Annotated in this window: 52 protein-coding genes (2 of these 52 cut by a window edge); 29 read left to right on the plus strand and 23 right to left on the minus strand. The window is 66.7% G+C overall.

Going from position 1 to position 55675, the window contains the following annotated elements:
* The 6 genes from ASE30_RS10575 to ASE30_RS10600 all read right to left on the minus strand — a co-directional run.
* Window positions 1-197, minus strand: partial view of a FecR domain-containing protein gene (locus ASE30_RS10575; RefSeq protein WP_057284256.1) — the 5' portion only. The gene continues 775 nt to the left of window position 1, outside the view; the window shows 197 of its 972 coding nt (coding positions 1-197); its start codon is at window positions 195-197; its stop codon lies beyond the left edge, outside the window.
* Window positions 194-715, minus strand: coding sequence for a sigma-70 family RNA polymerase sigma factor (locus ASE30_RS10580; RefSeq protein WP_057284257.1), 522 nt, complete (start codon window positions 713-715; stop codon window positions 194-196). The genes ASE30_RS10575 and ASE30_RS10580 overlap by 4 nt, the downstream gene beginning before the upstream one ends.
* 124 nt (window positions 716-839) lie before the next feature.
* Complete coding sequence (locus ASE30_RS10585) at window positions 840-3305, minus strand: TonB-dependent siderophore receptor (protein ID WP_082601546.1); 2466 nt, start codon at window positions 3303-3305, stop codon at window positions 840-842.
* Between the two features lie 129 nt (window positions 3306-3434).
* The gene (locus ASE30_RS10590) at window positions 3435-4436 is read right to left on the minus strand and encodes a FecR domain-containing protein (protein ID WP_057284258.1); all 1002 of its coding nucleotides are present in this window, start codon (window positions 4434-4436) and stop codon (window positions 3435-3437) included.
* Between the two features lie 11 nt (window positions 4437-4447).
* Window positions 4448-4957 carry a sigma-70 family RNA polymerase sigma factor gene (locus ASE30_RS10595; RefSeq protein ID WP_057284259.1) on the minus strand — a complete coding sequence of 170 codons (510 nt, stop codon included), beginning with the start codon at window positions 4955-4957 and terminating at the stop codon, window positions 4448-4450.
* Between the two features lie 169 nt (window positions 4958-5126).
* Window positions 5127-5369 (minus strand): hypothetical protein, encoded by a 243-nt coding sequence (locus ASE30_RS10600; RefSeq protein ID WP_057284330.1) that lies wholly within the window; start codon window positions 5367-5369, stop codon window positions 5127-5129.
* Between the two features lie 263 nt (window positions 5370-5632).
* Here ASE30_RS10600 and ASE30_RS10605 point away from each other — a divergent pair, with 263 nt between their 5' ends.
* Window positions 5633-7738 (plus strand): PTS sugar transporter subunit IIC/EAL domain-containing protein, encoded by a 2106-nt coding sequence (locus ASE30_RS10605; RefSeq protein ID WP_057284260.1) that lies wholly within the window; start codon window positions 5633-5635, stop codon window positions 7736-7738.
* Here ASE30_RS10605 and ASE30_RS10610 read toward each other — a convergent pair.
* Window positions 7731-8612, minus strand: a complete 882-nt coding sequence (locus ASE30_RS10610) for a prohibitin family protein (RefSeq protein WP_156407612.1) — start codon at window positions 8610-8612, stop codon at window positions 7731-7733. The genes ASE30_RS10605 and ASE30_RS10610 overlap by 8 nt on opposite strands.
* A 423-nt stretch (window positions 8613-9035) precedes the next feature.
* Between ASE30_RS10610 and ASE30_RS10615 the strand changes: the two genes are divergently transcribed.
* Together ASE30_RS10615 and ASE30_RS10620 are read left to right on the plus strand one after the other, a co-directional pair.
* Complete coding sequence (locus ASE30_RS10615) at window positions 9036-10100, plus strand: M4 family metallopeptidase (protein ID WP_057284262.1); 1065 nt, start codon at window positions 9036-9038, stop codon at window positions 10098-10100.
* Window positions 10097-10429: a protealysin inhibitor emfourin gene (locus ASE30_RS10620; RefSeq protein ID WP_057284263.1), complete on the plus strand. Its 333-nt coding sequence runs from the start codon at window positions 10097-10099 to the stop codon at window positions 10427-10429. The genes ASE30_RS10615 and ASE30_RS10620 overlap by 4 nt, the downstream gene beginning before the upstream one ends.
* Here the strand turns inward: ASE30_RS10620 and ASE30_RS10625 are convergent.
* On the minus strand, window positions 10350-11603 hold the full coding sequence (locus ASE30_RS10625) for an MFS transporter (RefSeq protein WP_057284264.1): 1254 nt from the start codon (window positions 11601-11603) through the stop codon (window positions 10350-10352). The two genes, ASE30_RS10620 and ASE30_RS10625, sit on opposite strands and share 80 nt — an antisense overlap.
* Before the next feature lie 155 nt (window positions 11604-11758).
* Here ASE30_RS10625 and ASE30_RS10630 point away from each other — a divergent pair, with 155 nt between their 5' ends.
* Complete coding sequence (locus ASE30_RS10630; RefSeq protein ID WP_057284331.1) at window positions 11759-12565, plus strand: helix-turn-helix domain-containing protein; 807 nt, start codon at window positions 11759-11761, stop codon at window positions 12563-12565.
* Between the two features lie 14 nt (window positions 12566-12579).
* Here ASE30_RS10630 and tam read toward each other — a convergent pair whose 3' ends face one another.
* Together tam and ASE30_RS10640 are read right to left on the minus strand one after the other, a co-directional pair.
* A complete protein-coding gene (gene tam / locus ASE30_RS10635) occupies window positions 12580-13353 on the minus strand; it encodes a trans-aconitate 2-methyltransferase (RefSeq protein WP_057284265.1) in 774 nt (257 codons plus the stop codon).
* Between the two features lie 172 nt (window positions 13354-13525).
* Window positions 13526-14512 (minus strand): TerC family protein, encoded by a 987-nt coding sequence (locus ASE30_RS10640; RefSeq protein ID WP_057284266.1) that lies wholly within the window; start codon window positions 14510-14512, stop codon window positions 13526-13528.
* Between the two features lie 108 nt (window positions 14513-14620).
* On the opposite strand from ASE30_RS10640, the gene ASE30_RS10645 reads away from it, so the two are divergent.
* The 3 genes from ASE30_RS10645 to ASE30_RS10655 all read left to right on the plus strand — a co-directional run bounded on the left by ASE30_RS10645 (window position 14621) and on the right by ASE30_RS10655 (window position 16682).
* Window positions 14621-15514 carry a LysR family transcriptional regulator gene (locus ASE30_RS10645; protein ID WP_057284267.1) on the plus strand — a complete coding sequence of 298 codons (894 nt, stop codon included), beginning with the start codon at window positions 14621-14623 and terminating at the stop codon, window positions 15512-15514.
* Between the two features lie 84 nt (window positions 15515-15598).
* On the plus strand, window positions 15599-15997 hold the full coding sequence (locus tag ASE30_RS10650; RefSeq protein WP_057284268.1) for a hypothetical protein: 399 nt from the start codon (window positions 15599-15601) through the stop codon (window positions 15995-15997).
* Window positions 15998-16049: 52 nt separating this feature from the next.
* The gene (locus tag ASE30_RS10655) at window positions 16050-16682 is read left to right on the plus strand and encodes a hypothetical protein (RefSeq protein ID WP_057284269.1); all 633 of its coding nucleotides are present in this window, start codon (window positions 16050-16052) and stop codon (window positions 16680-16682) included.
* Between the two features lie 6 nt (window positions 16683-16688).
* Here ASE30_RS10655 and ASE30_RS10660 read toward each other — a convergent pair whose 3' ends face one another.
* Window positions 16689-17090: a hypothetical protein gene (locus tag ASE30_RS10660; RefSeq protein ID WP_057284270.1), complete on the minus strand. Its 402-nt coding sequence runs from the start codon at window positions 17088-17090 to the stop codon at window positions 16689-16691.
* Window positions 17091-17241: 151 nt separating this feature from the next.
* On the opposite strand from ASE30_RS10660, the gene ASE30_RS10665 reads away from it, so the two are divergent.
* Entirely contained in the window at window positions 17242-18525 is a 1284-nt protein-coding gene (locus ASE30_RS10665; RefSeq protein ID WP_082601554.1) for a hypothetical protein, read from the plus strand.
* A gap of 3 nt (window positions 18526-18528) precedes the next feature.
* On the opposite strand, the gene ASE30_RS10670 is transcribed toward ASE30_RS10665, so the two are convergent.
* From ASE30_RS10670 to ASE30_RS10680, 3 genes are all read right to left on the minus strand, one after another.
* Window positions 18529-20898 carry a TonB-dependent siderophore receptor gene (locus ASE30_RS10670; RefSeq protein WP_057284271.1) on the minus strand — a complete coding sequence of 790 codons (2370 nt, stop codon included), beginning with the start codon at window positions 20896-20898 and terminating at the stop codon, window positions 18529-18531.
* Window positions 20899-21128: 230 nt separating this feature from the next.
* On the minus strand, window positions 21129-22121 hold the full coding sequence (locus ASE30_RS10675) for a FecR family protein (protein ID WP_235515245.1): 993 nt from the start codon (window positions 22119-22121) through the stop codon (window positions 21129-21131).
* Window positions 22108-22614, minus strand: a complete 507-nt coding sequence (locus ASE30_RS10680; protein WP_057284273.1) for an RNA polymerase sigma factor — start codon at window positions 22612-22614, stop codon at window positions 22108-22110. Before ASE30_RS10680 ends, ASE30_RS10675 begins: the two co-directional genes overlap by 14 nt.
* Before the next feature lie 123 nt (window positions 22615-22737).
* On the opposite strand from ASE30_RS10680, the gene ASE30_RS10685 reads away from it, so the two are divergent.
* Both ASE30_RS10685 and ASE30_RS10690 read left to right on the plus strand, forming a co-directional pair.
* Window positions 22738-23316 carry a YdcF family protein gene (locus ASE30_RS10685; protein ID WP_057284333.1) on the plus strand — a complete coding sequence of 193 codons (579 nt, stop codon included), beginning with the start codon at window positions 22738-22740 and terminating at the stop codon, window positions 23314-23316.
* A 45-nt stretch (window positions 23317-23361) separates the two neighbouring features.
* Window positions 23362-24405: a histone deacetylase family protein gene (locus ASE30_RS10690; protein WP_057284274.1), complete on the plus strand. Its 1044-nt coding sequence runs from the start codon at window positions 23362-23364 to the stop codon at window positions 24403-24405.
* Window positions 24406-24417: 12 nt separating this feature from the next.
* On the opposite strand, the gene ASE30_RS10695 is transcribed toward ASE30_RS10690, so the two are convergent.
* A complete protein-coding gene (locus ASE30_RS10695) occupies window positions 24418-25752 on the minus strand; it encodes an MFS transporter (protein WP_057284275.1) in 1335 nt (444 codons plus the stop codon).
* Between the two features lie 223 nt (window positions 25753-25975).
* Between ASE30_RS10695 and cyoA the strand changes: the two genes are divergently transcribed.
* The 8 genes from cyoA to ASE30_RS10735 all read left to right on the plus strand — a co-directional run bounded on the left by cyoA (window position 25976) and on the right by ASE30_RS10735 (window position 34133).
* The gene (gene cyoA / locus ASE30_RS10700; RefSeq protein ID WP_057284334.1) at window positions 25976-27019 is read left to right on the plus strand and encodes a ubiquinol oxidase subunit II; all 1044 of its coding nucleotides are present in this window, start codon (window positions 25976-25978) and stop codon (window positions 27017-27019) included.
* Between the two features lie 74 nt (window positions 27020-27093).
* Entirely contained in the window at window positions 27094-29097 is a 2004-nt protein-coding gene (gene cyoB, locus ASE30_RS10705) for a cytochrome o ubiquinol oxidase subunit I (RefSeq protein WP_057284276.1), read from the plus strand.
* Complete coding sequence (cyoC, locus tag ASE30_RS10710; RefSeq protein WP_057284277.1) at window positions 29090-29731, plus strand: cytochrome o ubiquinol oxidase subunit III; 642 nt, start codon at window positions 29090-29092, stop codon at window positions 29729-29731. Before cyoB ends, cyoC begins: the two co-directional genes overlap by 8 nt.
* The gene (gene cyoD / locus ASE30_RS10715; RefSeq protein ID WP_235515246.1) at window positions 29728-30159 is read left to right on the plus strand and encodes a cytochrome o ubiquinol oxidase subunit IV; all 432 of its coding nucleotides are present in this window, start codon (window positions 29728-29730) and stop codon (window positions 30157-30159) included. The genes cyoC and cyoD overlap by 4 nt, the downstream gene beginning before the upstream one ends.
* Complete coding sequence (locus ASE30_RS10720; RefSeq protein ID WP_057284279.1) at window positions 30159-30938, plus strand: SURF1 family protein; 780 nt, start codon at window positions 30159-30161, stop codon at window positions 30936-30938. The genes cyoD and ASE30_RS10720 overlap by 1 nt, the downstream gene beginning before the upstream one ends.
* A 179-nt stretch (window positions 30939-31117) precedes the next feature.
* Entirely contained in the window at window positions 31118-32224 is a 1107-nt protein-coding gene (locus ASE30_RS10725) for a porin (RefSeq protein ID WP_057284280.1), read from the plus strand.
* A gap of 151 nt (window positions 32225-32375) precedes the next feature.
* Window positions 32376-32714 (plus strand): Hpt domain-containing protein, encoded by a 339-nt coding sequence (locus ASE30_RS10730; RefSeq protein ID WP_082601547.1) that lies wholly within the window; start codon window positions 32376-32378, stop codon window positions 32712-32714.
* Window positions 32715-32804: 90 nt separating this feature from the next.
* The gene (locus tag ASE30_RS10735) at window positions 32805-34133 is read left to right on the plus strand and encodes a ParB/Srx family N-terminal domain-containing protein (protein WP_057284282.1); all 1329 of its coding nucleotides are present in this window, start codon (window positions 32805-32807) and stop codon (window positions 34131-34133) included.
* 37 nt (window positions 34134-34170) lie between these two features.
* Here ASE30_RS10735 and ASE30_RS10740 read toward each other — a convergent pair whose 3' ends face one another.
* Window positions 34171-34539, minus strand: a complete 369-nt coding sequence (locus ASE30_RS10740) for a hypothetical protein (RefSeq protein WP_057284283.1) — start codon at window positions 34537-34539, stop codon at window positions 34171-34173.
* Between the two features lie 224 nt (window positions 34540-34763).
* On the opposite strand from ASE30_RS10740, the gene gvpU reads away from it, so the two are divergent.
* The 4 genes from gvpU (at window position 34764) to ASE30_RS10760 (ending at window position 39746) form a co-directional block, all read left to right on the plus strand.
* A complete protein-coding gene (gene gvpU / locus ASE30_RS29260; protein WP_200964426.1) occupies window positions 34764-35210 on the plus strand; it encodes a gas vesicle accessory protein GvpU in 447 nt (148 codons plus the stop codon).
* A 219-nt stretch (window positions 35211-35429) separates the two neighbouring features.
* Window positions 35430-38282, plus strand: a complete 2853-nt coding sequence (locus ASE30_RS10750; protein WP_235515247.1) for an ATP-binding protein — start codon at window positions 35430-35432, stop codon at window positions 38280-38282.
* 113 nt (window positions 38283-38395) lie between these two features.
* Complete coding sequence (locus tag ASE30_RS10755) at window positions 38396-39046, plus strand: response regulator (protein WP_057284284.1); 651 nt, start codon at window positions 38396-38398, stop codon at window positions 39044-39046.
* Between the two features lie 4 nt (window positions 39047-39050).
* Entirely contained in the window at window positions 39051-39746 is a 696-nt protein-coding gene (locus tag ASE30_RS10760) for a pentapeptide repeat-containing protein (protein ID WP_057284285.1), read from the plus strand.
* Here the strand turns inward: ASE30_RS10760 and ASE30_RS10765 are convergent.
* From ASE30_RS10765 to ASE30_RS10775, 3 genes are all read right to left on the minus strand, one after another.
* Window positions 39733-40710: a helix-turn-helix domain-containing GNAT family N-acetyltransferase gene (locus ASE30_RS10765; protein WP_057284286.1), complete on the minus strand. Its 978-nt coding sequence runs from the start codon at window positions 40708-40710 to the stop codon at window positions 39733-39735. The genes ASE30_RS10760 and ASE30_RS10765 overlap by 14 nt on opposite strands.
* Before the next feature lie 79 nt (window positions 40711-40789).
* A complete protein-coding gene (locus ASE30_RS10770; protein WP_057284287.1) occupies window positions 40790-41449 on the minus strand; it encodes a DNA-3-methyladenine glycosylase I in 660 nt (219 codons plus the stop codon).
* A complete protein-coding gene (locus ASE30_RS10775; protein WP_057284288.1) occupies window positions 41446-41853 on the minus strand; it encodes a lysozyme inhibitor LprI family protein in 408 nt (135 codons plus the stop codon). Before ASE30_RS10775 ends, ASE30_RS10770 begins: the two co-directional genes overlap by 4 nt.
* Before the next feature lie 107 nt (window positions 41854-41960).
* Between ASE30_RS10775 and ASE30_RS10780 the strand changes: the two genes are divergently transcribed.
* Window positions 41961-42779 carry a metallophosphoesterase gene (locus tag ASE30_RS10780; protein WP_057284337.1) on the plus strand — a complete coding sequence of 273 codons (819 nt, stop codon included), beginning with the start codon at window positions 41961-41963 and terminating at the stop codon, window positions 42777-42779.
* 164 nt (window positions 42780-42943) lie between these two features.
* Here the strand turns inward: ASE30_RS10780 and ASE30_RS10785 are convergent, their stop codons facing one another.
* Window positions 42944-43993 carry an NADP(H)-dependent aldo-keto reductase gene (locus tag ASE30_RS10785; RefSeq protein ID WP_057284289.1) on the minus strand — a complete coding sequence of 350 codons (1050 nt, stop codon included), beginning with the start codon at window positions 43991-43993 and terminating at the stop codon, window positions 42944-42946.
* Between the two features lie 171 nt (window positions 43994-44164).
* Between ASE30_RS10785 and ASE30_RS10790 the strand changes: the two genes are divergently transcribed.
* The gene (locus ASE30_RS10790; RefSeq protein WP_057284290.1) at window positions 44165-44947 is read left to right on the plus strand and encodes a hypothetical protein; all 783 of its coding nucleotides are present in this window, start codon (window positions 44165-44167) and stop codon (window positions 44945-44947) included.
* A 51-nt stretch (window positions 44948-44998) separates the two neighbouring features.
* Here the strand turns inward: ASE30_RS10790 and uvrA are convergent, their stop codons facing one another.
* Window positions 44999-47638 (minus strand): excinuclease ABC subunit UvrA, encoded by a 2640-nt coding sequence (gene uvrA, locus ASE30_RS10795; protein ID WP_057284338.1) that lies wholly within the window; start codon window positions 47636-47638, stop codon window positions 44999-45001.
* A 74-nt stretch (window positions 47639-47712) separates the two neighbouring features.
* Window positions 47713-49305, minus strand: a complete 1593-nt coding sequence (locus ASE30_RS10800) for a hypothetical protein (RefSeq protein WP_057284291.1) — start codon at window positions 49303-49305, stop codon at window positions 47713-47715.
* A 100-nt stretch (window positions 49306-49405) separates the two neighbouring features.
* Here ASE30_RS10800 and blaOXA point away from each other — a divergent pair, with 100 nt between their 5' ends.
* The 3 genes from blaOXA (at window position 49406) to ASE30_RS10815 (ending at window position 53024) form a co-directional block, all read left to right on the plus strand.
* On the plus strand, window positions 49406-50248 hold the full coding sequence (gene blaOXA / locus ASE30_RS10805; protein WP_057284292.1) for a class D beta-lactamase: 843 nt from the start codon (window positions 49406-49408) through the stop codon (window positions 50246-50248).
* Between the two features lie 158 nt (window positions 50249-50406).
* Window positions 50407-51102 carry a response regulator transcription factor gene (locus tag ASE30_RS10810; RefSeq protein WP_057284293.1) on the plus strand — a complete coding sequence of 232 codons (696 nt, stop codon included), beginning with the start codon at window positions 50407-50409 and terminating at the stop codon, window positions 51100-51102.
* Window positions 51012-53024, plus strand: coding sequence for an ATP-binding protein (locus tag ASE30_RS10815; protein ID WP_057284294.1), 2013 nt, complete (start codon window positions 51012-51014; stop codon window positions 53022-53024). The genes ASE30_RS10810 and ASE30_RS10815 overlap by 91 nt, the downstream gene beginning before the upstream one ends.
* Window positions 53025-53030: 6 nt before the next feature.
* On the opposite strand, the gene ASE30_RS10820 is transcribed toward ASE30_RS10815, so the two are convergent.
* Window positions 53031-54107 carry a tartrate dehydrogenase gene (locus ASE30_RS10820; RefSeq protein WP_057284295.1) on the minus strand — a complete coding sequence of 359 codons (1077 nt, stop codon included), beginning with the start codon at window positions 54105-54107 and terminating at the stop codon, window positions 53031-53033.
* A gap of 100 nt (window positions 54108-54207) precedes the next feature.
* Here ASE30_RS10820 and ASE30_RS10825 point away from each other — a divergent pair, with 100 nt between their 5' ends.
* Window positions 54208-55104 carry a LysR substrate-binding domain-containing protein gene (locus tag ASE30_RS10825; protein ID WP_057284296.1) on the plus strand — a complete coding sequence of 299 codons (897 nt, stop codon included), beginning with the start codon at window positions 54208-54210 and terminating at the stop codon, window positions 55102-55104.
* 144 nt (window positions 55105-55248) lie between these two features.
* A protein-coding gene (locus ASE30_RS10830; protein ID WP_057284297.1) for a DUF1993 family protein crosses the window boundary here: on the plus strand, window positions 55249-55675 show its 5' portion. It continues 83 nt past the right edge of the window; 427 of the gene's 510 nt are visible here — the first part of the coding sequence; its start codon is at window positions 55249-55251; its stop codon lies off the right edge, out of view.

Here is a 55675-nt window from a genome sequence, read left to right on the forward strand (position 1 = left end):
CGGCCGATCCGCGGGGGCACCTGCCCAAATCCGCGCAGCATGTCCTCTGCCCGCAACCAGGCGGCGGCGTGCGCGGCGCTGCGTCCGCGCCAGCGGTCGAATGCCGCGCGATCCGCTGCCGACAGCGTCTCGGACTGGAATCGGACCACCCAGCCGGCCGCTTCCTTCAGGATGGCGGGATCGATGGCGGCGCTCATGGAGCATCGGCCTGGTAGGCGATCAGGCAGGCGGTCAATGCCGTCTGCATATGGCGCTTGACGGTCGACAGCGACACGCGCCGGTCTTGCGCGATCTCCGCATAGCCCATGCCGTCGAACTGCGACAGCAGGAAGATCTCGCGGGTTCTGGCGGGCAAGGACCGCAAGGCGGCATCGATGGCATGGAGCGTTTCAAGAATCAGCGCCCGGGCTTCCGGCGAGGGCGCCTCGGGCGCGGGCAACTGCGCCAGGACCTCCGCGTACGCATCTTCCAGCGCGCGGCGCCGCCAATGGTCAACCACCAGGCCCTTGGCGATATGCGTCAGCAGCGCGCGCGGCTCGGCGCCGGGCGCCTCCCTGCGCCGGCCGGACATCAGCCGCACAAAGGTGTCGTGGGCCAGGTCCGCGGCATCGAAGGAATTGCCCAGCTTCCTGCGCAGCCATACCGACAGCCAGCCATGGTGGTCACGATAGAGCCGGGTGACGGTGTCGATCGGCGGGGAGTCGGGCGGAGGCAGGGCGCACCTCTAACGGTGTTGTAAATGGGAATTGTTTTTATTTTATATGATCCCCGCCCCGCCGTCCGCATGACCGGCCCGCAGGCGCCCCGCCGCCTGCTCGCCTGCCTCTGAAAATGCGCCCCTACAGCTTGGGCGCGTAGCGCAGGGTCAGCATCACGTTGCGCGGTTCGCCGTAGTAGTTGTTGCTGGACAGCGTGTTGTAGGACGGCACGTAGTACTTCTTGTCGAACACGTTGCTCACGTTCAGCGCGAAGCTCAGTTCCGGCGTGGCCTGATAGCCCACGCGCGCGTTCCAGATCGTGAAGCCCGCCAGCGTGAACTCGCGGTCCGAACTGATGGTCTGCGTCTGCGCATTGACGCCGGCGCCCACGCTCAGGCGGTTCCAGGCGCCCGGCAGCTTGTAGTTGGCCCACACGCGCAGCATGTGCTTGGGCGTCCAGGTGTTGAAGACCGCCCCCTGGTTGTCCGGATCCTGCAGGAATTTGGTGGTGTTGTAGGTGTAGCCGGCATACAGCTCCAGGCCCTTGACCACCTCGCCGGAAATCTCGGCTTCCACGCCCTGGCTGCGCACCTCGCCGGCCGCGCGCGAGCAATACCAGCCGCCGCATGCAAACCCCGAGTCGTAGTCGTTGACGGCGCGGTTCTTGTGGTCGTAGCGGAACACCGCGAGCGACGTGTTGACGCGGCCGTCGGCCAGTTCGCCCTTGATGCCGACCTCGTAATTGTTGCCCTCGATGGGCTTGAGCAGGCTGCCCGATACGGTGCGTTCGGTCTGCGGTTCGAACACCGTGGTGTAGCTGGTGTAGACCGACCAGTTGTCGGTCAGCGAGTACACGATGCCGGCGTAGGGGATGAAGCGGCCCGTCGTGGTGGCGGTCGTGGTGCTGCCATCGCCGCTGTAGCTGTAGTCGAACCAGCCGAGCCGGCCGCCGCCGATGAGCGCCAAGGATTCGGTGGGCTTGACGCGCCACGTGCCGTAGATGCCCTTCTGCCGGATGTCATAGGCGCTGCGCGCATCGTAGCCGCTGGCCTCGGCGATGGAGTCGATGTCCTGCCACGGGCGATGATGGTCGATATCGTAGATATTGCCGCCGTCTTCCCAGGCCCGCGTGAACCGGTCGTTGGTGGTCAGCTTGGAATAGTTGGCGCCCACCACCACTTCCTGCTCCATGCCCCAGCCGGTGAAGTTGCCGGCCACCGACATGTCCACCCCGCGCTGCTTGCTCTTGAAGTCCACGCCGAAGTTGCCGTACGACAGCCCGCTGCCGTCCCGCTGCACCGGCCCCGTGACGCGCTGGTGCACGGTCGTGTTGTCTTCGTTCATGGCGACGCCGGCCAGCCTGAAGCGCCAGGCCTCGTTGAAGCGATGCGTCACGTCCGCGTTCAGAATGGTCTGGTCGTTCTTCGCGCGGTTCCACGTAGAGCCGGTGAAGGTCGAGCGCGGCAGGTCGATGTCGCCGCCGTCTTCAAAGCGCGGATAGCCCACGAACATCGGCCGCGACCGGCTGTAGCGGTTGCTGACGCCCAGGCCCACCGTGGTCTTCTCGGTGATGTCGAAGTCCAGCGCCGCGTACAGGTTGCGGGTGTTGTCCCACACGGAGTCGATGAACGAATGGCTCCGGTCCTCATCCAGCACCACGCGGCCGCGCAGCGTGCCCGCTTCGTTCAGGGGACCGCCCGCGTCCAGCGTCAGGCCATAGTGGTCCCAGGAGCCGACCTTGCCGGTCACCACCACCGACGGTTCGGCCCCGCCCCGCTTGCGCACCAGGTTGATCGCGCCGCCCGGGCTGCCCGCGCCTTGCAGGAGGCCCGCCGCGCCGCGCAGGATTTCCACGCGATCGTAGAAGACCAGCGAATCCTGTTCCCAGTTGCCCAGGCTGTAGCTGTTGCGCAGCAAGGACACGCCGTCGTATTGCAGCAGATCCACCGGGAAGCCGCGCGAGTTGATCGCCACCCCCGCCCCTACGCCCTGCACGCCCACCATGCCGGCGGTGTTGTTGACTGCGTCCGGCAGACTGGTCATGTCCTGGTCGTCCATGCGCTGCCGTGTCAGCACCGTGATGGATTGCGGGATGTCCTTCAGCGCCTGCGGCGTCTTGCCGATGGTGACCGCGGCCGAGGTATACGAACCCGTTCCTTCCGTCGTGGTGTTGTAGGTGCCCGTCACCGTGACCGGCGCCAGCGTCGTGGCCTGGGCCGGCGCGGCTAGCCGCAGGCGGTATCCGCCCTCCGCGCGCGCCACCGCTTGAAGGCCCGTGCCCGCGAGCAGGCGGTCGAGCGCCGCGCCGACGGGATAGGTGCCCGCCACGCCCTCGGTCGTGGCGCCCGCCGTCAGCGCGGGATCGGACGCCACCATGACGCCCGCCTGCACGCCAAACGCCCCCAGCGCCGCGCCCAGCGGGCCGGCGGGAATGTTGAAGGCGACGGCGCTCGGCGCCTGCGCCTGGGCATGCACCGCCGCGGGCCACAAGGCCACGGCCATGACGGCGGGGATGGCATGGCGCAGGGCCGCGCTCAGCGCCGTGCGCTGCAGGGGTAGGCGGGCAAGCAGCGCGGTACGCGCGGCGCGGACAGGACGAGAAGACATGACTGGTTCCGTGGCTCAAGAAGGATCGGCGCAGCCTCGAAGCCGGGCTGCTTTCCTTACATGAAGCGCGAGATCGGGATATCCGCCGTTGCTGTTACAAAAAGGCCGGCGGCAAGCCTCTCGCGGGGATCAGGCCAGTCCCACGGTCACCCAGTAGCGGGTGTAGCGGCGCACCCGCACAGGCAGGATCTCCTGCAGCATGGCCAGCACCTTGTCGGTGTCGGCTACCGGAAACGCGCCCACCACGCGCAGGCCGGCCGCCGCGCCGGAACAATTCAGCAGGCCGGGACGGTAGCGTCCCAGTTCGGCCAGAAAGTCCGACAACGGCATTTCATTGGCGATCAGCATGCCGTCCAGCCAGGCGGACACGCCCGGCTCCAGCGGCCCCGCCGCGAAGCGGCCGGCGGCGGAAAACTCGGCCTGCTGGCCGGCCCGCACGCGCCGTGGCGGATCGTCCGGCGCCAGGCCCCGCACGTCCACCGCCCCTTCCAGCACCGCCACGCGCATGCGGCCCGCCTCCAGGTCGCGCACGAGAAAGCGCGTGCCCACCGGCGTCAGCACCCCGCCGCGAGTGCGTACCGAGAACGGCCGTCCCGCGGGGTCACGGGCTGTCGCGATCAGGATCTCGCCTTGCAGCAACACCACCTCGCGCTGGCTCGCGGTGTAGCGCAGGTCCACCGCGCTGCCGGCGTTCAATTCCACCTGCGTGCCATCGGGCAGCGTCAGCGTCCGGCGCTCGCCGGTGCCCGTGCGCAGATCGGCGGACAGCCGCCGGATCGTGTCGCGCTCGCCCACCGCCCAGGCGCCCAGCCCCAGGCCGACCGCCGCCGCCATCAGGCGGATCGCGGTGCGCCGCGACTGGATCAGGGGCGCCTGCAGCAAGGTGCGCGATGCCACCGCCGGCCCCGCCTGCGCCACGCCCGCCGTGACGTCGCGCGTCAGTGCGCCGATCCGCTGCCAGGCGAGTTCGTGCGCGGGCTGCTCCCGCAGCCAGCGGTCGAAACGCTCGCGGTCGACGGGGCTGGCGTTTTCGCGCAGCCGCGTCCACCAGTCCGCGGCCTGCCGGATCACCTTGGGATCGAGGGCGCCCGCTTCGGGCGCGTGCGGGCGCAGCAGTTTGGCGCTGTCCATGATCCTCCGGCTCAACCGTAGACGGCGGTGTAGCAATGCACCAGGGCACGCGCCAGCGACTTCTGCACGGCATTGGGCGTCAGGCCCAGTTGCTCGCCGATCTCGGCATAGGACAGGCCGTCTATCTGCGCCATCAGAAAGATCCGGCGGCTGCTCATCGGCAAGGCGTCCAGCAGTTCGCAGACCTGCTCCAACGCCTCGATGATCAGGGCGCGGGCTTCTACGGAAGGCTCGACGGCGGTCGGCTGCAACGCCAGCGTCTCGGCATACGCGGCTTCCAGCGCCGCGCGCCGCGCCCGCCCGATCAGCAGGCGCGTGGCGATGGTGCGCAGGTAGGCGCGGGGCTCGTGCAACGGTTCACGCACGTTCGCCCGGATCAGCCGCTCGAACGTGTCGTGCGCCAGGTCCGCCGCGTCGGACGCATTGCCCAGCTTGCGCTGCAGCACGCCTCGCAGCCATTGGTGATGGGCCAGATAGACGGATTGCACCTCTGCGCGAGGGGCGAATGAAGAGGATGGCATGGCGGTCCGGCCCGGCGTCGCCGCCAGAGTACAAGACAAAATGAAAATGATTCGCAATTATAGTTGCGGTTTTTGTCTTTGCAAGAAGCCGGCCGGCGCCATGCGCCGGCACGCGGCAGCGGCCCGCCCTCCAGGTGGGGCATGCGGTGGGTCTTTTCAGCCAGAGCCGTCAATAGTCCATCGGGACATGGCTTTGCGCGGCCCTGATTTCCTGCAGGTGCCGCTCGGCTTCTTCCTTTTCGATGGCGGGCGGCAACGCGCGCCAGCTCACCATGTTGCCCGGCGTCTTTACCGGCATCCAGCCCAATACGCTGTATAGCGAAATCGCGGTGTAGCCCGTGTCGAGCCGCGTTTCGTAATAGCCCTGACGATCCGGCGCGGTATCGCCCGGCGTCCAATCCAACTGAGACATGCATGTCTCCTTCTTGGTGAAGCTTATGCGTAACAGCGTGCCGTCCGCCAACGGACGCATTTACAACTGATCGTATAGCGTCCTGCCGCGGTTGTCCCGGCACGACCAGTCCGATTTTTCGATTCTTGACAGAGGGGAATCCCTAGGAGCCCCCGGCAATCCGATTGCTAAAGCATGAATACAGGCGCTAGGATGCGGCAACGGATTCTTACAACACCCGGCGGCGGAGCGTAACGCTCAGGTAACCCGGGGGAGCAACGGTCATGCCGAAAGCGGTCTTCCCGCGATATCCAAAAGATCGGCTGGCCGCCCTGGCCAGCGCCAATGCCCTGCGCGCCATCCGCGAGGGCCTGCTCTGGACCATGCCTTGCCTGCTGGTCTCGGCCCTGTTCCTCATCCTGTCGGTCTGCGCCCGGCAACTGGGGCTGTCCGAAGGCATCTCGGATTTTCTGGCCAGCGTGTACCGCAGGCTGTCCGCCGTCATGCCGCTGCTGGCCGGCGCGTCCATCGGCTACATGCTCTCGATCCGCCACCGCCTCGCGCACCTGCCCACTGCCCTGCTCTGCCTGTCGTACGTGGTCATCGCCGAAGCCCTGCTTGCGCCCTATCCGCGCGCGTCCTCCACCCTGATGCTCTTCATCGCCATCGTCTCGCCGCTGGCGACCGTGCCGCTGATGGCATGGCTGCACCGCCGCCGCTGGACGCGGCTGGCGCCCGACGGGCTGATCAGCGAAAACGTCCGCGACACTCTCAACATGGTGGTGCCGGGGCTGCTGACGGCCTGCCTGGTCATGGCGCTGCTGTCCGCCGCCCTGCGCATCCCGGCCGTGGCGCAATTCGACATCCCGCTGAGCGTGGCCTCGCTGGACAGTCCCTACACCGCCGGCGCCGCGATCGCCGCGGTGAACTCCCTGCTGTGGTTCTTCGGCATCCACGGTTTTCACGCCATGGCGCCCATCATGGACGTCCTGGACCAGGCGACCCGGCTCAACGCGACCACCGCCGCGGCGGGATACGAGAGCGTCTATGCGCTGAACAGCACCCTGCTGGGCGCCTTCGTCTTCATCGGCGGATCCGGCGCGACGCTGTCGCTGGCGGTGGCCATCCTGGTCTTTTCGCGCAGCGAATCGCTACGCATGCTCGCGCTCGCCAGCGTTCCCGTATCCCTGTTGAACGTGAACGAAATCCTGCTGTTCGGCCTGCCGCTCATTCTGAATCCCCGGCTGCTGGTTCCGTTCATCCTCGCGCCGGTGGCCAACGTCATCGTTGCGCTGGCCGTCGTGCAATGGGGTTGGCTGCCGGCGGCCACCGTCGCGCTGCCGTTTACCTCGCCCGTGCTGTTCAATGCCTACGTGGGCGCCGGCGAGCACCTGGGCGGGGTCGTCTTGCAGTTGCTGCTGGTGATGCTGGGCGCCTGCCTCTACGCCCCCTGCGTGATTGCGCTCGAGCGCCAGCGCAAGGCCGACGCTACCGTGTATTTCCGGTCGCTGGACACCACCTTCCCGCGGCTCCAGGAGGAATCGCTGCTCTACGCGAACGACCCCGTCGTCACCACGCATGCCAATCGCGCGCGGCGCAGCGCCGAGATCTCGCGCATCCGCGCCATCAGCGAATACGACTTCTATCTGGAATTCCAGCCGCAGGTATCGTTGCGCACCGGCCTGTGCACCGGCTGCGAAGCACTGCTGCGCGCGACCGGCCCCGAAGGCACGCAGCAGGCGCCCCTGGAGTTCCTGCGTTGGCTGGCGCAGGCCGACCTGATGCGCGAGGTGGATCTTTGGGTTGCGCGGCAGGCCGTGCGGCAATGCCTGGCATGGCGCGCGCAGGGTTTCACCCTGCCCATGACCATCAACGTCACCGGCGGCACGCTGACGTCGGCAACCTTCCTGGACAAGCTGATCAAGGTGCTGGAACAGGCAGAGGGGCAGGTTTCCGTGGAGCTCACGGAAGACGCGCTGGTCGAGGACGCCCAGGCATTGCACACCGCCTTCGGCCGCCTGCACGGCATCGGTGCGCGGGTGTACATCGACGATTTCGGCACGGGATACTCGGCGCTGAGCTACCTGCATCAATTCCAGATCGACGCCGTCAAGATCGACCGCAGCTTCGTGCAGGCGCAGGGCCACGACCGGGGCGCGCTCGTGATGAGCGGGCTGCTGCGATTCTGCGAGGCGCTGAATCTGCAGATCATCGTCGAAGGCGTCGAGACCGACGCCCAGCTTTCGGCGCTGGCATCCAGCGCCGAAATCATCGTGCAGGGCTGGTACTACAGCAAGGCCATGTCCGGCGAACACGTGATGGACTTCGCGCGCCGGCGGCAGGCGATGCCCGCCGTGCCGGCGCCCCCATCCCAGGCCGCGGCTACTTGATGCCGATGAAAGGCAGCGCCGCGCCGGGCACCTGCGTGGACGGCAGCACGCCATCCCATTTTTCCACGGCGTTCAGGCTCACCAGATTGGTGTTGGCGGCCAGCGCCTCGGCCTTGGCGCGGATGGATGCCGCTTCCGCCTCGCCGCGCATGCGGATGCCGTCGGCTTCGGCCGTGAACTGCTGACGCTGCGCGTCGGCCTGGGCCTTGGCCTTGACCACCTGGATCTCGGCGTTGATCATCGCCGTTTCCTTCTGCTGGCGCGTGGTTTCGATCTGCACCTGGGCCAGCATGCGCTGCTCGATGGAATGCTCGTACGCTTGCGAGAAGCCCACTTCCTCGATCTGCACGCCCACCACCTGCACGGGCGCGCCCTCCATCGTTTTCAGCACCGCGTTGTTCACGTCCAGGCCCAGCTTCTGGCGTTCCTGGATGGCGCGCACGGCGGTGTACTGGCCAAACACGTTCTTCACCGCGTCCGGCGTCTTGCGCTCCAGCACGCGCATCTGCAGATTGGAGATGGTGCCGTATTCGGAGTACAGCTCGGCCACGTGCTCCGGCGGCACACGGTACGACACCGACACGCGCAGCGTCGCCGGCTGCTGGTCATAGCTGTAGGCCTCGAGCTTTTCGAACACGAAGGTGTGGTCGCGCACGGACACCGTCATCACGTTGTCGATGAACGGCGTCTTGAAGTCCAGGCCCGGCTCGGACACGCGCACCAGCTTGCCGTTGCGCAGCACCACGCCGCGCTCGCCCTGGTCCACCTGGAACCACGAACCGAAAGCGATGAACAGGATCAGCAGGAACAATATTCCCGTGCCGATCGCGACCTTGAGACTGCGCGGCTTGACCGCGCCGATCGTCTTGACCATCTGGATGTCTGTCGGCTTCACTTCGATTCCCTGTCTGTTCTTGTACGTTTACGGTCCGAGAGCACAGCCGCGATACCGCGCGCCAGCAGGTAGGCGACCACCGCTGCCCCCACCAAGATCAGGAAATACCGCATCGAGCGTCCCCCCCCGGGAAAGAAGGACGGGATTCTATCCCGCACGCATCAGGCCGGCGTGGACTCATGCGAACGGAATGTGTTCAGACGTATCTGAACATGTCTCAACGGCCAAAACCGGGAGAATCGAGCCGCAAAAACGGGCGCGTTCCCCGGCCGCTCGGGGCTCGCTCCAAGCCGCATCCTGTTACGTCCGTGGGCCATGCCCATCTGCTACCGTAATCCAGCCCAGCCCCGCGCCGGAGCGCCTCGCGCCCCAGCTCCGGGCGCCCACGACGGAGACCCGACCATGCCACGTCCTTCCGAGTCCGCTCCCCTGATCGGAGTGGTCCCGCCGTACATGCTGGATCGCCTGGCGCAACACGCCGATGCGAGCGTCAGCATGCCGGCCGTCAAGACGTTGATCATCGATCAGCAGCAACGCAGCCTGCGCGAGACCACGGACCAGCCGCCTCGCGCCGCGCTCGCGCCGGCCCGGCAGCCCGCCGCGCCGGGGACGCCGGAACGCGCCGTGCATGACGCGGCCAACAGCACCACGCTACCCGGCAAGCTGGTGCGCGCCGAGGGCGCGCGCGCAAGCGGCGACGCCGCGGTGGACGAGGCCTATGCCCATCTGGGCGCGACCTACAAACTGTTCTGGAACGTCTACAAGCGCCATTCCATCGACGCCCACGGATTGCCACTGGTCGGCACCGTGCATTACGGCGAAGACTACGAAAACGCCTTCTGGAACGGCGCGCAGATGGTGTTCGGCGATGGCGACGGCCAGGTGTTCAACCGCTTCACCGTCGCGGTCGACATCATCGGCCACGAACTGACGCATGGCGTGATCGACACCGAGGCCGCCTTGCTTTACCAAGGCCAGTCCGGCGCGCTGAACGAATCGCTGTGCGACGTCTTCGGCGCGCTGGTCAAGCAGTATTCGCTGGGCCAGACCGCCCGGCAGGCGGACTGGCTGGTCGGCCAGGGCCTGTTCACGCCCAAGGTAAAGGCCCGCGCGTTGCGCTCGATGGCCGAGCCGGGCACCGCCTACGACGACCCCGTGCTGGGCAAGGACCCCCAGCCCGCGCACATGAGCGCCTACGTCGACACGCCACGGGACAATGGCGGCGTGCACATCAACTCGGGCATCCCCAACCGCGCCTTCTACCTGGCCGCCACCGCTCTGGACGGCAATGCCTGGAATGGCGCGGGGCGCGTCTGGTACGACACGCTCTGCGACAAGCGCCTGCGCCACGACGCCGAGTTCAAGGATTTCGCCAGCCTGACCCTGGACGTGGCGGGCGCAAAGCACGATGCTGCCGTGCGCCGCGCCGTCGAGCAGGCGTGGAAGGACGTAGGAGTGCTGCCATGATAGAACTGCCTTCTCTCGACCTGGTCCAGCTCGTCAGCCTGACCCGCGAGGGCGGTCTGGCCTATCTTCCCGGCCTGGCGCAGCCCCGCCACATCGATCTGGCCACCTGCCCGCCGGGCGTGCGGCAAGAGGTCTGCGACGCCCTGCAGCACGCGGCGCCGAAGGCCGTGCCCGCTTGCGCACCGGCCGGCGGCGACCAGCGCTACTTCCACGTCGAGGTGGTGTTCGAAGGCGCGGACACGGCGCGGATCAGTTTTGACGTGCCCGAGGCGGATGCGCCGGATACGCTGGTCCGCTTGTGGAAGAGCCAGGCCGGCCAATCTGGATAGCGCGCCCGGCATACAGCCCGGCCACCGCCATCGCCAGGCACAGCGCGGCGCACACGCCAAGCGCCGCGCCCCATCCGCCCAGCCGGTCATGCAGCGCGCCCGTCAGCGCCGGACCGGACGCGGCGAAAAGATAGCCGACGCACTGCGCCATGCCGGACAGCGCCGCGGCCTGCTGCGCGTGGCTGGCCCGCAGGCCCACGAACGCCAGGCCCAGGATGATCCCTCCGCCGGTGCCCAGGCCCAGCAGCACGATCCATAACGTGCCCCACGCCGGCGCGGCGATCAGGCCCGCGTACGCAACGAAGGAAGCCACCGCCGCGCAGAAGGCCGCACCGCGCTGGTCCTTCAGGCGGCGCAGTATGGGCGCCAGAAACAGGGCGGGCGCCGCGGACGTCAACTGCATCAGCCCGTGCAGCGATCCCGCGCGCTCGGCCGTAAAGCCGGCGTCGCGCAGGATCGCGGGCAGCCAGCTCACGCCCACATAGAACACAAAGGAATTGATGCCCAGGTACAGCGTGACCTGCCAGGCCAGCGGGGAACGCCACAGGCGCACGCCATGCGGCGCGTGCGCGGTGGTCGACGCCGGCGGTGTATGGTTGGCAAGCTGCGGCAGCCACAGCAACAGACTGATCAGGGGCAGCGCCAACAGGCACAGCGTCGAAAACCGCCAGCCGCCATCGGGCAGGCTGGCCAGCGGAATCGCGATGGCGGACGCCAGGCCCGCCGCCAGGCCCATGGTCAGCACATAGGCGGAGGTCAGGCCCGCTACCCGCTGGGGAAAATCGCGCTTGAGCAGGCTGGGCAGCAGCACATTGCCCAAGGCGATGCCCGCGCCGATGATGGCCGTGCCCGCATACAGACCCGCGGCGGCGCCTTGCGTGCGCACGACCATGCCCGCCGCAATCAGCAGCATCGCCGCGAACAGCGTGCGTTCCAGCCCAAAACGGCGGGCCAGCCCCGCCGCGAACAGCGATACCACTGCGAAGGCCAGAAGCGGCAGGGTGATCAGCATCCCCGCGGCCGTCGACGACAGCCCAAGCTGTTCGCGGATCATGCCGATCAGCGGCGGCACGCCGGTGAACGGCGCGCGCAGGGCCATGGCGATGCACAGGATGCCCGCGATCAGCAGCGCCGGGCGGCTGCGAGAGGGGTAAGGCGAAGAAACGTGCGGCATGAGGCGACCTGCAAGATCAATGGGGAATGCGCGCGAGCCGCATTCTGTCGCCGACAAGCTTACCCATGCCGGCCTTTACCGAGTTTCGAGACAATGACAAACTATCCTTGAATCCGGCCAACCCGCCGGCCGCGACGCCGATTCCGCGCCCCCGCATGCATACGCCTCACACGCCGCCCGCTCCCTTCGATACCGATTCCGCCGCGCAGTGGACATTCGCCATGCCCGTGCATGCCGCCGATCAGGACAACGAATCGCCCACGCATCGCCACCACATGGGCCAGCTCGTGCTGGCGCTGCGCGGCGGCGTGACCTGCTCGGTGCCGCAAGGGCTGTGGATGGTTCCGCCGCAATGCGGCGTCTGGATTCCGGGCGGCGTGCCGCACAGCAATCGCGTCACGGCCAACGGACGCGTCTGCTTCCTGTTCGTCCCGGCCGACGCGCCGCGCCTGCCCACCGCCTGCTGCACCCTGGCGATCACCCCGCTGGTGCGCGAACTGGTGGTGCATCTGGCCGGCCTGTCCCCGGCCGACACCGCCACCGCCGCCAACCGCAGGCTGGCCGACGTGCTGCTCGAGCAGCTGGCGCACATGCCCACCGAGCATCTGCACCTGCCGATCTCCGACCACCCCAGGCTGCGCGCGATCGCCGGCGCGCTCAATGCGGATCCGGCCGACCGCAGCACCGTGGCGCAGTGGGGCAGGCGCGTCGCCATGAGCGAGCGTACCCTGGCGCGGCTGGTGCAGCAGGAAGTCGGCATGAGCTTCGGCCGCTGGCGGCAGCAATTGCACCTCATCCTGGCGCTGCAGCGCTTGTCCGCGGGGGTGTCCGTGCAGCGCACCGCGGAGGACCTCGGGTATGAGTCGGTCAGCGCCTTCATCACCATGTTCAAGAAGACGCTGGGCAAGACGCCCGCCCGGTATTTCGCGGACAAGGCGGACGGGCAGCTTCCCGCGCCCTAGCCCTGCCGCGCGGACTACCCGCGCCGCGCTCCCGCCACGATGAACAGCCTCGGGAACGGCAGCAGCACCGTGCCGTCCGCCAGCGCGGGATAGGCCGCTTCGATCAGCGACAGGTAGCGCGCCAAAAAGCTGGTCTGCTCGTCCGCATCCAGCCGGTCCAGATAGGGCCGCAACGCCGTGCCCTTGAACCACTCAACCACCGCCGCGGCGCCCGCCAGCGGATGGTGGTAGGTGGTGCGCCACACATCCAGTGTGCCGCAATGCGGCTTGAGCAGTTCGTAATACCAGGCGGCGCTATGGCGCGGCGGATGCTTGACATCGCCGGTCTTGGCCGCCCAGGGAGCTTCCCCGGCGACCTGCCGCGCCAGGCGATGCGCGGGCTCTTCCAGGTTGTCCGGCGTCTGCACCGCCAGGCTGCCGCCGGGCGCCAGCCTGGCCACCAGCGCCGGGTACAGCGTTTCATGGTTGGGCACCCATTGCAGCGCGGCGTTGGCCAGTATCACGTCGTAGGTTTGCGGGGGATTCCACGCGGCGATGTCGGCCAGTTCGAACGACATCCCCGGCAGGCGCTTGCGCGCGGCCTCGACCATGTCTTCCGAGCTGTCCATGCCGGTGACCTCGGCATCCGGATAGCGGCTGGCCAGCACCTCGGTGGAGTTGCCGGGTCCGCAGCCCAGGTCCACCGCGCGCGTGACGTCCTGGTTCGGCAAGGCGGCGACCAGATCCCGTACCGGACGGGTGCGCTCATTCTCAAAGGCGGAATACTGCTTGGCGGACCAGCTATTCATGATTCGTTCCTTGCGTGAGGACGGTGTAGCGCCGACTGTACGCCCGGCCCCCTCATATGACAAATTCATAATTCCTGCCGCCGCCATATTCAAAGAATATGGCCAGGCTGAAATGATTTGCCCGCCCGCCGGTGGCAACCGGCGGGCGGGCAGGCACTGCAAGCCTGGGGAATTACTGCGGCTTCAATTCATCCGAGCGGGTTTTCCACAGCGAGAACAGCACGCCGCCCAGGATCAGGCTGAAGGTCACGCCCAGCGAAATGGCCGCCGGCACCTTGCCGATGAAGCCGACCAGGAAGATCTTCGTGCCGATGAACACCAGGACCAGAGCCAACGCGTACTTCAGATAGTGGAAGCGATGGATCATCGCCGCCAGGGCAAAGTACAGCGCACGCAGGCCCAGGATGGCGAAGATGTTGCTGGTGTAGACGATGAACGGATCGGTCGTGATGGCGAAGATGGCCGGCACGGAATCCACCGCGAACACCAGGTCGACGAATTCGATCAGCACCAGCGCCAGCAACAGCGGCGTGGCGAAGCGCACCTTCTTGGACGTCGCGGGATCGGTTTCGGTCACCATGAAGGCGTTGCCGCGCAGCCCTTCCGTCACGCGCATGTGGCGCTTCAGGAACTTGAGGATCGGGTTGGTGGCGATGTCCGGGGTCTGGTCCGCGATCATCCACATCTTGATGCCCGTGAACACCAGGAACGCGCCGAACAGATAGAGCAGCCAGCCAAAGTTGCTGACCAGCGCGGCGCCCAGGCCGATCATGATGGCGCGCAGGACGATCACGCCCAGGATGCCCCAGAACAGCACGCGATGCTGGTATTGGCGCGGGATCGCAAAGAAGCTGAAGATCAACGCGATCACGAAGACGTTGTCCATGGACAGCGACTTCTCGATCATGAAGCCCGTGTAATAGGCCATGCCGCTGGCCGCGCCCAGTTGCCACCAGACCCAGCCGCCGAACAGCAGCGCCGCGGTGATGTAGCCGGCCGACAGCAGCAGGCTTTCACGCACGCCGATCTCGCGGTCTTCCTTGTGCAGCACGCCCAGGTCGAAGACCAGGAGACTGACGACGATGCCGATGAACAGCAGCCAGCTCCAGGTTGGCGTGCCGAGGAAATCGGCGTTGAAGAAGGTGATCAAAGTGTCCATGAATGCCCCGCTTGGTTCGAAGGCCCCCATGATCCGGATCTGGTACGGATGGAGAAATCAGCCTGAAAGTGAGTTAAGGTTCGAAAAAACCGAAGTGAGACCACACCGATGCTGAATTACCGCCACCTGTATTACTTCTGGATGGTCGCCAAGGAAGGCGGCTTTTCCCGTGCCGCCGAACGGCTCGACATGGCCATCCAGACCATCAGCGCCCAGGTGCGGGAGCTTGAAAAGAACCTGGGCCATCAATTGCTCAAACCGGCCGGGCGGGGCGTGGCGCTGACCGACGCGGGCCAGGCCGCCTTCGCGCGTGCCGAAGAGATTTTCCAGATCGGCCAGGTGCTGCCGCAGGAGGTGCGCGCGGCGGCCACCAAGCCCGTCGTGCGCCTGTCCGTGGGGCTGTCCGACGGCATCTCCAAGCTGGCCGCGCACGCCTTGCTGGGGCCGGTGCTGCATACCCCCGACCTGCACCTGACCTGCCACGAGGGCGAGGTCGAGGAACTGCTCGGAGAACTGGCCCGGCACCACCTGGACCTGGTCCTGGCCGGCCAGGGCGCCCCCGCCAACCCCAACCTGCGGCTCACCAGCGACCGCCTGGTGTCGTCCCCGGTCGACTGGTATGGCCCCGCCAAGCTGGTGCGCAAATCGGATACGCTGGACTTTCCCCGCTGCCTGGAACGCCTGCCCGTGCTGCTGCCCACGGGCCATTCTGTGCTGCGCCAGACCCTGGACCGCTGGTTCGGCGAGCAAGGCGTCTATCCCAATGTGGTGGGCGAATTCGAGGACAGCGCCCTGATGTCGGTGTTCGCCGCCCGCGGCCTGGGCGTTTTTCCCCTGAGCCGCCTGGGCGGAGACGACATCGCCCTGCTGCGCGGCTTGCGCCCGCTGGCCCGCTGCGATGACGTCCACGAAGAGATCTACGCCATCCGCAACCGGCGCGGCCAGCATCACCCGCTGGTCCAGGCCATCCTGGCGAGTGCGAAAACTTCGGTTTTATCTTAATGTTTGTCACATCCATTCTGGTTTTTCAGAAATAGAATCGCCTTTATCGTGGACCCTCTTTTGAATTATCGGAGTACCACTTCAATGAAAAAAATCATCTGGCTCGCTTTTGCCGTGCTTGCCGCACTCTGGACCGGGCTGGTGGCGCTGACCTTGCAATTGACCGACTGGGTCCTCGCGACCATCGCCACGGCCCAGGTGCCGGGCGCCGCGATCGACACCTCGCAATGGGTCGCGCCAGCCTGGGCGGCCGCCTGGGTCGACCCCGCGTGGCTGCAATCGCTGCAGGGCGGGCTGGTCTGGGCCGCTCAGGGCCTGAACCAGGTCCTGCCCTTCGCGGGCAGCCTGGGCACGCTCATCTCGGTGCTGGGCTGGATCTGCTGGGGCTTCATCATGGCCGCCCTGCTGGTCCTGGCGCTGATCCTGCACTGGCTGGCCGGCAAGCGCGGGCAGGACGCGGCCCCGGGCCGTCAAGTGGTGTAATAAGGGGCAGGCAACGCGCCGCCCGGCACGCTGCCCTCACCAGGAGCGTGCCGTGTCCTCTCGATCCCCCCGTGCCCTATTCCTTCCCATCGCAGCGCTGCTTGCCGGCGCCGCGATGGGCGCCGCGCAGGCCTCGGCCCCGGCCGCGGCGCACGGGGTGGACGTCTGCACGCTGGAAGGCACGTCGGGTCAATATAGCGTACGGGTGCGCAACACCGGCACCGCGCCGCTCACGCGCGCCGACGTCGTCGGCGTGACCCTGAACGCCAGCGGCCAGGGCAGCGGCAACATCAACGTCAGCCTCGCCGACGTCCCTCCCGGAAAATTCAAGACGGCGGTGCTTGCGCGCCACGGGGAATCTGCCGCGCTCGTCAGCGTGGCGACGTATCAAACCGTCAATGGCGTGGAAGTCCCGCAGCAGGAGCTGTACGCGGGCAAGGTCGCGCATGTGTCGCCCGGATCGGCGCGGCAGTACACGCTGGCCCCCCTGGCGGTGCGCGGCTGGACGGTGGCTTACGGCACGCAGCAAGGCCCCAGCCTGGAAGCGGGCAGCGCGGTGCTGCTGATCTATCCCGCCCGCGCGGCCAAGAACCGGGATGCCAGCCGGCCGGAAGCGGGGCGAGCGCCCGCCGATGTGGTTCCCCTCAAGCCCTGCCAGACCGAGGCCGGCGCCAAAAAATCCTGAACGGGCTCAGGTCCCGCTCAGCAGGTCGCGCTCGTTGAGCAGCGCATAGACGATTTCCGGCCGGTTATCGAAACCGCGCCGGATCGCGGCGGGCAGCGACGCGCGCGTCTTGCGGCACAGGCCCGGCAGATCTTCCAACTGGATGGATATGCCCCGAGACGTGCGGACCTCGTTGTCGCTGGGCGTGATGCGGATCACGATCCCCAGTTGCGCGTGAATGCGCCCCTGCATCGCCCGCAGATCATCCAGGCTGGCGATGTTCTCCAGCCGCGCCACCAGCCGCTTTTCCTCTTCCTTGGTCAATCGCAATACGCGCACGTCCGACGCCGGATCGGCCAGCAGCCGTTCCCGGTCGCACACACAGGCGCCCGGGGGGCATTCTTGGCGGATCGGAAATGAAGGGTTCATGGCGGACGGATAAGCGGGGCCGGGCGGCGCGGGCCCAGCCTAACACTGGATTCTACCCAGGATGCGCATCCGCACCGCCGCGCCCACCGATCGTTTACCCGCACACCGCTGGGGCATAATGCCCGGCGGAACCGAATCGAGGGACGAACAGGTGAAAGGCATTCTGCTTGCGGCCATGCTTGCCACGGCGGCACAAGGCGCGTGCGCGCGCGAGTTTCCGTACCCCATCAAAGCCGGACTGCCCGCCACCGTGACGACCACCGGCGGCGCGCAGGAGCGCGCCACGGTGCGCGTGGGCGACGGACCCGCTTACGAGCTGGGCGAGTTCGACGAAGAAATCGACCAGATGGAATCCGTGGACATCAACCAGGACGGGTACCGCGACCTGGTCCTTGGCCAAAGCGGCGGCAGCTCGCAGGTCATCTCGCGCCTGTTCCTCTACCGCCCCGACGACGGCGGCTTCCAGGAAATAGCGTATCCCGGCGGCGAGGCCAGTCCCTGCCACGGTTTCGTCAATCCGTTCTTCAAGCCCGGCCTGCCTGCCTTCAGCGTGGCCTGCCGCTATGGCGCGGCCAGCAACGGCTCCGAAGACTACGTGTTGCGGCCGGACGGCACGGCGCACGCCACCTCGTGGACCACCCAGGCGCTGTTCGGACTTGAGACCGCCCAGGCGGAACTGACCTATCGCTTCCGCGACGACGGCTCCGTCGCCGGCATCGACATCGACGGCGAAGGCTCGCCGCTGGAAGGCGGCGTGGTGCCGGTCGGCAGGCTGGACCTGTACGACGCGCCCGACGTCAACGCCCGTCCGGCCATAACGGCCGCCCAAGGCGAGCGGCTGGACGTGGTGGCGCTGCGTCCGCTCGGCTGGCTGCAAGTGCGCTACGCCCGCCAATCCGGCGGCGAGGTCCTGAAATGGGTGCGCTACGGCGACCTGCGCGTGGACAAGCACGGCTACACGCCCGCGCCGCCCGATGAAAGCGGGCTGGCGCTGACCCTGTTCAATTACCTGGACGCCTGGAACGACGAGGAATCGGGCGGCCGCCTCACGCTGCGGCTGGACAATCATGGCGCCGCGCCGGCCGCGCTATCCCTGCCCCGTGTCTGGCTGCTGCTGATCAACGCGCAGGGCGACCGCATCGTGCATCCCTTGCTCCAGGCCGACGCCGTCGCGCTGGGACCGGCGGGCTCGCCGGCGCCGGACAGCGCCATCGGGCTGGTCGATGCGCCGGTGCTGTGGCGCCACGACGAAGGCAATGGCGGCAGGGCCAGCTACATGATCCGCGAAAACGAAGCTGGTTATGTGCAGGCCGTTCCCGACCTGGCCGCGGGCCGCTACCGCATGACTGCCGTCGTGACCGATCCTGGCAATCTTCGGGAACCGCTTTACTCGAACCAGGTCGAGTTCGACTTCCCGTTCCCGAAGCTGGAATAGGCGCTACCAGTAGTAGTTCAGGCTGAGCATCGCTTCGCGCTCCATGCCGCGGAACGTGTAGGTGTAGTAGCGCTTGTCGAAAACGTTATTGATGTTCAGCGCGATGCGGTAGCGCGGCGTCTCGTAGGCGACCGCCACGTCCGCCAGCGTGAACGCCGGGTTGTACGGCGTGCTGCCGTCGGCCGCGGTGTTCAGCGGCGCCTTGCCGCGATAGCGCACGCCGCCCCCGAGCATCAGGCCCTGGACTTGATGCGGACGGTAGTCCAGCCACAGGCTGGCCGTCTGGCGCGCGGTCTGCGAGAGCTGCTGGCCCACATCCTGCAGCCGGTTGCTCTTCGTCGTGCGCGGATCGATGTAGCTATAGCCGGCCATCACGCTGAGTTCACGCGTGAGCGGAAACTTGGCCTCCAGCTCCACACCCGTGGAGCGCACCTCGCCGGTCTGCACGCTGAAGCGTGGATGGTCGGGATCCTGCGTGGTCACATTGGTCTGGCGGATGTCGAACACCGCGGCCGTGAAGAGCGCGTCGGTGCCTGGCGGCTGATATTTCAGCCCGACCTCGTACTGCTTGCCCTCGCGCGGCTTGAACGCGGTACCGTCGAACTGCTTTCCCGTGATGGGGTCGAACGCCGTGGAATAGCTCACGTAAGGCGCGACGCCGTTGTCGAACAGATAGAGCAGGCCCACGCTGCCCGTGGTGGCCGCGTCGCTGATCCTGGGCTGCGTGGTGCTGCTCTGGTTGGTGCGCACGAAGTCCCGCCGCAGGCTCACGTTGCCGACCCATTGATTCCACTTGAGCTGGTTCAGCGTGTAGATGCCGGTCTGCTTCAGGTCGGTGCGCGACGGATCCAGTTCGGGATAGTCGATCTGCTGGCCGTACACCGGCGCGTAGATGTCCAGGTTGGGCACATCCCACCCGAAGCCCAGCGCATCGTTTTCCTTGTAGCGCAGATAGTCCACGCCCACCGCGAACGTGTGTTGCAGGCCGCCCCACGCGAAGTCGCGCGACGCGCGGCTGTCCACGGCCAGGGTCTTACCGTTGGTGCGCTGGGCCAGGCTGCCCCGCGTGACCGTGCGCTTGTCTTCCAGCAGATCCATCCCGTAGATGTGCCGGTAGTCGATATCGATCTCCGAATAGCGCAGGTTCTGGCGCAGGCGCCAGCCGCCGTCGGTGTCGTGCTCGAAGGCGTAGCCGATGGATTTGGTATCGCGGTCGAAGCGGTCGAAATCCGGATCGCCGGCGGTGCGGCTGAGCGGCAGGTCCCCGATCTCGGGATAGGTGTACAGGTTCGGCCACCAGCTCTTCGGGGTGGCGCGTTCCTTGGAGTACGTGCCCAGCACGGTCAGGCGCGTCTGGTTCGTGATGTTCCACAGGATCGACGGCGCCACGGAAATCCGGTCGTCGCGGGAACCATCTGTGCGTCCGTCGCTGTCGCGGCCCATCACATTCAGGCGATACAGCACCTTCTGGTCGGCGTCGAACGCGCCGCCCAGGTCCGCCGTGAGCTGGCGGCGGTTGTACGTGCCGTAGCTTGCGCCCACGCTGTTGACATGGTCCGCCGAGGGGCGCTTGGAGACCACGTTGATGACGCCGCCCGGGCGCCCCTGGCCGAACAGGACGGAGGCCGGCCCCTTCAACACCTCGATGCTGTCGAGCTCGTCCAGGTTGTCGTTCCAGGATGCATAGGTGCCCGTCGACAACTGCTTCAAGCCGTCCTTGAAATAGGCGCTCCCATCGCTGAAGCCCCGGATCACCGCTCCGGTCATGCGCGCATCGCTGGAACCCGACACTTCCGTCTGCACGCCGGGCGTGTAGGCCAGCGCGCCCTCCAGATTGCGCGGCGCCTGCACCTTGATCTGTTCCTGCGTCACGATCGACACCGAACGCGGGGTTTCGATCAGCGGCACATCGAGCTTGCCGCTCCGGCTGGACAGCGCGACGTAGCTGTCCGCCGTTCCCACCGCCACCCCGCGCACCGTCACGGGCTCGAGCTGCGTCGAGGCCGCGGAGGGCGCGGTCAGCGAGACATTGCGCCCATCGCGCTGAAAGTTGATGCCAGTGCCCGCCAACAGCCGGCGCAACGCGTCATCGGGCGTCAGGCGGCCCGACACCGCGGGCGCGTTGCGGCCGCGCACGGTCTCGGGCAGATAGAAGATCACCAGAGATGCCTGCTCGCCCAACTGGATCAGCGCATCGCCCAGCGGCTGCGCCGTGATGCTGACCTGGACGGGCGCCGTCTGCGCCACGGCATCGCGCGGCATGGCGGTCCACGCCAGCACCAGGGAAATCGCCAGGGCGCCGCATGCGCCGTGCGCGCCGCGCTTTGCTGTCTTGCGCGCCGCCGCGCGCTGCTTCACTTGCTTGTCCATCATGGGTAGAAAAATTCCAGTACAACTGCCCGCGCATTCCGCGCCCGACACCCTTGGCCAAAGGTTGCTTCCAGGGCCGAGATCGGCTTGCGAGCGCGTCCCCTTCAACGTCTAGACGCCGGCATCGCAAAAAAACCGGAATGATTCTCGATAGATAATTTGAAACAAAATGATTCGGCCATGCCGCGTCATGACGCCCTGGTTGGGCGCGCGGGGATGCGGAAATGCCGCGCTTAGCGCGGCGCCAGCACGGCGCTGCCGTCGGCGGGATAAAGCACGATCACGGGCGCGATCTGCGGCAGCACGTTCAAGACGGATTCGGGCTCGTCGATGGACAGGGTGCCCGCCACGCGCAAGCGCGCAAGCTTGCTGTCGTCGATCCTCAGCGGATTTCGCAGGTAGCGGTTCAGCTCCGCCACCACTTGCGCCAGCGGCGTATCGCGGAAAACCAGCCGGCCGCGCTGCCAAGCCATGACGGCCGCCACGTTTTCCTGGTGCGGCGCCGCCAGCGGAGTGCCGGGCGTGTAGCCCGCGACATAGCCCGCCGTCAGATGGCGGGTCGTCCTGTTCCACCACGAGCCGGCGGAAAACGCCACGCTGCCCTCGTCCACCGCCAGCGCCACCGCGGCGCCGTCGCGCCGGACATTGAACCGCGTGCCCGTCACCAGGACTTGCGCGTCTCCCGCATCCACCGTGAAAGGCCGCGCGGCGTCGGGGCTGACGGTGAACAGGGCCTCGCCCGCCAGCAGTTCCACCAGGCGGCGGTCGGCATACAGCGCGACGCGGACCTGCGTGTCCGTGTTCAGTTCCAGCAGCGAGCCGTCGGGCAAGGTGACGCGCTTGCGTTCGCCTCGGGCCGTGGCCAGCGACTGGGTGAATTCGGGAGCGGGCGACCACAGCCGGGGGCCGATCACGCCAACGGCAAGCGTCAGGGCACAGGCGGCCGTCAACCCCATGACGAACCGGCGGCGGCGTGGATGCGCGGACGCGTCACCGGGCTGCGCCAGGATGGCGCGCATTTCGTGTTCGGGCAGGCCATCCGCCACGCGCCACAGGGCCTGCATCGCACGGTACTGGCGCAAGTTTTCGGGGTGGGCGGCCAGCCAGACGTCGCGCGCCTGGCGCTCTTTTGCATCCAGCGCGCCCAGACGCTCGCGCGCGAACCAGCGGGCGGCCTCGTCGCGGGGCGCCGTGGAAGCGTCCGGGCGGGAATCAGTGCGGGGCATGATCTTGCAACCGGTCATGGATGTGGGTCAACGCGCGCTTCATGTGCTTTTCGACCGTGCTTTGCGTCAATCCGAGTTTCTGCGCAATCTCGGCCTGTGTGTAGCCCTCGAGCTTGTTCCACAGGAACACCTGCTGGCATTTCAGCGGCAGTTCGGCCAGCGCAGACTTTAGCGCATCGGCCAATTGCGCGGCCCGGATCGCGGACTCCGGATCGGCCTGCGCGGGATGTTCGGCGTCAGGCAGCCCTTCAAGACTGATCAGCTCGCGCCGGGACTGGCGCCGGAATTCGCCATTCAGGCGATTCTGGCTGGCGCCGTAGAGATAGGCCTTCGGATCCAGCACGGCGGCCTCGCCATTGCGCAGCATGTTCGCCACCACATCGTGCGCGGCGTCTTCCGCGTCCTGCCGGCTGGCGCTGCGCCGCGTCCACGTCCCGATCAGCTCGCGGTAATGCGCGAGCCAGCCTTTTTCGGATGGCGGATGGCGGGACATGGAACGGCAGTGAGGCAATCGCGGGGAGAAGGCCGGCATTATCAATCATGATTCTCATTACGGCAAATGCGCGAGCGCGGTTTTGCCTTAAGCTCTTGCCCTCGAACCCGAATGGCGCACTTCATGGCGACAACTGCAGGAAAATGGGCGGTCCGCGCGCTGGCCGTCCTGGCGGCGGCCGTGTTGCTGGCGGCCGCGGCGCTGGCCGCCACCGGCCTCATGGCCGGCGCCCGCGAGGCCGACGTCGCCATTGTGCTGGGCAACACCGTGCAGCCCAACGGCGATCCCTCGCCGCGCCTGGCCGCGCGGCTGGACCGCGCCTACGACTGCTACGCCGCATCGCAATGCCGCGTTCTGTTCGTCAGCGGCGGCGTGGATCCGGCGGGCGCCGACGAAGCCGCCGCGATGCGCGGCTATCTGCAGCGGCGCGGCGTGCCCGCCGACCGCATCGTCACCGATAGCGCGGGCATCGACACGTGGGCCACGGCCCGCCACGCCAGCGCCTACATGCGCGAACATGGCTACACGCGCGCCCTGGCCGTCACGCAGTATTTCCATGTGCCCCGCGCCATGCTTGCCTTGAAACGCCAGGGCGTGGCCGACGTCGGCGGCGGCTATCCGCGCTACTTCGAGCTGCGCGATATCTATTCCGTCTTCCGCGAACTGCCCGCGATGGCGCTGTATATTTTCCGGCCGCTGTAGCGGCGCATCCACACCCCAGCAAAGACATCACAGGACCTCTTCATCGTGCTGATCTTCCACAATCCCGTCCATGACAAACATCGCGGCCGCCACGAAATGTTCCGCGGCAAGCTGGTGCCCTGCCACGAAACGCCGGCACGCCTGGAATATGTGCTGGATGCGCTGCGCCAGCGCGGCATCGGCGAGCTGCGCGCGCCCTCGGCGCCGGACATGGATCTCATCAAGCGCGTGCACACCCCGCGCTATGTGGACTTCCTGGAGAGCGCATGGCGGGAATGGATCGCGCTGGACCCGGCCAATGCCGAACTGGACGTGCTGCCCTCGATCTGGCCCGTGCGCGGTTTCCGCCACGATGTAGAGCCCACCAACTTCGCCGCCCGGGTCGGCCTGTTCTCGTTCGACAGCGGCTGCCCGCTGACCTCGGGCACCTGGGAAGCGGCCACCGCCGGCGCCGCCTGCGCGATCGAGGCGGCCCGGGCCGTGTCCTCGGGCGCCGGGCCACGCACCGCCATGGCGCTGACGCGCCCGCCGGGCCACCATGCCGGCGCGGATTTTTTCGGCGGCTACTGCTTCCTGAACAACGCCGCGCTGGCGGCCCAGGCCCTGCGCGATGCGGGCGCGGCGCGCGTCGCCATCCTGGACGTGGACTACCACCACGGCAACGGCACGCAGAGCATCTTCTACGAGCGCGGCGACGTGCTGACCGTGTCGGTGCATGGCGACCCGACCACCGAGTATCCGTTCTTCCTGGGCTATGCCGACGAACGCGGCCAGGGCGCGGGCCAGGGCGGCAACCTGAATCTGCCGCTGCCCGCCGGCACCGATTTCGCCACCTGGACGCAGGCGTTGGAACAAGGCCTGGCGGCGGTGCGCGCATTCAAGGCGGACGCCGTGGTCGTCGCCCTGGGCGTGGACACATACGAGGGAGACCCGATTTCGAAATTCAAGCTCAAGAGCGCCGACTACCTGCACGTCGGACGCCTGCTGGGCGAGCTGCGCCTGCCTGCCGTCTTCACGATGGAAGGCGGCTACGCCGTCGCGGACGTCGGCATCAACGTGGCGAACGTGCTGGAAGGCTATGGCGGCTGAGCGCCGCGCTGTTCAGTCGCGGGTTTCCAGCACCTTGTTGATGCGCAGTGCCAACAGCGTGCAGGCAACGCCCGACAACAGGTAGACGCTGACAGCCACCAGCCCGAAGCGCGCCGATAGCCCCAAGGCCACCAGCGGCGCGAAGGCCGCGCCGACGAGCCACGCCATATCGGACGTCAACGCCGCCCCGGTATAACGGAAGCGGCGCGTGAAGTTGGCGGTGACCGTGCCGGACGCCTGGCCGTACGACAGCCCCAGCAACGCGAAGCCGATCAGGATGAATGCATCCTGCGCGGTGGGTCCGCCGCCCAGCAGCCAGGGCGCCAGCACCGCAAACACACCGATCAGCATGGCCAGCAGGCCCAGCGTGGTGCGCCGGCCGATACGGTCGGCCAGCCAGCCCGAGGCGATCGTGCCCAGGATGCCCAGCACCGCGCCGATGATCTGCACGATCAGCACGTCGGAAATCTGCTGCGTGCCGCTGACGACGATCCACGACAGCGGAAACACCGTGACCAGGTGGAACAGCGCATAGCTGGCCAGCGCGGCAAAGGCGCCAATGAACAGGTTGTAGCCCTGCTTGCTGACGATTTCAGAGATGCTGATGGGTTCGAGTTCGCCTTCTTCGAGCAGCTGCGTGTATTCCTCGGTGACCACCAGCCGCAGCCGCGCGAACAGCGCCACCACGTTGATCGCGAACGCCACGAAGAAGGGATAGCGCCAGCCCCATTCAAGGAAGTCGGCCTGCGTCAGCGTGACGTGCAGATACAGGAACAGCGCGCTTGCGACCATGAAGCCCACCGGCGCGCCCAGTTGGCCCATCATCGAGTACCAGCCCCGCCGATTGGGCGGCGCGTTCAGGGCCAGCAGCGACGGCAGGCCGTCCCAGGAACCGCCGAACGCCAGGCCCTGCACGCAGCGGAACAGCGCAAGCAAGGTGATGGCATGCACGCCGATGGCGTTGTAGCCCGGCAGGAATGCCATGCCCACGGTTGCCGTGCCCAGCAGGAACAAGGCGACGGTCAGCTTGGTCGCGCGGCCCCAGCGTCGTTGAATCGCCATGGAAAGCGCCGTGCCGATCGGCCGCATGATGAAGGCGAACGAGAAAATGACGAAGGCCCAGAGCGTGCCTTCCAGGGGTTCTTCGAAGGGAAAGAACACCTTCGGAAAAACCAGCACGCACGCGATGCCGAAGACGAAGAAGTCGAAGTATTCGGAGGCGCGTCCCACCACCACGCCCACGGCGATTTCACCGGGAGCCACCTTGGCGTGGCTGGCCCCGCCGCTGATTGCACCCGGCCCCGGAACAGGAGAGGGATGACCGGGATATCGCGTGGTGGTCGACATGGGTTTGCTCGCAAAAGGAGGGTTTGAATACGCCTTGTCTACGATCTTGCAACACACCCTTGCCACGGTACGCTCATCACGCCGCAAGCCGCAAGCACCGAAGTGTCCAGGACTGCCCCGCACGCGTTGCCGTGCATACTTTTGCTCTTTTTACCCTAGATTTTTCGCGGCTTCCAGCGTAGTGTTGCGTTTACTTCCCACGGTTACGTTTCGGGGTATGGCCATGCCGTCCTTCCCAAGGCTCCGCGGATTGATCCTGTTTGCCGCCCTGCCGTTGCTCGCCGGGTGCAATGCGGTGCTGCTCTCGCCCTCGGGCGACGTGGCCCTGCAGCAACGCAACCTGATCATCATTTCCACCGGCTTGATGCTCATCATCATCGTGCCGGTGATCATCCTGACGCTGCTCTTCGCATGGCGCTATCGCGCCAGCAACAAGGAAGCGCCCTACGATCCCGACTGGAACCACTCCACCATGCTGGAGCTCCTGATCTGGGCCGCGCCGCTGCTGATCATCATTGCTCTGGGCGCGCTTACGTGGGTCAGCACGCATCAGCTCGATCCCTACCGCCCCCTGGCGCGCCTGTCCGAAGGCCGCGAGGTGCCCGCGGGCACCAAGCCGCTGGTCGTGGAGGTCGTCGCCCTCGACTGGAAATGGCTGTTCCTCTATCCCGAGCAAGGCATCGCCGCCGTGAACGAAATGGCCGCTCCCGTCGATCGCCCCATCCAGTTCAAGATCACCTCGTCGACGGTGATGAACTCCTTCTTCGTGCCGGCGCTGGCCGGCCAGATCTACGCCATGCCCGGCATGCAGACCACGCTGCATGCGGTGATCAACCACCCCGGCGAATACGAAGGCCTGTCCGCCAACTACAGCGGCTCGGGCTTCTCCGGCATGCGCTTCAAGTTCCATGGCCTGGACCAGCAAGGTTTCGACAAATGGGTCGCCGACGCCCGCAAGTCCACCGATGCCCTCAGCCGCGACATCTACCTGAAGCTCGAGCAGCCCAGCGAACGCAACCCGGTCCAGCGCTACGCGTCGGTCGCGCCCGGCCTGTTCGAGGCCATCGTGAACCGCTGCGTGGAGCCCGGCCGCATGTGCATGCGCGACGCGATGGCCATCGATGCCCAGGGCGGCATGGGCATCCCGGGCGCGCGCAACGTCACCACGATGGACCCGCAGACGCGCGAGCGCCTGGGGCTGACAGCAACGCCGCCGCGCAAGTTCGTGGGGGCCATGTGCACGTCCACCGAAGGCCTGGTGCTGTAGCGGCCGGCCCTGGGCCGTCCGCGCAGGATGACGCAAGGGCTTCATGAAATCGCGGTCTTTTCGCTGGAATCGAGATGCCTGATCAACCAGACCTCACCAAGCTGATCTTCGGTCGCCTGACCTGGGAAGCCATTCCTTTCCACGAACCTATCCTGCTGGCCACCTTCTTCATGGTGGCGGCCGGCGGCATCGTGGTGCTGGGCTCCATCACTTACTACAAGAAGTGGGGCTACCTGTGGCACGAATGGTTCACCAGCATCGACCACAAGAAGATCGGCATCATGTACGTCGTCCTGGGCATCGTGATGTTGCTGCGCGGCTTCGCGGACGCCATCATGATGCGGCTGCAGCAGGCGGTGGCCTTCGGCGATTCCGCCGGCTACCTGCCGCCCCACCACTACGACCAGATCTTCACGGCGCACGGCGTGATCATGATCTTCTTCGTGGCCATGCCGCTCGTCACGGGGCTGATGAACTACATCGTGCCGCTGCAGATCGGCGCGCGCGACGTCGCCTTTCCTTTCCTGAACAACTTCAGCTTCTGGATGACGACCGGCGGCGTCATCCTGGTGATGATGTCGCTCTTCGTGGGCGAATTCGCGCGCACCGGCTGGCTGGCGTATCCACCCTTATCGGGCATCGCGCAGAGTCCCGACGTGGGGGTCGACTACTACATCTGGGCCTTGCAGATAGCGGGGGTGGGAACCCTGCTATCCGGCGTCAACCTGCTGGTCACCATCGTGAAGATGCGCGCGCCGGGCATGACCATGATGCGCATGCCCATCTTCACCTGGACGGCGCTGTGCACCAATGTGCTGATCGTCGCCGCCTTCCCCGTCCTGACCGCCGTGCTGGCGATGCTGACCCTGGACCGCTACCTGGGCACCAATTTCTTCACCGCGGACTTCGGCGGCAACGCCATGATGTACGTGAACCTGATCTGGATCTGGGGCCACCCCGAGGTCTACATCCTGATTCTGCCGGCCTTCGGCATCTTCTCGGAAGTGGTGGCCACCTTCTGCCGCAAGCGCCTGTTCGGCTATGCGTCCATGGTGTACGCCACCGTCGTCATCACGGTGCTGTCGTACCTGGTCTGGCTGCATCACTTCTTCACCATGGGGTCCGGCGCCAGCGTGAATTCGTTCTTCGGCATCACGACCATGATCATCTCGATCCCGACCGGCGCCAAGATCTTCAACTGGCTCTTCACCATGTACCGCGGACGCATCCGCTTCGAAGTCCCCATGCTCTGGACCCTGGGCTTCATGGTGACCTTCGTGATCGGCGGCATGACGGGCGTGCTGCTGGCCGTTCCGCCCGCCGACTTCGCGCTGCACAACAGCCTGTTCCTGATCGCGCACTTTCATAACGTGATCATCGGCGGCGTGCTGTTCGGGCTGATGGCCGGCATCACGTACTGGTTCCCCAAGGCATTCGGCTACAAGCTGGATCCGTTCTGGGGCAAGTGCTCATTTTGGTTCTGGCTGGTCGGTTTCTACGTGGCCTTCATGCCGCTGTATGTGCTGGGGCTGATGGGCGTGACGCGCCGCGTGAACCACTTCGAGGACATGTCGCTGCAGATCTGGTTCCAGGTGGCGGCCTTTGGCGCGCTGCTGATCGCCTGCGGCATCGCCAGCTTCATCATCCAGCTCGTGGTCAGCTACCGCCGCCGCGACCAGTTGCGCGACGACACGGGCGACCCCTGGGACGGCCGCACGCTGGAATGGTCCACTTCGTCGCCCCCGCCCAACTACAACTTCGCGTTCACGCCCCGGGTGCATGACCTGGACGCCTGGTGGCAGATGAAGCAGCACGGCTACGAGCGGCCGCGGCTGGGCTTCATCCCGATCCACATGCCCAGCAACACCTGGGCGGGCATCGTGCTGGCGGGGATCAGCGTGGTGATGGGTTTTGCCCTGATCTGGCACATGTGGCCGCTGGCCGTGCTGTCGTTCGCGGCGCTGATCCTGGTGGCGATCATCCATACCTTCAACTACAAGCGCGACTACTACGTGCCGGCCGACGAGGTCGTGACCACCGAAGACGCGCGTACCCGGTTATTGGCGAACCATGTCTGAGACCCTGGCCCCACCCCTGCCCGGCGGCGCGGCGCCGTCCCCGGAACCCGTGTTCTACGTTCCCGGCGAACACCACCCCAAGAACGGTACGCTGCTCGGGTTCTGGATCTACCTGATGAGCGACTGCCTCATCTTCGCCTGCCTGTTCGCGGCGTACGGCGTGCTGGGGCGCAACTTCGCCGCCGGCCCGTCCGGCGCCGACCTGTTCGACCTGCAACTGGTGGCGGTGAACACAGCGCTGCTGCTGCTGTCGTCGATCACCTACGGATTCGCCATGCTGGAGATGCGCCGCAACCGCATCGGGGCGACCCAGATGTGGCTTGCCGTGACCGGCATCCTGGGCCTGGGATTCCTGTCCCTTGAACTGTACGAGTTCACGCATCTGATCCACCAGGGCGCCGGCCCGCAGCGCAGCGGCTTCCTGACAGCCTTCTTCGCGCTGGTCGGCACGCACGGCCTGCACGTCACCTTCGGCATCGTCTGGCTGATCACGATGATGCTCCAGGTGCGGATGCATGGCCTGATTCCCGAAAACCGCCGCCGCCTGATGTGCCTGTCGATGTTCTGGCACTTCCTTGACCTGATCTGGGTGGGCGTATTCACCTTCGTCTACCTGATGGGAGTGCTGCCATGAGCTCGCACATGGAAAACCTGGCCGACCGCGGCCACGGCGGGCATGACGATCACGGGGGCCACGGGGGCCACGACGGCCACGACGATGACGATGGCGCCGGCCACGGCACGCTCAAGAGCTACCTGACCGGCTTCGTGCTGGCCGCCATCCTGACCGCCATCCCCTTCTGGCTGGTGATGGGCCGCGTGATCGACAGCTCGCGCGCCACCGGGCTGGTGATCCTCGCTTTCGCTGTCGTGCAGATCGTGGTCCACATCATCTATTTCCTGCACATGGACACCAAGTCCGAGAGCGGCTGGAATATGTTGGCGTTAATATTCACGCTGGTGCTGGTCGTAATCACGCTCAGCGGGTCAATCTGGATCATGTATCACTTGAACGCCAATATGATGCCCATGTCCACACACGACATGCGGAAAATTCCCTGATGGCAGCAGTAAAAGACATTTCTTCACGCGACACCTCCCGCAATCCGCGCAGCAAAACCACCCTGGTCATCCTGGGGCTGGTTGCTGCCGCCGTGTTCGCCGGCCTGTGCGCCCTCGGCACCTGGCAAGTACACCGCCTGGCCTGGAAACAGGCGCTGATCGCGCAAGTAGACCAGCGCGCCCATGCCCCCACCGTGCCCGCCCCCGCGCAGCGCGAATGGCCCAGGCTCACATCCGCCAACGCCGAATACCGCCACGTCGCCGCCTCGGGAACCTTCCAGTTCGACCGCCAGACACTGGTACAGGCCGCGACCGAACTGGGCAGCGGCTACTGGGTCATGACGCCCCTGCAATTGGCCGATGGCGGCACGGTGCTGGTGAACCGCGGCTTCGTGCTGCCCGAATGGCGCAAGAGCCAGGTGAACACCCCCCAACCCCCCGCGCAGGCGCGGGTCACGGGCCTGCTGCGCATGGGCGAACCCGGCAGCGGCTTCCTGCGCAACAACGACCCCGCGTCCAACCTCTGGTACTCGCGCGACCTGCAGGCCATCGCCGCCGCCCGCGGCCTGACTGACGTGGCGCCCTACTTCATCGACGCCGACGCCGCCACCAGCGCCGGCCGCGACCCCGCCCGCGAACCCGTCGGCGGCTTGACGGTGCTGACCTTCCCGAACAACCACCTGGTCTATGCCATCACCTGGTACGCGCTGGCATTGATGGTGCTCGTCGGCGTGGCGGTCTTCGTGCGCGAGGAAAAGCGCGCGCGCCACCAGGCCTGACCGGCGGAGCCCCTCTTCGGCGCGGTCGAAAATCGGCGCGAATAGCCGGAAATTCCGGCATGTTCGCTGAACATACTGCCGAGTAGTCTACAATGCAGCCCGGGAACATCCCGCCAGGCATGACGTCTGGCGTGGTGTTCCCTTTGTTTTTTCCAACCCATATCCCAGGAGTTCCCCGGATGAAAAAGACGCTGCTCGCCGCTGCAATGCTGGCTTCTTTCGCAGGCATTGCTCAGGCAGAACCGTCAGTCACTCTCTATGGTGTCATCGACACCGGCATTGGCTACAACAAAATCAAGGGCGATGGATACAACGGATCCAAGCTTGGCATGATCAACGGCATCCAGGCCGGCTCCCGCTGGGGCGTGCGCGGATCCGAAGATCTGGGCGACGGCCTGAGCGCGGTCTTCAAGCTGGAAAGCGGCTTTGATTCCGCCAACGGCCAGCGCGGACAATCGGGCCGCCTGTTCGGCCGCCAAGCCACCATCGGCCTGGCCAACGACGCCTGGGGTTCGCTTGAATTCGGCCGCCAGGCCACGGTTGGCTCCAACTACCTGGCCGACATCGATCCTTTCTACACCAGCTACACCCAATCCAACCTGGGCCTGGGTCTCAGCGCGGCCAACACCATGCGCTGGGACAACATGGTCATGTACCGCACCCCCTCAGTGAACGGGTTTGAGCTGGGCGTGGGTTACTCGTTCAATGCGGACGACACCACCGCGGACCAGACCGGTTTCGGCACCGCCGACAACACGCGCGGCATCACCGCCGGCCTGCGCTACGTGCAAGGCCCGCTGAACGTGGCGCTGACCTACGACCAATTGAACGGCGCCAACCGCAGCTCCATCGACAACGGCGCCACGCCGCGCCAGTACGCGCTGGGCGTGTCGTACGACCTGGAAGTGGTCAAGCTCGCCGCTGCCTACGGCCGCACCACCGACGGCTGGTTCGTCGGCCAGGATCTGCCCGCGGGCACGCCGTTCAGCGACGAATTCGGCACCAACCGTTTCGTGGACGGCTTCAAGGCCAATTCGTACATGGTGGGCGCGACCCTGCCGGTCAGCGGCGCGAGCAGCCTGTTCGCCTCGTGGCAGCACGTGGCCCCGTCCAACGACAAGCTGACGGGCGATGACGCCAACATGAACGTCTACAGCGTGGGCTACACGTACGACCTGTCCAAGCGCACCAACCTGTACGCCTATGGCTCGTACGGCACGGACTACGCGTTCATCGACGGTCTGAAGAGCACCGCCGCGGGCGTGGGCATCCGCCACCAGTTCTAAACGCGCTGGGGGCCGGCCCGCCGCGCGGCGCCGGCCCTGCCCCCGCAGGCCGCGGCCGAACGATGTCAGTCTGATCCTATAGCGCTGGATCCCGGCGCTACCTAACATCGTTCCATGCCCGACAGCACACGCACAGGCTTGGACAGGCGTCATGGCTAAGCCGCCCCCCTCCGTGCCCGCACACCCGCCGCCAGCCGCCGAATCCAGCCCCCTTGGCGCGCTGCCCCTGCGTTATCGCCGATTGTTCATCGACACGATGAACCAGGACCTGGCCGCGCTGGAACAGGCGCTGCATCGGCGCGATGCCATCGACGCGGCGCTCACCCTGCACCGCATCCGGGGCGCCTTTCTGTCCCTGCAGATTCCCCGGCCGGACAGCCACGCCGACACGCTCGAACACGCCTTGCGCACCACTGGCCTGACGCCCGCCACGCAGGCCCAGGTCCGCGACGTCATCCTCTCCCTGCGGTCGCTGCTGCACGGGGCATAAACGTGGTTGAATGGCCGTGCAGTGCAATGCGCGGGAAACACGCATCCGGCATGATCGGTCCCTCTCTTTGATCGCAGCCCCAAGAATTCCATGCCCCTGACTTTTCGCAAGCAACCCTTGTCCGCGCACGCGCGCCCCCGCCCCCTGCTGCGCGCCTTCGCCATGGTCTTGCTGCCGCTGGCCCTGGCCGCCTGCAACGGCGGCGCCAACGACGACGCCGAGGCCCCCATCCCTTCTCCGACGCCGGCCCCAACTCCGGCCCCGCCCGTCTCCGAAACCCCGGCGCGCAATCCGGCCTATCTGGCAGCCAAGCCGGGGGACGTCATCCAGGTGCGCATCGAAGAACTGCGCCCCACCCAGACCGCCATCGGCTACGACCAGATCTACTACAAGCTGGGCCGCTGGCAGGGCGACTTCGACCGCGCGACGTGGGCGGCCGATCCCGCCAAACAACTTGACTACCTGGACCGCACGGTAGGCAAGAAATTCGATGACTACTGCGAGGACATGGGAGGCGGCGAGCGCAAGCAGGCATTCCAGAGCATCGCCGAGGCGCGGGCGGCGCGGCTGGACCAGCCCGCCACCTTCGCCTGCCTGGACGCGCCGGGCACGAACGCCGCCAACCTGAAGTCCGTCGTCGTCGGCTGGGACGGCAACCTCTACCTGACCGACGGCCATCACACCTTTTCGTCGCTGCGCGAGATCTTCGATGGCGGCCCCAAGCTGCCCGTCTGGGTCAAGGTCGACGCCAACTACAGCGGCCTGACCACGGCCGCCGCCTTCTGGCAGCGCATGGTCGACGAGCGCCGCGTCTGGCTGCGCGATGGCCAGAACCAGCCCATCACCGTGGATCAACTGCCCAACCGCCTGGGGCTGCCCAGTGTGCACGAGGCCGGCGGCATGCAGGAAGACCGCTACCGCTCACTGGTGTATTTCACGCGGGACATCGCCTACAGCAACGGCGATCTGCCCGAATTCGCCGAGTTCCTGTGGGGCGACTGGCTGCGCCGCCAGGTTGCCGGCGGTGGGCTGCCCGCGCTGGACCAGTACAAGATGCGGCCGCCGGCCGCCGCCGCGCAGATTCTCGCCGTCAGCACGCTGAACAAGGACCTGATCGCCACCGGCTCGAACGACAGCTATGCCGCCGCCGTGCGCGATGCGTCGCTGAAGATGAATACGCTGAACGGCACCGACATCGTCTTCGACGACCGCGACGCGGCCAGCCTGGGCCGCATCGCCCTGGTTCCCGACGCCGCCAGCGGCACGCCCACCAAGAAGGCGCGCGACACGCTGGAAGAGCTTCCGCGCGACGACATCAAGACGTCCGACTCCAGCCCGCGCAACGCGGGAAAACTGTGGTTCGCCGTCAACTACCGCACTTGCGGCAAGCCCGCGGCCGGCACCTGCTGGGGCTGGTGATCCGCGGGCGCCTGGGCCGCTTCACGCCAGGAAGGCCTTAGAGCACTTCCTGGGTGTTTTCGGCCTTGGCCAGTTGCTGCATGACCAGCGACACCTTCTCGGCGATTTCCAGGCGTTCGGCCGCCGACATGGCGTCGTATTCCTGCTTGGAGATGCCCAGGCTGGCCAGGGCCGCATAGAGCATCTTGTCTTCCAGGGACATCGATGCGTAGTCCAGGAATTCCTGTTCGGCCTGCGAAGGCGCAGCCTGCGCGGCGCCCGAGACACCGCCCGCCATGGCGGAGCGGCTGCGCTCGGTGGCGCTGGCGAAGGCCGCGCGAAAATCGCCCACGCCCGAACCGGACCGGGACGCGGCCATGGACGGTTCGGATCCGGAGGTGATGCCCAGGGAATTTACGATGCTCATGGATGCCCCAAAGAATTCAGTGCGTGGCGCCCGGCCGGCAGCGCGGCGCTGGCGGCGGCCCGTCACGGGATTGACCCTCAGGGTGCCAAGTTAACTTGCCGGCGCGGCGCGGGAAGACCTGGACAGACACCCGAACCGGCCGCTTATTCCGCTATTGCGGGGCAGGTATTTTTCACGCCGTTCGAGTATCTTGTGGCTCTTGCAAACATTCCAGAGATTCCTTCATGAGCATTGAACCCACCCCCGGCCAGCCCGCGGGCGCCGTCCCCGGCGCGGACGCCTTCCTGCAGTTCCTGGTCAACCTGGTGAACAACGGCAGCCAGATCGAAAGCATCGGCGTGACGTTGCAGATGGGCGGCATGCTGGTGTCCGGATCGATCATATCGGGCGCGGAATACTTCGACAGTTTCGCCGTCAAATTCACGAGTTCGCTGGAGACGCTGGACGCGGATACCCGCAAGACCGTGCACGCGTCGCTGGCGGAACTGGGCGACGTGTTCCGTCTGCCCCAGCCGGTCGATCCGCTGCCGAACTACATCCACCTTGCGGATGCCCTGTTCTTCACGGCGGACGGCACGCCCATCGCCGGACAGCCCACGCTGTGGCGCGGACGCACCAGCGCGGTGGACGGCTTCATCCTGGGCCGCCTGCAATCGGAAACGGCCGGTTAAGTACGGTGTGGCCGGGTACGGCCGGTTAGGTACAGTGTGGCCGGGTACGGCCGGTTAGGTACGGCCGGTCAGGTACTGTCGGTCAGGCGCGGCCGGTCAGGCACGGCCAGCCAGGCGCGAGACGGCCCAAGGCGGGCCGCCGCCGCGCCGCATCCCCCCGCGCGCCCCCCGGCGCTTTTGAGATTCTTCTTATTCTCCCGGCGGATGCGGGTTCCTACCATGCATCGGATGCTGGTAGACGACCATGGCGCCCTCGCCCTTGACCCCCAGGCCGCGCCCCGCACGGCCTCCCTGCTTCTGCATTTTCTTGCGGCGGCCCTGATCGTCTGCATCGCGGCGGGCGCCACCATCTATCTTTCCTGGACCTTCAACAAGGCCGTCTCCGCCTACCGCCGCCAGATGAACGCCGCGGCCTACCAGGCGCAGCTATTCTTCGATCGCCGCGAAGCCCTGCTGCGGTCCATCTCGGCCTCGGCGGTGCGCAACACCCGGGGCGAGCCCATCGGCCAAACCTCCGTCTATCTGGGCACCACCCGGCAGGTCGAAGTCCTGCCGCTTGAAGAGGAACCCGGCGCGTTCGACTGGGCCCTGATCCTGACGCGCCGCGACCTGCGCGATATCGCCCTGGCCGAAGCCGGGCTCGTCTACAGCTCGGCGCGCCACTCGCGCACGCTGCGCCAGGCCGCGCACGGTCAGCCGGCGCCGCCGCCCATTGATCCGCAGACTCAGCAATGGCTGGCCGACGCGCTGTCCGGCATCGAAGCCCGCCACCAGCCGGACGGTCTGGCGCCCATCGTCTGGCTGCACGCGCCCAGGCACGCTGCCGCGCAGCAGCTCTTTCTCTATACCCCGCTCGACCTCGCCGACCCGGGGGCCGGCTGGATCGGCCTGGACGTCACCGGCGTGGACGCCGCGGTGGACGTCTCGCGCGCCACCGGCGGCAGCTACGTGCTTTTCGACGAAAAGGGCCGGCCCATGCTGCACAGTCCGGGCGCGGATGTCGCGGACGTCGCGTTCGGCCGCGCCCTCACGATGGATTCCTTCAGCCTGCACGGAAAGGGCTGGCTGCCGGAACGCCTGGTGCTGAGCAAGTCGGTCGGCGAGGACGGCTGGCGGCTGGTCTACGACACGCCTATCCGGCGCGTGCTGGAAGAAAACCTGTCCGCGCTGCGATGGGCTGGCGCCCTGTCGCTACTGCTGTCCGCCACCGTCCTCCTGCTGACCCGCTACATCCGCCGCCGGCTGGTGCTGCCAGCGCGACGCCAGTACGAGGCCCTGCGGGACACCGAGGCCCTGAACCGCAAGCTGATCGAAGTGGCGCCCGTGGGGCTCTGCCTGCTGCGCCGCGCCAACGGCGAGGTCGTGCTGTCCAACGACATGGCGCGGCGCTGGTTCCAGGGTGCGCCGCAGTGGCGCGAACAGATCCTCTCCGGCCTGGGCGACGGCGCCGTCCAGGAACATGAGCTCTCGGATGGCCGCAGCGCCTATCTCACCTTCGCCCCCACCACGTATCGCGGCGAAGCCGTGGTGCTTTGCGGCATCAGCGATATCTCGGCGCTGAAGAAGGTCGAGCATTCGCTGCTGCAGGCCAAACGCGACGCGGAGGCCGCCAGCCAGGCCAAGACGGTCTTCCTGACCACCATGAGCCACGAGATCCGCACGCCGCTCTACGGCATCCTCGGCACGCTCGAGCTCTTTGCACTGACGCCCGTCAGCGGCCAGCAGGCGCAGTATCTCGAAACCATCCAGCAGTCCTCCGCGACGCTGCTGCACACCATCAACGAGACGCTGGACCTGTCCCGCATCGAGGCTGGCCACGCCGTCCTGGAACCCGCGCCGTTCTCGCCCGCAAGGCTGATGAACGACGTCGTCGCCAGCTTTGCCGCCCGCGCGCAAGCCAAGGGGCTGCGCAGCTACGCGGTGGCCGCTCCCGACACGCCCGATGCCGTGGTGGGCGACGCTGCCCGCATCCGGCAAATCCTGGACAACCTGGTCAGCAATGCCGTCAAGTTCACCGGTTCCGGGCAGATTGTCCTGCGGCTGAAGCTGGCCGGCCTTGACGCCGATTTCGCCGACCTGAGCTTCCAGGTCGCCGACACGGGCCTGGGCATCGCGCCGGAACATCAGGCCCGCCTGTTCGAACCCTACTATCAGGTGGACGGCGACACCCGGCCGCATTCGCCCGGTACCGGCCTGGGGCTGGCCATCTGCCGCCGCCTGTCGGACATGATGAACGGCAAGCTCAACGCGGTCAGCGAACCCGGCCTGGGCACCAGCATCACGTTCGACGTCCGCCTTCCGTTGGCCCCGGATTCGTCCCAGGCTTCCCCGCTTCCGCTCGACAACACCGCCGTGTATGTCCTGGGCGCCGTACCGGAAATCGTCGCCAATCTGTGCGGCTGGCTCGAACGCTGGGGAGCCGTGGCGCTGCCGTATCCGCCGCCCGGCGACGCGCCCGCCGGCTCGCCGGCCGCCCGGCCCGCGGTCCTGCTGCAAGCCTGGCCCGCTGGCCAGGAAACCGCCCAATGGGGCGGGCCTCGCGTGATCGTGCATCCTCCAGGCCAGCGGCCCCGCGTCGACGACGGCCCCCGCCATTGGTTTGCCAGCGCCTACAACCTGGCAAGCATCGCCCATGCCGTGCAATTGGCGCGCGGCGGCGCCACGCTGGCCCCGCCTTCCGGCCCCGGCGCCAGGCCCGAACCGCTGGCCTTGCGCATCCTGGTCGCCGAAGACCACCCCATCAGCCAGCTCGTCCTCCAAGAGCAACTCGAACTCCTGGGCTGTTCGGTGGCATTGGCGGGAAACGGCCAGGAGGCCCTGGCCCTGCCGGACCTGTTGAGCTTCGACGCCGTGCTGACCGACCTGAACATGCCACTGGTCGATGGCTACGAGTTCACGCGCAGGCTGCGGGCGCGCGGTTATCGAAAAACGGTTCTTGGCGTCACGGCAAACGCCTTTCCGGACGAACTGCAGCGCGGACTGGACGCGGGCATGAACGCCCTGCTGATCAAGCCCTTGCCGCTGACGGTGCTGCGGCAGAACCTGCAATCGGTGAAGGGCCCCGGAAGCTGAAGGAGCTTGCCAATGACAGGACGCTCAATGCGGACACCGGGCACCTCTGGTTCAAGCCAGAAGCCTGGTGCAAAATCCACCGATGCCTCCTGCTCATCCGACAGCGCAACCGCATGGAAAGACTTCGAATTGTCCTGGCCGATGACCACCCGCTCGTGCTCATGGGCATGCGCGACCTGCTCGAAAAGAATCTGGCCTTCGAGGTCGTCGCGGCGGTGGCCAGCCCCACGGCGCTGGTCGAACAGCTGGCCAGCGAACCGCCGCATGTGGTCGTCACCGACTACTCCATGCCCGGCGACGAACGCTATGGCGACGGGATGCGCCTGATCGAATATCTGACCCGGCACTTTCCGCGCACGCAGGTCGTCGTGCTGACCATGATGTCCAACCCCATGATCATTTCGGCCCTTTATGACGCGGGCGTTGCCGCGGTGGTGCTCAAGCGCGACGACCTGGCTGAAATCGTCACGGCGCTGCACACGCTGTGGGCGGGACGCAGATATCATCCCCCGGGTTTTCAGCGCAGCGACCGGATGGCCTCGCGCAGCGAATTCATCGGCGACCGCATCAACAGCCTGTCACCCAAGGAATTCGAAGTGCTGCGCCATTTCATCCGCGGCGAATCGATGATGCAGGTGGCTGGCACGCTCCGGCGCAGCGTCAAGACCGTCAGCGGCCAGAAGATCGCGGCCATGCGCAAGCTGAACGTGCGGACCGACCAGGAGCTGGTGGTGTTCTGCGTGGAAAATGGCATGTTCCAATAGCGCCATGACACAACACACCATCGAGCCCCTGACGGGCCGGGACGTAGACCGAAACGTCATGCAGGCCCTGATCGAACAGGCCGCGGGCACCCCCCTGTCGTTCCAGGACTGCGACTTTCAAAACGCGGACTTTTCCCGCCTGGACCTGCGCGGCTTTCAATTCATCGCCTGCGCCATCGCGGACGCCTCGTTTCAGGGCGCCAATCTGGCCGATTCCCAGTGGCTGCGCTGCCGCGGCGGGCAAGCCAGCTTCGCCTCGGCGGACGCGAGCGACGCCGTGTTCCAGAACTGCGATCTCAACAACGCCAACTGGCGCCGCGCGCGGCTCGCCTCGGCGCGGTTCCAGGGTTGCAAGCTGACCGGCTCCGACTTCGACGGCATCGCCTACCTGGGCTGGTCGCTGGAAGAATGCCTGCTGGTCGGCGCCTTGCTGCGCGGCGTGTCGTTCCGCAAGTCGGACATCGTTCAACTGGACTTCTCGGACGCGGACCTGTCCGGCAGCGATTTCCGCGACACCGTCTTCCAGGGCGGCAGCCTGCGCAACGCCACGCTGAAGAACGTCCGCTTCGAAGGCGCGGACCTGCGCGAGGTGGATCTCAGCGGCATCGACCTGACCGCCGCGGCGCGGCTGGCGGGCGCCACCATTTCCAAGACCCAGGCGGCGGCGCTGCTGGCCGAGCTGCGCATCAGCGTGGTCTAGGGCGGCTGAACCGCTGTTCGACCACCACGCTGCCCCACTGCCTGCCTTCGGACGCGTGGGTCAGCGTGAAGCCCGCCGCCTCGTACAGATGCCTGGCGGCATCCAGTCCCTTGAAGGTCCACAGATAGGTTTCGTCGTACTGCGTGTCCACGAACGCCATGGCGCGCGCCAGCAGGGCCCGGCCCACGCCCATCCCGCGCAGCGACTCGTCCACGATGAACCAGCGCAAATGCGCCTGCCGGGCTGCCGCGTCGCCATCGATGACGACGGATGCCAGCGTCCTGCCGCCGTCCACGTACAGCCACATGCTCTTGCCCGCCGCGGGCAGGCATTCCGCAAAATCGGAGAGCTCCGTCGCGACCTTGCGCTCGAAGTACACCCCGAAGCCCGAGGCCTGCGCGTAGTAGCGGGCATGCAGGCTGGCGATATCGCCTATGCACCCGGGCAGATAGCCCTGATGGATCTGGTCCTCGATGGCGCCGGCCGCGCTCGCGGGCGTAACGTTGGGGTTTTCCTTGGACAGCGCGTCGGCGTACAGCGACAGGAAGCGGATCAGCGATTCCTGGTCGGCCGGCGACAGGCGCCGCAGCGCATGCGACACCTGGTCCGTGGCGAACTGATCGATCCGCGCGCGCAGCGCATTTCCCGCATCGGTCAGGTAGAGCTTGGACGAGCGCGCGTCGCCGGCGTCGGTCTCGCGCGCCAGCAATCCGCCCGCTTCAAGCTTGGCCACCTGCCGGCTGGTGTTGGATTTGTCCAGCCTGAGCATGGCCGCCAGATCGCGCGCCTGGATGCCCGGCTGCAGGCCGATCTCGATGATGGCGTGCACCGCCGACGGCGCCAGGTCGCTGCCGGCCAGCGACGTGCGCATGAAGCCCAGTTCACGCACCAGCTTGCGGGAAAACTCGCGCAAGTCCTGGATGGTCTTTTCCCGGGACCGGGACGGAAAATCGATGAGATCCATGGCGGACGCCCTAAGTTGCGGTTCGCAACCAATATACTTGCGAACCGCAACTAACTCAATATCCGGCGTGCAATCCCCGCTATCCGGGCCGCTTGAAGGCCCCGCGCGCGGCTTCGATCTCCTGGTGGCAGACGCAACCGTTCATGTGCTCGTTGACCATGCCCACCGCCTGCATGAACGCATGGATCGTCGTCGGCCCCACGAACGTCCAGCCGCGCCGCTTCAAGGCGCGCGAAAGCGTTGTCGACGCCGCCGACGTGGGATGGTTGTCCCAGTAGTGCCGGTCCACCGTGGCGGGGCGTTCCTGCGCGGACGGTTCGTGCTTCCAGAGCCAGCCGGACAGGGAACCTGCCTCGTCGGCCAACGCCAGCGCGCACCGGGCATTGTTGATGGCGGACACGATCTTGGCGCGGTTGCGCACGATGCCGGCGTTTCCCATCAGGCGTTCCACATCGCGGTCGGTGTAGCGGGCCACCCTGGCAAAATCGAAATCGTCGAAGGCTTCGCGGAATGCCTCGCGCTTGCGCAGGATGGTGATCCAGGCCATGCCTGCCTGAAAGCCCTCCAGACAGATCTTTTCGTAAAGGCGGCGGTCGTCCGAGACGGGCCGCCCCCATTCGTGATCGTGATAGTGGGGCATGGCCGGCTGCCAGAAACAGCGCGGGACCCCCTGTCCATCCAGGATCAGGCCAGAATCCGTTTCCGCCACGCCGCCGCCTGCTTGCTGGACGGCGGTCATTGCTTGCCGGGGACGGGGCAGCTCATATCGCCCTCTTTGCACTCAAGGTAAGCGCGCAACGTTTTGGTGCGCGCCTGGGTCAGCTTGTCCAGGCATATGCTCAGCACCATGGGGTAGGCGCTGCCCCCCGGCGTGCCGCCCGACGAAAAGGCGCATTCCGCATCACGGAAGAACAGCCAGGCCTTCTGTGCCGCCTGCAGTTGCGTCGTGGCATCCCGGTTGTCCTTCAGGCGCGCCATCACTTCCTTGTAGGCGGCGTTCAGCGCCGCGTCGGACTTGCGGTAGGCCTGATCGGCGCACAGGCTCATGTCCGTCTGGGTGGACGCCTTGCTGCAATCGAGCCCTTGCGCCTGGGCGCCCGATGCCAGCAAGAGCGCGGCGGCCGCGGCGATGGCAATACGCATGAAAGTTCCTCCAATCTTCGGGTGGTCCGGTCCTGATGGAAAGTGTCGCATGGATGGGTCCGCCGCGCAGCGGACGGCGCCAGCGCGCGTCGCCTAAGATAGTGGCCATGAAGATCCAACTGCTTTCCGACCTGCACCTAGAGACCGATCCCACCTTTCTGGCCGAACCGGCGCCCGGCGCCGACCTGCTGGTGCTGGCGGGAGACATCGGCTCGTATCGCCAAGGCTCCAGGCTGAACGGAACGGACTTCGGTCTGGGCAGCTATTCGCCCCGCAACGGCTGGCCCACGCCCGTGGTGTACGTGCCCGGCAACCACGAATACGACAACCTGGATTTCGACGACACGCACGCGCGGCTGCGTGAACTGTGCGACGCGCTGGACATCCTATGGCTGGAACGGGAAACCCGCGTCATCGGCGGCGTGCGCTTCGTGGGCACGACCCTGTGGACGGATTTCGACGCGTTGGCCGCTCCCGGCGACACGATCGGCGAGGTCTTGAAGAAGCGCGCCAAGGCCTTCCGCGCCGCCGACTTCTATTTGGAAAAGGCCGAGATGCGCCGCCATGGCGCGCCTTTCATGGCCGAGCAGATGCGCGAGCAGGGCCTGGCGTGCCAGCAATGGCTGGACGCCGCCTTGCGCGCCCCCTTCGATGGCCCGACCGTGGCGATCACCCATTTCGCCCCCACGCTGGCCAGCGCCGATCCGCGCTACGGCGTCACGGCCGGCACGGCGGGTTTCTGCAACGCGCTGGACGGCCTGCTGCCCCTGGCCGATTATTGGATACACGGCCATCTGCACTGCGCCCAAGACTATGTACAGAACGGCTGCCGCGTCATCGCCAACCCGCTGGGCTATGCCAAAAAAGGGGAACAAGCCGATTTCGCGCCCGGCAGGCTATGGGATCTGGCGGCCGACGCGGCCTGATCGCGCGAGCGATCGCTCGGCCTGATCGCTCGGCCTGATCGCGCCGCTTGCCGGATAGACAACAGCCCGTGGCGCTGACAAGCGCCACGGGCTTTTCCTTGCTGGCCGCGATGCAACCGAGCTCAGGGCGCCGAGCTCAGGGCGCCGAGCTCAGGGCGCCGGGCTCAGGGCGCCGGGTTCGGGTGGCGCGTGTGGATCTGGTTGATGGCGTCCAGGATCTCCGGCGCCAAGGTCACGTCCACGCTGTCGATGTTCTCTTTGAGCTGTGCAAGCGACGTCGCGCCAATCAGGTTGCTGGTGACGAACGGACGCTGGTTCACCCAGGCCAGGGCCAGATGCGTGGGCGAAATGCCCTGCACGCGCGCCAGCGCCACGTACTCGCGCGTGGCGGCCTCGGCCTGGGCGTTGGAGTAGCGCGTGAAGCGGGAATACACCGTCAGACGGGCGCCGGCCGGCCGGGCGCCGTCCAGGTACTTGCCGCAGAGCATGCCCATCGCCAGGGGCGAATACGCCAGCAGTCCCACGCCCTCATGGTGCGTGAATTCCGACAGGCCGATCTCGAACACGCGGTTCAGCAGGCTGTACGCATTCTGGATGGACGCGATGCGCGGCAGGTCCTGGTTTTCGGCGTGGCGCAGGAACTGGCTGACGCCCCAAGGCGTCTCGTTGGACACGCCGATGTGGCGGACCTTGCCGGCGCGCACGAAATCCTGCAGCACGGACAGCGTTTCCTCGATCGGGACGGTGTGCTCGTCCTCGACCCAGGGATAGTTCAACTGGCCGAAAGTAGCCGTGGTGCGGTCCGGCCAATGGAGCTGGTACAGATCCAGGTAGTCCGTCTGCAGGCGTTTCAGGCTGGCGTCCAGCGCCTCGGTCAGGTTCTTGCGGTCCAGGAAGGTCTTGCCGTCGCGGATGTGGCCGGGACGCTTGGGATCGCGCACGGGGCCCGCCACCTTGCTGGCCAGCACGATGTCCTGGCGGCGGCGGCTCTTGGCCAGCCACGTGCCGATATAGGTTTCGGTCAGGCCCTGCGTTTCCGGCTTGGGCGGCACGGGGTACATCTCGGCCACATCGACCAGGTTGATGCCCCGCTCCAGCGCGTAGTCCAGTTGCTGGTGCGCTTCGGCTTCGGTGTTCTGCTCGCCCCAGGTCATGGTGCCCAGCCCGATCAGGCTGACATCCAGGTCGGTGCGGCCGAGTTTGCGGTATTTCAAGTTCTGCTCCGTGCGGAATCTCTTGGAAGGGAGGCAACACCTTACTCCAAGATCTTGGCTTTTCGCTGACAGTCCGTACACGGACCGTCCGGCGCCCGCCGGATAGGCGTGCTTGCCCGCGCCGCCCAAACGGCATACGCTGGATCGCAAAAATCAATCGAGGGATACCGCATGCTCAGGGAACTTGACGAGGTCTATCTGTTTTTCGTCGTGCTCATCATCTTCCTCGCCGTCATCGAGCTGAGCTACCGGCTGGGACGCAGGCTGCGCAAGCCGGCCGACGAAGCCGCCAAGACCCACATTTTCGCGCTGCAGACCGCCCTGCTCGGCCTCCTGGCGCTTTTGCTGGGCTTTACCTTCGCCATGTCGGTCACGCGCTTCGAGACTCGGAAGAACCTGGTGCTTGAAGAAGCCAACGCCATCGGCAACGCCTATTGGCGTTCGCAACTGATTCCCGCCGAACACCGCCCCATGGTCGCGGGCATGCTGCACGAGTACACCTCGGCATCCCTGGACTACCATCTGGCCGATCAGGACTCGCCGCGCTTCAATGCCGCCAACGCCACCGCCCGGCGCATCGAGCGCCAGATCCGGTCGGCGGTCGCCGCCAGGGCGGAAAACCCGCCCTCGATCTCCACCATCATGTTCATCCAGGCCATCAACGAGATGGCGCAGATCAACGAAAAGCGCCGCGTCGCGCTGGAAAATCACGTTCCCGAACCGGTGTACTACCTGCTGTTCATCGTGGCCGCGGGTTCCATGGCCTACCTCGCCTATGGCACCGCGCTGAACGGGCGGCGGCGCACGATATCGACCGGCATGTTCGCCGCGCTCATCGCACTGGTGCTGACCTTCATCCTGGACATCGACCAGCCCGGCAGCGGACTGATCCAGGTCGGCCAGGAAAGCATGGAGCGCATGCAGGCGACCCTGGCACAGGAAATGAAGCCGTAGCGGGCCGGCCCGTCCCGGGCGCGCGGCCCTATGAATGAAAGGCGCGAGTCCTCATGCAAACAGGCGCCGCAGGAACGGCGCGGTGACGCCCGCCTTGCCGCGGCTGACCTGTTCCGGCGTGCCGGCGGCCACGATGGCGCCGCCCTCTTCGCCCGCCCCGGGGCCGACGTCGATCATCCAGTCGCTGCCGGCCACCACGCGCAGATCATGCTCGACCACGACCACGGTATTGCCGGCATCGACCAGGCCATGAAGCTGCGCCATCAGCTTGTCCACGTCCGCCGCGTGCAGGCCCGTGGTGGGCTCGTCCAGCACGTACAGCGTATTGCCGCGCTGGCTGCGCTGCAGTTCGGTGGCCAGCTTGATGCGCTGCGCTTCGCCGCCGGATAGTTCGGTGGCCGGCTGCCCCAGCCGCAGATAGCCCAGGCCGATTTCATGCAGCAGCGCCAAGGGGCGCTGCACCACGGGTTCGTCCTTGAAGAAGGCCCGCGCCTCGTCGACGGTCATGGCCAGAACCTGGGCGATATTGCGGCCGTTCCACTCGATTTCCAGCGTCTTGGCGTTGTAGCGGCTGCCCTGGCAGGTGGGGCAAGGCGCGTACACGCTGGGCATGAACAGCAGCTCCACGTGGACGAAGCCCTCGCCCTCGCAGGTCTCGCAGCGGCCCTGGGCCACATTGAACGAGAAGCGGCCGGCGCCGTAGCGCCGAGTCTTGGCCGCCTTGGTATCGGCAAAGAGCTTGCGGACGTGGTCGAACAGCCCCGTATAAGTAGCCAGATTGGACCGCGGCGTGCGTCCGATCGGCTTCTGGTCCACATTGACCAGCCGCTTGATCGCATCCGCCCCGGTGTGGATGCGGCCGCTCGTGCGCGGCAGGCTGCCGGGCTGAGGCAGGTCCCCCTCGGTTTCCTCGACGGCCGGTTCCTGCCCGAGGTGTTCGCTCATCAGTTCCACCAGCGCCTGGCTGACCAGGCTGGATTTCCCCGAACCCGACACCCCCGTGACCGCCGTGAACGCACCCAGCGGAAAGCGCGCGTCGACGCCGTGCAGATTGTTACGATGGACGCCGCGCAGCGCCAGCCACCCCGCCGGTTCGCGCGGCGGCCGACGATCGGCGGCGCGGGCGTCGAACAGATATTGCCCGGTGAGCGATTCCTTCACTTTGCGCAGGCCCTCGGGCGGGCCGCTGTAGAGCACCTGCCCGCCGTGCTGGCCCGCGCCGGGGCCCACGTCCACCAGCCAATCGGCCCGCCGCAAGGTATCCAGGTCATGTTCGACGACGAACAGCGTGTTGCCCGCCGCCTTGAGCTGATCCAGCGCCTGGTGCAGGGCCTGTCCGTCCGCCGGGTGCAGGCCCGCGGACGGCTCGTCCAGCACATACACCACGCCGAAGAGATTGGAGCGGATCTGGGTCGCCAGCCGCAAACGTTGCAGTTCGCCCGGCGACAAGGTCGGCGTGGACCGGTCCATCGCCAGATACCCCAGTCCCAGCGCCTGCAAGGTGCCGATGCGCTCGACCAGGTCATGCGCGATGCGTTGCGCCGCGATGCGTTTTTCCGGAGACGAATCCGGCGTGCGCCGGACGTCCGAACTGCCGGTGTGCGCCAGGCCGCCGGCGGCCACGCGCCTGGCGTTGTCCTTCAAGCCCGCCGCCTTGCTGCGCGTGGCGCCCGCCGCGGCGCCCGGGGCGTCATCGAAGCGGCCCGCGGCGGCGGGGGCCAGCACCTCGGCGATCCGGCTCAGCGGCAATTGCGACAGGGTGCCGATATCCAGGCCGGCGAAGGTCACGGACAAGGCCTCGCGCTTGAGCCTGCGGCCGCCGCACTCGGGGCACGGCGCGCCGGTCATGAAGCGCGCCACGCGTTTTTTCATCATGGCGCTCTGCGTGGTGGCAAAGGTATGCATCACGTAGCGGCGCGCGCCGGTGTAGGTGCCCATGTAGCTGGGTTCCAGCTTGCGGCGCAAGGCGGCGCGGGTCTCGGCGGGCGTGAAACCGGCATAGACGGGCGCGGTCGGCTGCTCGTCCGTGTACAGGATCCAGTCGCGGTCCTTCTTTGGCAGGTCGCGCCAGGGCTTGTCCACGTCATAGCCCAGCGTCACCAGGATGTCGCGCAGGTTCTGTCCGTGCCACGCCGGAGGCCACGACGCGATGGCGCGCTCGCGGATGCTGAGCGACGGGTCCGGCACCATGGACTGCTCGGTCACGTCGTACACATGGCCCAGGCCATGGCAGTTCGGGCAGGCGCCCTGCGGCGTATTGGGCGAGAAGTCCTCCGCGTACAGCATGGGCTGGCGCGCGGGATAGGAGCCGGCGCGTGAATACAGCATGCGCAACATGCTGGACAGTGTGGTCACGCTGCCCACCGTGGACCGCACGTTCGGCGTGCCGCGCTGCTGCTGCAGCGCCACGGCCGGCGGCAGGCCGTCGATGGCGTCCACGTCGGGCACGCCGACCTGATCGATCAGGCGCCGGGCGTAGGGCGACAGGGATTCGAGATACCGGCGCTGCGCCTCGGCATACAGCGTGCCAAACGCCAGGGACGATTTTCCCGAGCCGGACACCCCGGAAAACACCACCAGCGCATCGCGTGGAATGCTGACGTCCACATTCTTCAGGTTGTGTTCGCGCGCGCCCCGGACGCGGATGCAGGCGTCGGGACTTCTTTTGGGGGTCGTCTTCCGCTGGCTCATGACAGGATAGTAATGGAGCTCGCGCGCCATCACGCACTCAGAAAGCAACGGAATGTCGCCGCGCTGACCTGGCGCTAGGCCTCGCGCCTGGCGGCGGCCTCCTTCGCGGCCATCTGGAGCGGCGCGGGCAGGGTTTTGAGGATTTCCCTGAAGAAGCGCCGTTGCCCCCAGGGCAGCCCGCGCACGACAAGCCCCAGCCGTTCCACCGCCGTGAAAGCTTCGCGGCTCAGCCCCCGCTGGTTCGCGCTGAACCAAACGAATTCGAACAGCAGGTTGGCCAATTGCAGCGCCCCATAGGAAACACGGCCTGCATCATGCTCCTCCAGCGTGAAGGCGGCGACAGCCGACCAGTCTTCGTATCCCTTGGCACGCGAAAACGCGGCATGGAAGGGTTTTGCCGCCTCCAGCATTTCGCCAACCGGAAGCGGCGTCTGCGCTTGAAAGCGCTTCAGGTCGCCGCTTCTGTCGTCGCAATTTCCGCGAGCGATGCGCAGCACGAACACGGTATTCCACGCCGAGCCGCCACCGACCCCAAAGCGGTCGCATATCCATTCCGACAGTCCGATCCAGCGCAACGACAGCCCTTGCATCGTGCGGACTTCGTGGCCGTTGAACGCGGCAAGCAGCCGTTGCCGCCAGCATAGCCACAAGGTCCATCCGATGTTGGCCGCCACGTCCTGGGCGGCCTCGACCGAGTCGGCTTCGTAAGCGGCCTGCAGTGCCTCCGACAGCGACGAAATCGCTTTCTCGGCCTGGTTCATTTTCCAGGCCAGATCCGTGTTTTCGTCCTCGAGGGCGCCATCTTTGTGCAGCAACGCCCGCAAGTTCAGATACTCGAAACGCACGCGGGGGTTGTAGCGGATCACCGGCCCCAGATGCTGGTCCGATGCCAGACGGTCCAGCCCGGCATGCGATTGCCTGACATCGCCGCGCGCATAGCAGTTCCAGGCGCGGGCCACCGAAGCCATCGCGGACAAGGTGGGCAAGGACGTGCCGACGGCCGGGGACTGGAGAATTTTCGCCAGTCTCGCCAGCGCTTCCTCGCTGCGCCTGACATTGCCGTGGCGGCGCCAGGCCAGACTCTCCTTGAGTATGGCCAGCGCCCGCTGGAAGTCGTCCAGCGCCGATCGCTCGGCGGCGCGAAAGCTCGCGGCCCCGCTCACGCCCGCGGTCATTGCCATGCCATCCAGCGCCAGCCGCATGGCCTGGGTCAGGTGATTCCAGTACGTGCCGTCCTGCGTCACGTATTGCAGAGGATCGGCGTGCGCCACCGCTTGCTCGTTCAGGCCGAGAAAACCGGCCACGAGGTCACGATCCGCGGGCTTGCCCTTCAGTCGAAACGACAACTCGTCCGCCTGGGCCTTCGTCATCCAGAAGGGTCCCTGGCTGCGCCGGGCAGGGTTGAGCAGCGCAACCGGCACGTCCACGGCGTTGCCCCACCCCACCTCGATGCCCCAGGCGGTGAAATCGCGGAACGCCCGCGAAACAAGCATGCGGAGATTGGCGTTGCCCGGGTACCGGGCCTGCACGGCCGATCCCGAGACCGGCCCCTCACCCTCTCGCTGCGCGTGCCAGATTCTCAGCAGCAGCCACACCGATTGAAAACGCGCTTTCTGGCCGTCGACGAGAAGCGGATGGTCTAGATCGATCTGGGTTTTTCCGGGCATCTCGCGATGTTACAGCGGTTACGGGCGCTCGATTGGCGCTCGCATGAGGCGGGCATATTCTTGCGGCCGCATGCAAGCCGCATGCCACCACGGAGACACCATGAGACCGCTATTTCGTCTGTTCGCAAACACCGCCCTGCCGCTGATCGCATTACTGGGATCGGCAAGCGTGCACGCCGAACTTCCGCAGGCCGACATCGCCGCCAGGTTTCGAGAGGAGCAGGTGACGGGCACCTTCGTTCTGCTTGATGGACAGACCGGCGCGTACCGGCGCCACGACGAGGAAAGGGCCGCGCGGCGATACCTGCCGGCGTCCACCTACAAGATTCCCAATTCGCTTATCGCCCTGGAAACCGGCGTCGCGCAGGGCAAGGATTTCAAGCTTGAGTGGGACAGCAAACGCAACCCGCGCCAGCCTTGGTGGCCGGCGGCGTGGGCGCAAGACCATACGCTGGAATCGGCGCTGAAAAACTCGACCGTCTGGTATTACCAGGAGATCGCCCGGCGCGTGGGCGCCGAACGCATGCAGGCGTATGTCGACCGCTTCGACTACGGAAACCGCGACATCTCTGGCGGCATCGACCAGTTCTGGCTGACTGGCGGGCTTCGGATTTCCGCCAACGAGCAGGTGGACTTCCTGCGCCGTTTCTATGTCAATCAGCTCGGCTTGTCCGAACGGACCGTGCGGATGACCAAGGACATGCTCGTGCTGGAGGACACGCCGCGCTACCGCCTGAGCGGCAAGAGCGGCTGGGCGGGGCTGGGGGAGGAAGGGGCGCCGCAGACGGGTTGGCTCGTGGGTTACCTGGAACGGCAAGGCGATGTCTTCTATTTCGCCCTGAATATCGACATCAGGAACAGCCAGGACGCCGCCGCGCGCATGAAACTGGTACACGCCATATTCCAGGACTTGGGCTTGATACCAGGATCTTCCACGAATTAGCCCGCCGTGGACGCAAGCCGCGGCGCGTGGCCTCGGTGCTTTAGAATCAGCGGCTTGCGCGTTCACAGCGGAAAATACCCAATTTCAGGGATGTTCAGCCTTGCCTGGCGCCGGCAGAATCGCGCCGGGGCCGCCGCCCTGCCTCCCGCCTCGACCCCATGCCCTCTTCCCCTATGCTGACTTCCGAGCTCACCCTGCCCGCCCCGGTACTCCTGGTGGAGGACGAACCGCTGGTCTGCCGGCGGCTTGAGGGACTGCTCCTGCAATTGGGATACCAGTCCGACGCGCTGGTTTTCGCGTCGTCGCTGGCGCAGGCGCGCGCCTGTCTGGCCGGCCAGCCGGTCGCGCTGGCGCTGGTGGACCTGGGCCTGCCGGACGGCAGCGGCGTCGACCTGATCGCCGAGATGCACGCGGCCGACCCGAGCCTGGCCATCCTGGTCATTTCCGCCTGGTGTACCGAGGACGCGATACTCTCGGCGCTGCGCGCGGGCGCCACCGGCTATGTGCTCAAGGAACGCGACGACATAGAGGTCGCGCTGTCGATCCGCAGCGTGCTGCGCGGCGGCGCGCCCATCGATCCCTTTGTCGCCCGCCGCATCATCGAAGAGCTGCGCCCCCGGCCCGCCGAACAAGCCGACCCGGCCGGCCCGGCGACGGATGAGATACTGAGCCCCCGCGAAAGCCAGATACTTCGCCTGGTGGCCGAAGGCCTGGGCAACCGCGAAATCGCCGAGCAACTCCACCTGTCGCGCTATACCGTCGAATGCCACATCAAGCACATCTACCGCAAACTCGCCGTATCCTCGCGCACGCGGGCGATCCACACGGCGCGATCACGGGGTTTGCTCGACTGAAGTGGCTGGCCGGCCTGTGGCTGGCGCTGATCTTCCTGCCGGCCTGGGCCCAGCAGCCGGCATCCGAACCCGCGGCCTGCGCGGCACAAGTACTTTCCATTGGCGTGGCCCAGGCCGCCAGCGATGGCGCCCGGCCCGCCGCCGACGCGTGGCAACCGGCCACCCTGCCCGACGACTGGAGCCGCCGCTGGCCCGGCTACGGCGGCTCCGCCTGGTACCGGATCGACTGGCGCCGGCTTTGTCCGGACGCGCAGCCCGGACCGGTCGCGCTGACGCTGGAGTCCGTGGTCATGGCAGGCGAAGTCTTCGTCAACGACGCGATGATCTGGCGCGACCCGCAACTGACCGAGCCGCTGACGCGTAGCTGGAACATGCCCCGCTACTGGCTCATCCCCGACGCCTTGATACGTGAGGGCGTCAACACGATGTGGATCCGGGTGGTGGGCGTGGCGGGCCAGACGCCGGGCCTGGGCCCGGTCCGGATCGGCGAGCCCAGCGCGCTCCTGCGGCACTACGAAGCGTTGAAGTGGAACAACCGCACCCTGTTCCAGCTCAATCTGATCGTCTCCGCGGTGCTGGGCGGCCTGTTCTTCTGCATCTGGGTCGTGCGCCGCGAACAGCGCACCTATGGCTGGTACGCCCTGACGGCCCTGTTCTGGGTGCTGTTCGTCGCCAACGTGCTGATGACCAGCCCCTGGCCGTTTCCGAACACGCTGATGGCGGCTCGCGCCAACGTCATGGTGCTGGTGCTGTACGTGGCCTGCTTCTGCATCTTCACCTGGCGCTTTGGCGGGCAGGCATTGCCGCGTCTTGAAAAAGCGCTGTGGATGCTGTCTGCCGCCCTGCTGGCCCTGGCCGCCTTCACGCCCGATGCAAGCCTGCATTGGTCGCAGCTCGTCATCACCCTGACCGCCGCCGCCGTATTCTTCGCCAATTGCCTGCAGTTTCCGCTGCACGCGATGCGCACGCGCCGCCCCGAGCACGGCATGTTTGCCGTCTGCCTGCTGATCTTTCTGTTCGTCAGCGCCCACGACCTGCTGCGGGTCCTGAAGCTCATCGACACCGGCTACGCATACACCCCATTCAGCAGCCTGGTCGTGACCCTGTGCATGTCCGCCATCCTGGGGCTGCGGCATGCGCGCAACGTCAAGCGCATCGAGCGCTTCAACCATGAGCTGGCCGACGGCATCTCGCAGGCCCGCACCGAGCTGGCCACGACGCTGGAACGCGAGCACGCGCTGGCGATGGCCAACACGCGGCTGCACGACCGGCTGCAGATCGCCCACGACCTGCACGACGGACTGGGCGGCTCGCTGGTGCGCATGATGGCCGTGGTGGAGCAGTCCAGCGTGCCGCTGCAAAGCCGCCAGTTCCTTTCCATGCTCAAGCTGCTGCGCGACGACCTGCGCCAGACCATCGACAGCGGATCCAGCGCGGGCGTCAAGGTCCCGGCCACGCCCCAGGAATGGATCGCGCCGCTGCGCCATCGATTCGTGCAGTTGTTCGACGAACTGGACATCGCCTCCGGCTGGCGCTTTCCGCCGCACTGGAGCCCCGCCCCCAGCGCCCTGCAGTGCCTGGCGCTGACCCGGCTGGTGGAGGAATCGCTGACGAACGTGGTCAAGCACAGCCGCGCGCGGCGGATCCGGGTCGAGCTGCGGCAGCCCGGCCCGGACGTTCTGGAACTGGACATCGAGGACGACGGCGTGGGCTTCGACGTGGCGGCGGTGCAGCAGGCCGGCGTCAGCGTCGGCATGCGCAGCATGCACGCCCGCATCGCCCGGGCAGGCGGAACACTCAAGGTGAGTTCCTCGCCGGGGAGCACCCTGCTCACCGCCCGCGTGGAGCTGCGGGCGGCCCAGCATGACGACGCCGCGCCGCAGCGCGCGGCGGAGACGGCGGAAGCCAGCGCCGCCCGGTAGCGCGGACTAGGCGTGCGCCGCGATATGGTCGGCGATGGCGCGGCCGATGTCTTCCGTCCTGGCCTTGCCGCCCAGGTCGGGGGTGCGCGGGCCGTCCTTCAGGCAGTGCTCGATGGCGCGCAGGATGGCGTCATGGGCCTCCTGGCTGCCCAGGAACTGCAGCATCAGCGCCCCCGACCAGATCATGGCGATCGGGTTGGCGATGCCCTGCCCGTAGATGTCGGGCGCCGAACCGTGCACCGGCTCGAACAAGGACGGAAAGGCGCGCTCGGGATTCAGGTTGGCCGACGGCGCGATGCCGATCGTGCCCGCGCATGCCGGCCCCAGATCCGACAGGATGTCGCCGAACAGGTTGGACGCCACCACCACGTCAAAGCGCTGCGGCTGCAGCACGAAGCGCGCCGCCAGGATGTCGATGTGCTGCTTGTCCGTCTTGACGTCGGGGTAGTGGCGCGCCATGGCGTCCGCGCGCTCGTCCCACCAGGGCATGCTGATGGCGATGCCGTTGCTCTTGGTCGCCACGGTCAACGCCTTGCGCTCGCGGCGGTTGGCCAGTTCGAACGCGTAGCGCATGACGCGGTCGGTGCCGTGGCGCGTGAACACCGATTCCTGGATGACGATCTCGCGGTCGGTGTCGGCAAACAGCCGCCCGCCCAGGTTGGTGTATTCGCCTTCGGTGTTCTCGCGCACGATGAAGAAATCGATATCGCCCGCGCGGCGGCCGGCCAGCGGGCACGGAACGCCGTCGAACAGCCGCACGTGGCGCAGATTGATGTATTGATCGAATTCGCGGCGGAACTTCAGCAGCGAGCCCCACAGCGACACATGGTCCGGCACCGTGGCCGGCCAGCCCACCGCGCCGAAGAAAATGGCGTCATAGCCTTGAAGCTGGGCCTTCCAGTCGGGCGGCATCATGTCGCCATGGCGCGCGTAGTACTCGCAATTGGCCCAGGGAAAGGTGTCGATCTGCAGGGTCAGCCCAAACCGCTTGGCGGCCGCGTTCACGGCGCGCAGCCCTTCGGGCAGGACTTCGTTGCCGATACCGTCGCCGGCAATGGCCGCGATCTTGAAAACGTGAGACATGAGTGGGTCACCGGTGATTAAAAACAGGGTGGGACCGATGGTATGCGCCACACCGCCCCATCTACAATGAGCCACACCGTGAATTGAATATGCACGAATCATGAATAATGACATTCCCCCCGCCGACCTGCGGGTGTTCTGCGCCGTGGTGCGCGCCTCCAGCTTTTCCAAAGCCGCCGAGGGCCTGGGCATGTCGCCCGCCTACGTCACCAAGCGCATCCGGATACTCGAAGAACATCTGGGCACCCCGCTGTTTCACCGCACGACGCGGCGTGTCGTCGTCAGCGAGGCCGGAGAGCGGGCCTACCATTGGGCCCAGCGCATCCTGGACGACGTGGACCATCTGGTCGAAGAGGTCGGCGTCACGCGGCGCGAGCCGCGCGGCCTGCTGCGCATATGCAGCAGTTTCGGCTTCGGGCGGCGCGTCGTGGCGCCCGCGCTGTCCGCCTTCGCCGCCAAGTACCCGGCCGTGCAGGTGCGCTTTGAAGTCTTCGACCGGCTGGTCGACGTGGCGGCCGAGGGCTTTGACCTGGATGTGCGCGTGGGCGACGACATCGCGCCGCACGTGATCGCGCGCAAGATCGCCAGCAACCACCGCGTGCTGTGCGCCGCCCCTTCCTACCTGGAAGCGCGCGGCACGCCCCGCACGCTGGCGGAACTGGCCACGCACGACTGCCTGGTCATCAAAGAGCGCGACCATCCCTTCGGTGTCTGGCGCATGCGGCGCGGGCACCAGGAGCACACCGTCAAGGTGCTGGGACCGCTGTCGGCCAACAACGGCGAGATGGTGGTGCAGTGGGCGGTCGACGGCCGCGGCATCATCCTGCGTTCCGCCTGGGATGTCGGGCCGCTGATCGCCGAAGGCAAGCTGGTTCAGGTGCTTGCGCAATACCGCCAGGAGGCCAACATCTGGGCCGTCTATCCCTCGCGCCTGAACTCATCGGCCAAGGTGCGCGTATTCGTGGAATTCCTGGAGTCCTATCTGGCGGCGGCCTGACCCCAGGCATCCCGGCATCCCGCGAAGGCGGCGGCCGCCGCATCGGGCGCGAGGGTTGAAAAAGTTCTTCGCCGTTTGCTGTTAGTCTTGCCCCACGCGCGTGGCATTACCCACGCATCTTTAAACGATCAAGCGAAAACCACCATGACCAGCTCCATGTACAGCGCCTCCGTACCCGTCCTCAAGCAGATGCTGTCCGCCCTGTCCGACGTGCTCAAGAAGGCCGAAGACCACGCCACCGCGAAAGGCATCGATCCCAACGCCTATCTGGGCGCCCGCCTGTTTCCCGACATGTTCCCCCTGACGCGCCAGGTGCAGATCGCGTCGGATTTCGCCAAGGGCATCGTGTCGCGCCTGGCGGGCGCGGACGTTCCGTCCTGGGAAAACACGGAAACGACGTTCGCCGATCTGCAGGCGCTGATCGCCAAGACCCTGGCGCATGTCGATTCCTTCACGCCGGAACAGTTCGAGCAAAGCGAGGCGCGCGAGATCGTGCTGCGCCCCGGCACCCCGAAAGAAAAGAAGCTGTCCGGCAACGCCTATCTGCTGCACTACGGCCTGCCGCAGTTCT

Source organism: Achromobacter sp. Root83 (genome assembly GCF_001428845.1).
Taxonomy (GTDB): domain Bacteria; phylum Pseudomonadota; class Gammaproteobacteria; order Burkholderiales; family Burkholderiaceae_B; genus Achromobacter.

What these genes read in the sequence shown, in the direction of transcription:
- ASE30_RS10605 (WP_057284260.1), top strand. Translation starts at nt 5,633, where the DNA reads ATGCCGAAAGCGGTCTTCCCGCGATATCCAAAAGATCGGCTGGCCGCC.
- ASE30_RS10685 (WP_057284333.1), top strand. Translation starts at nt 22,738, where the DNA reads ATGGCGACAACTGCAGGAAAATGGGCGGTCCGCGCGCTGGCCGTCCTG.
- ASE30_RS10610 (WP_156407612.1), bottom strand. Translation starts at nt 8,612, where the DNA reads ATGGTCAAGACGATCGGCGCGGTCAAGCCGCGCAGTCTCAAGGTCGCG.
- ASE30_RS10755 (WP_057284284.1), top strand. Translation starts at nt 38,396, where the DNA reads ATGGAAAGACTTCGAATTGTCCTGGCCGATGACCACCCGCTCGTGCTC.
- ASE30_RS10730 (WP_082601547.1), top strand. Translation starts at nt 32,376, where the DNA reads ATGGCTAAGCCGCCCCCCTCCGTGCCCGCACACCCGCCGCCAGCCGCC.
- gvpU (WP_200964426.1), top strand. Translation starts at nt 34,764, where the DNA reads ATGAGCATTGAACCCACCCCCGGCCAGCCCGCGGGCGCCGTCCCCGGC.
- cyoA (WP_057284334.1), top strand. Translation starts at nt 25,976, where the DNA reads ATGCCGTCCTTCCCAAGGCTCCGCGGATTGATCCTGTTTGCCGCCCTG.
- ASE30_RS10590 (WP_057284258.1), bottom strand. Translation starts at nt 4,436, where the DNA reads ATGGACAGCGCCAAACTGCTGCGCCCGCACGCGCCCGAAGCGGGCGCC.
- ASE30_RS10725 (WP_057284280.1), top strand. Translation starts at nt 31,118, where the DNA reads ATGAAAAAGACGCTGCTCGCCGCTGCAATGCTGGCTTCTTTCGCAGGC.
- ASE30_RS10660 (WP_057284270.1), bottom strand. Translation starts at nt 17,090, where the DNA reads ATGAACCCTTCATTTCCGATCCGCCAAGAATGCCCCCCGGGCGCCTGT.
- ASE30_RS10600 (WP_057284330.1), bottom strand. Translation starts at nt 5,369, where the DNA reads ATGTCTCAGTTGGATTGGACGCCGGGCGATACCGCGCCGGATCGTCAG.
- ASE30_RS10775 (WP_057284288.1), bottom strand. Translation starts at nt 41,853, where the DNA reads ATGCGTATTGCCATCGCCGCGGCCGCCGCGCTCTTGCTGGCATCGGGC.
- cyoD (WP_235515246.1), top strand. Translation starts at nt 29,728, where the DNA reads ATGAGCTCGCACATGGAAAACCTGGCCGACCGCGGCCACGGCGGGCAT.
- uvrA (WP_057284338.1), bottom strand. Translation starts at nt 47,638, where the DNA reads ATGAGCCAGCGGAAGACGACCCCCAAAAGAAGTCCCGACGCCTGCATC.
- ASE30_RS10625 (WP_057284264.1), bottom strand. Translation starts at nt 11,603, where the DNA reads ATGCCGCACGTTTCTTCGCCTTACCCCTCTCGCAGCCGCCCGGCGCTG.
- ASE30_RS10735 (WP_057284282.1), top strand. Translation starts at nt 32,805, where the DNA reads ATGCCCCTGACTTTTCGCAAGCAACCCTTGTCCGCGCACGCGCGCCCC.
- ASE30_RS10680 (WP_057284273.1), bottom strand. Translation starts at nt 22,614, where the DNA reads ATGTCCCGCCATCCGCCATCCGAAAAAGGCTGGCTCGCGCATTACCGC.
- ASE30_RS10620 (WP_057284263.1), top strand. Translation starts at nt 10,097, where the DNA reads ATGATAGAACTGCCTTCTCTCGACCTGGTCCAGCTCGTCAGCCTGACC.
- blaOXA (WP_057284292.1), top strand. Translation starts at nt 49,406, where the DNA reads ATGAGACCGCTATTTCGTCTGTTCGCAAACACCGCCCTGCCGCTGATC.
- ASE30_RS10595 (WP_057284259.1), bottom strand. Translation starts at nt 4,957, where the DNA reads ATGCCATCCTCTTCATTCGCCCCTCGCGCAGAGGTGCAATCCGTCTAT.
- ASE30_RS10670 (WP_057284271.1), bottom strand. Translation starts at nt 20,898, where the DNA reads ATGATGGACAAGCAAGTGAAGCAGCGCGCGGCGGCGCGCAAGACAGCA.
- ASE30_RS10695 (WP_057284275.1), bottom strand. Translation starts at nt 25,752, where the DNA reads ATGTCGACCACCACGCGATATCCCGGTCATCCCTCTCCTGTTCCGGGG.
- cyoB (WP_057284276.1), top strand. Translation starts at nt 27,094, where the DNA reads ATGCCTGATCAACCAGACCTCACCAAGCTGATCTTCGGTCGCCTGACC.
- ASE30_RS10780 (WP_057284337.1), top strand. Translation starts at nt 41,961, where the DNA reads ATGAAGATCCAACTGCTTTCCGACCTGCACCTAGAGACCGATCCCACC.
- tam (WP_057284265.1), bottom strand. Translation starts at nt 13,353, where the DNA reads ATGAATAGCTGGTCCGCCAAGCAGTATTCCGCCTTTGAGAATGAGCGC.
- ASE30_RS10645 (WP_057284267.1), top strand. Translation starts at nt 14,621, where the DNA reads ATGCTGAATTACCGCCACCTGTATTACTTCTGGATGGTCGCCAAGGAA.
- ASE30_RS10585 (WP_082601546.1), bottom strand. Translation starts at nt 3,305, where the DNA reads ATGTCTTCTCGTCCTGTCCGCGCCGCGCGTACCGCGCTGCTTGCCCGC.
- ASE30_RS10810 (WP_057284293.1), top strand. Translation starts at nt 50,407, where the DNA reads ATGCCCTCTTCCCCTATGCTGACTTCCGAGCTCACCCTGCCCGCCCCG.
- ASE30_RS10675 (WP_235515245.1), bottom strand. Translation starts at nt 22,121, where the DNA reads ATGCCCCGCACTGATTCCCGCCCGGACGCTTCCACGGCGCCCCGCGAC.
- ASE30_RS10720 (WP_057284279.1), top strand. Translation starts at nt 30,159, where the DNA reads ATGGCAGCAGTAAAAGACATTTCTTCACGCGACACCTCCCGCAATCCG.
- ASE30_RS10825 (WP_057284296.1), top strand. Translation starts at nt 54,208, where the DNA reads ATGAATAATGACATTCCCCCCGCCGACCTGCGGGTGTTCTGCGCCGTG.
- ASE30_RS10760 (WP_057284285.1), top strand. Translation starts at nt 39,051, where the DNA reads ATGACACAACACACCATCGAGCCCCTGACGGGCCGGGACGTAGACCGA.
- ASE30_RS10750 (WP_235515247.1), top strand. Translation starts at nt 35,430, where the DNA reads ATGCATCGGATGCTGGTAGACGACCATGGCGCCCTCGCCCTTGACCCC.
- ASE30_RS10820 (WP_057284295.1), bottom strand. Translation starts at nt 54,107, where the DNA reads ATGTCTCACGTTTTCAAGATCGCGGCCATTGCCGGCGACGGTATCGGC.
- ASE30_RS10615 (WP_057284262.1), top strand. Translation starts at nt 9,036, where the DNA reads ATGCCACGTCCTTCCGAGTCCGCTCCCCTGATCGGAGTGGTCCCGCCG.
- ASE30_RS10740 (WP_057284283.1), bottom strand. Translation starts at nt 34,539, where the DNA reads ATGAGCATCGTAAATTCCCTGGGCATCACCTCCGGATCCGAACCGTCC.
- ASE30_RS10790 (WP_057284290.1), top strand. Translation starts at nt 44,165, where the DNA reads ATGCTCAGGGAACTTGACGAGGTCTATCTGTTTTTCGTCGTGCTCATC.
- cyoC (WP_057284277.1), top strand. Translation starts at nt 29,090, where the DNA reads ATGTCTGAGACCCTGGCCCCACCCCTGCCCGGCGGCGCGGCGCCGTCC.
- ASE30_RS10765 (WP_057284286.1), bottom strand. Translation starts at nt 40,710, where the DNA reads ATGGATCTCATCGATTTTCCGTCCCGGTCCCGGGAAAAGACCATCCAG.
- ASE30_RS10800 (WP_057284291.1), bottom strand. Translation starts at nt 49,305, where the DNA reads ATGCCCGGAAAAACCCAGATCGATCTAGACCATCCGCTTCTCGTCGAC.
- ASE30_RS10630 (WP_057284331.1), top strand. Translation starts at nt 11,759, where the DNA reads ATGCATACGCCTCACACGCCGCCCGCTCCCTTCGATACCGATTCCGCC.
- ASE30_RS10650 (WP_057284268.1), top strand. Translation starts at nt 15,599, where the DNA reads ATGAAAAAAATCATCTGGCTCGCTTTTGCCGTGCTTGCCGCACTCTGG.
- ASE30_RS10640 (WP_057284266.1), bottom strand. Translation starts at nt 14,512, where the DNA reads ATGGACACTTTGATCACCTTCTTCAACGCCGATTTCCTCGGCACGCCA.
- ASE30_RS10770 (WP_057284287.1), bottom strand. Translation starts at nt 41,449, where the DNA reads ATGACCGCCGTCCAGCAAGCAGGCGGCGGCGTGGCGGAAACGGATTCT.
- ASE30_RS10815 (WP_057284294.1), top strand. Translation starts at nt 51,012, where the DNA reads ATGCCACATCAAGCACATCTACCGCAAACTCGCCGTATCCTCGCGCAC.